Below are 55,856 nucleotides of genomic sequence, written 5' to 3'. Positions count from 1 at the left end.
CGACAGCGCCTTGATCGGTTCGCCGGCGGCAAGGCCGAAGGCGAAGCAGGCCGACATGATGCCGGCGAAGATCGCGACGACGATCCCCTTGCGAAAATCGAACTCGGCAACCGCGGCGGCCTTTTGTTCGGGCGACAGGGCCTGATCCTTCTTCGCGCCCGCCACCGCGACGACGACGATACCGGCGATGGTGAGGCCGAGTCCGAGCAGGATGATGTTGCCCGACGGCGTATCGAGCAGCTTGGCGGCGAACTCGCCGGTGAACAGCGGCGGGATCAGCGTGCCGAACACGGTGCACAATCCCAGCACCACCGCCATGCCGAGCGACAGCCCGAGGTAGCGCATGACGAGGCCGTAGCCCAAGCCGCCGAAGCCCCACAGGATGCCGAAGAACACCGGCCAGAGCAGCGTCGGCGTCGGCGTCGCGGCGAAGACGCCCAGCAGGTCGTTGGTCTGTATCGAGGCGAAGAACCACGGCGCCAGAACCCACGAGAAGATGCCGCCGGTCAGCCAGTAGATCTCCCACGACCAGCGCTTCACCCCGCGATAGGGCACGTAGAAGCTGGCCGACGCGAAGCCACCGAGCCAGTGATAGAGGACGCCGGTCAGCGGATTGGGGGTCATGGCAAGGGGCCTGGCTGTTCAGGAAAAGCGGGCGAAATCAGTGCGTCAGGATGCCGAAGCGACGATCGTTACGTCGAGCCCGGCGGGCGGCGACCACGATCCGCCGGACGTGTCAACATGGGCGAAGCCGTCGGTCATCTTGTCGGCGCTGTCCCAGAAGGTGCCGCCATTGCCGCCCGAACTGGCCGCCAGCCAGCGCGCCGTTCCGCCGACGATGCGCGTCGCATAGGCCGTGCCCGCCGGCAGGTTGACCGCATCCCCGCCGGTGACGATGTGCGCCTCGCCATCGATCGTCACCTCCAGCGTACCGTCGAGAAGGTAGAGGAACAGGTGCGTTGCCGCATGCCGGATCGTCGGTAGCGTGGCGCCGCGCCCGCCCTCGATCACGCGCATGTCGAACAGGTCGTCGCTTTCCGCGCTGCCCAGCAGCCGGGTCGAGAGATGCCCGTGCAGCCGGTGGCGCGCGCCATAGCCCGCGTCGAGGAAATAGGATTGGTGATCGCCTGGCAGTGCACGGTCGGAATCGCCCATCGGCGTGGGCTCGGCATAGACCGGCGCATCGACGCGCATGATGCGATGCTTGCCCATCGCCGGCCCCATGCGGGAGAAGTCGAACGGCCGCCCGTCCTCTGGCAGGCCGGTCATGCCCCAGACTTCGCCAGCGTCGACGAAGAATTCCTCCCATCCGCCCGGCGCGACGATGCCGAAGAAGCGGGTTCGCGGCGCGACGCTGCGATAGCTGTGGGTGTCGCCGGGGCGGACATAGGCGAAGTCGCCGGGCGTCAGCACCCGCGACGTGTCGCCGCACCACACCTGCAACCGGCCGCGCGTGCAGTACCAGGTATCGTGTTCGCGTTCGTGCCAGTGCATCGGGATCGGCCCGCGATCGAGCGGCGCGTCGCAGACCACCGCACCGAACCCGCCCGCCGTTTCCTCCACCCCGGCCAGCGTGCGGATGACCTGTCCCGCGACCAGATGGGCGGGGCCGGTCCCGTCGCGCAGGACATAGGGGGTGTTGCCGGGCAGGCGGGGGGCATCGGTCATCGAACTCTCCTGTACGATTATCGGACGAACGGGATGGCGAGCTGTGCCGCCTTGCATTCCGCGCTCTTGGGCGGGGCGATGCCCCAGTGATCGGTGCGGCCGGGGGGCCAGGTCCAGTCGTCGGGCGTGCCGGCGCGGTAGCCGTTGTCGACCTGCAGCACCTCTGCGGTATATTCGACGACGAAGCCCGCCGGATCGACGAAATAGGTGAAGACATTGTCGCCGGGGCCATGCCGGCCCGGACCCCAGCCAATCGGGAAATGATGGTCGACCATGCGGCCGGCGGCACGCATCACCCCCTCCCATGTTGGTAGCTGAAAGGCGATGTGGTTGAGCGTGTTGACCGGTGCGTCGGCGATCACCACCGAATGATGGTCATCATTGGTCCGCACGAACGCCATCATCTTCGACCGGTCGGTCAGCGCGAAGCCGAGCGCATCGAGGAAGAAGGCGGTGTCGCGCGCCACATCGTCGCTGTTGATGTTGATGTGCGCCAGACGTTCGGGCCGATCGGCGGCGGGGGCGAGCGGTGCGACCGTGTCGTCATGCTGCACCAGACGCATCGTCCGGTCGCAACCGTCGGCGATGATCGCCATCGTCCCGCCGCCATGACCGTCGGCAGGCGCGAAGGGGCGGATCAGCCGCGCACCGGCCGTCAGCGCCCGTGCGAGCAGCGCGTCGCGGTCGGCGGCCGGATCGATCCGCAAGGTCATCGACCGGATCGCGGAGGCGGTGCCGGCATGGAGCGCCAAGACATGCGGATCGCCGCCGGTCGCCCGCAGCCATGCCGAAGTGGCGTTGCGATCGGCCAGCGTCAGGCCCCAGATGCGGCTATGGAAGTCGACCGCCGCATCGAGATCGGCAACGACGAGGTCGACGCTGCGCAACGCAGTCACCGGGAAACGGGCCATCATTCCTCTCCGACGCCGCGTCGTCGCGGTCGACCATTCTCTATTGTACCCGACTTTGCGATGTAAAATAATAGATACCTAGACATGTATAGGACTGGCCTATGATCGATCCACGTCTGCTCCGAACATTCCTCGCGGTCTGTCACGAAGGATCGATCAGCAGCGCGGCGCGCCGGCTGAACATTTCGCAGCCATCGGTGTCGGTGGCGATCGGGCAGCTGGAACATGCGCTGGGTGGCAGCCTGTTCGATCGCGGACGGCGCGGCATCGTGCTGACCGCCGCCGGCATCGCCCTGTTCGAGCGATCGGAACGCATGGACGCGCTGCTGCGCGAGGCCGAGGAGGCGGTGAAGCTGGCGCGGCAGGGGGTGGCCGGACCGCTGCGGATCGGCGGCACGCCCGGTGCGCTGGTCAGCCTAGTCCCGGCGGCACTGGGGCGGATGGAGCAGGGCGGCCATGTAGCGGTCCATGTGCTGGAGGGATCGGACGCGCACCTTGCCGACCTGTTGCGACGCGGCGAGATCGAAGTGGCGGTAGTGACCACGGGTATCGAGCCGCCACCCGAGGACATCGTCGAACGCAGCATCGCGCGCGATCCCTTCGCCCTGATCGTCGGGCGGGCGCACGACACGCTGGGACCGAGCGTCGCATTGCACGAAATCGCCGGGATGCCATGGGTATTGCCCCATGCCGGCGGCGCGTTCCGCCGCCAGATCGAGGCGCTGTTCCTGTCGGCCGAAGTGCCGTTGCCGCTGAACGTCATTCGTTGCGATTCGCTGCTGACGTCCAAGGAGATCGTCCGTCGCAGCCAGCGGGTGACGGTCCTGCCGCGCGGGGTGGTCGCGGCCGAACTGTCGATGGGATTGTTGCGCGCGCTGCCCATCGAAGGGGCTGCGATCACGCGCAATATCGGCATCCGCATGCTGGCCGAACGTTCGCTGTCCGACATCGGCAAGATGTTCGTCGAAGCGATATTGAGGCCGGGCGAAGCATAGATAATCCCTATGCCAATCGAAAAATCCAGTATTTTACAATATTGCTGATCGCCCGGAATAAGGACCTGACCGCCGGAACAGGCGGCGTGAGAGGACCTGACCGATGGCGTGCCACCCCCGCCCATGCCCCGATTGCGCGACGTCGCCGCGATGAGCAGCGTGTCGTACGATATCGGCATCATCGGATGCGGTCCGGTCGGCGCGATTGCCGCCAACCTCGCCGCCGCGGGGGGCCTGAGCGTGTTGGTGATCGACCGGGCCGAAGGGCCGCATCCGCTGCCGCGCGCTGTCCATCTGGACCATGAGATGATGCGGCTGTTCCAGTCGGTCGGGCTGGACACGGTGCTGGCACCGGCGATGCGCGAGACCGAGGGGCATCTGCATATCGGTGCCGATCACGGCGTGATCCGGTACATGGGTACGGCGGGGCGGCCCAAGCCGTTCGGCTGGGCAAACGACTATTTTTTCTACCAGCCCGAACTGGAGGCGCTGCTGCGCGACGGGCTGGCCCGGTTCGACACAGTGACGCTGCGCGTCGCGACCAAACTGACCGGGTTCGAACAGGATGGCGCGGGCGTCACGCTGCACCTCGACCGGGATGGCGTGACCGACACCGCGCGCGTCCGCTGGGTCATCGCCTGCGACGGGGCGCGCAGCATGGTACGCAAGTCGCTGGGCATCGCGCTCGACGATCTGCACTTCGAGGAACCCTGGCTGGTGGTCGATGCCGAGGTCACGGCGCCGGTCCGCTTTCCGGCGCTGACCGGGGTGCCGGCGGGGGCGGACCTGCAGCAATTGTCGGTGATGATGTGCGATCCGGCACGTCCGGCGACGATCGTGCCAGGGCGCGGCGAAATCCGTCGCTGGGAATTCATGCTGTTGCCGGGTGAGGACGAGGCGATGATGACCCGGCCGGAGGTCGTCGCCGATCTGCTCTCCCCCTATCTCGACGGGGTGCCGCACCGGTTGTTGCGGGCCGCGACCTATCGGTTCCACGGCCTGATCGCCGAACGGTGGCGCGACGGCCGCGTGTTCCTGGCCGGGGATGCCGCGCACCAGACCCCGCCCTTCTTCGGGCAGGGCATGTGCCACGGGATGCGCGACGTCGCCAATCTGGTGTGGAAGCTGGCGCTGGTGATCGGCGGACGGGCCGACCCGGACCTGCTCGACAGCTATCAGGTCGAACGCGATCCGCATGTCCGCGCCGTCGTGACGGCGGCGGTGGAGGCGGGGCGCTATATCTGCGAACTCGATCGCGTTCGCGCCGCCGAGCGCGACGCGGCGATGCGCGAACGGGCGCGCAGCGGCCAGACCGGGACCGCCGCCGACCTGATCCCGGCCTATCGCGCCGGGGTGGTGGCGAACGACACGGCGGGGGCGGGGGAGCGGTTTGTCCAGCCACGGCTCTGCAACGGGGAACTGCTTGACAGTGCGACCGGATCGGGGTGGCGGCTGATCGCGATCGATCGCGCGGCGGCAGAGGCTGCGCGGTCGGCGGTCGCGGCCGCCGCGGTGCCGGTGACGCTGGTCGATGCCGCGACGATCGGCGATGACGGTACGCTTCGCCACTGGTTGCAGGCGCGTGGGAGCCGGTTCGGGCTGATCCGCCCCGACGCCTATGTCTTTGGCACGGCGAGCGCCGATCCTGCCGCGTTGCTGGAACGGCTCCACGGCGCGCTGCACCTGTGCCCGGCGGTGGCGGCTTGATGCCGCTCGCCGCCGCGCGGGCCGCGCTGGACGCGACGCTTGCCGCCGCGCCGGCCGCGCCGATCGCCGCCATCGTCCTCGACGAGGGTGGCCATCCGGTCGCCTTTGCCCGGCAGGACGGGGCCAGCCTGTTCCGGCACGACATCGCCCGCGCCAAGGCGCTGGGCGCAATCGGCATGGGGCAGGACAGCGCCGAGATCGCCGATCGCGCCGCGCGCAATCCGGCCTTTTTCACCAGCGTCGCGGTGGCGACCGGCGGCGCGCTGGCGCTGTCGGCGGGCGGCGTGCTGATCCGGGGTGCGGACGGTCTGATCGTGGGTGCGATCGGCGTCAGCGGCGACACCCCCGACATCGATGCGGCCTGCGCCCGGGCGGGCGTCGCCGCTTTTCACGGAGATCGATAATGGCATTCGTCAGCTTCCGCCGCGCCGACGGCACCACCGGCTATGGCCGGCTCCATGGCGACCGGATCGCGGATTGCAGCGCGGTGCCGGGGGCGCCCGCGACGCTGAAGGGCGCGATCACCGCCGGTGCGCTCGATATACTCGAGGACGGTCCGGTCCTTGCAGCGTGCGACGTTCTGTTGCTGCCGGTGATCCCTGATCCGGGCAAGATCCTGTGCGTTGGGCATAATTATGAAAGCCACCGGCAGGAAACCGGCCGAGCGAAGGTCGATCATCCGTCGATCTTCCTGCGCTTCGCCGACACGCTGATCGCCGATCGGCAGCCGATCCTACGGCCGCGCGTGTCGACCAACCTTGATTTCGAGGGCGAGCTCGCGGTCGTGATCGGACGCGGCGGGCGGGCGATCCCCGAGGATGAGGCGATGGCGCATATTGCGGGCTATGCCTGTTTCAATGACGCATCGGTGCGCGACTGGCAATGGCATACGACTCAATTCGCGCCGGGTAAAAATTTCCCCGGCACCGGCGCGTTTGGTCCGAAGCTGGTGACGCCGGCGGAGGCAGGCGACCTAAGTGGCGTGCACGTCGTCACCCGGCTGAACGACGTGGTCGTGCAGGATCAGCCGATCCGCGACATGATTTTCCCGATCGCGCGGATCATCGCCTATGTCTCGACCTTCACAGCCCTGTCGCCTGGCGACGTGATCGCCACGGGCACCCCGGGCGGGGTCGGCGCGAAACGAACCCCGCCGCTGTGGATCAAATCCGGTGATCGGATCGAGGTGTCGATCGGACCGGTGGGTACGCTGACCAACCATGTCGTGGACGAGGCCGACGCCGCCTGACGCGTCCGCCCCCCCTACAAGAACAACAAGAAGCAGGAGAGGTAGTGATGATGAAGATGCTGGTTGCAGCGCTCGGGACCGTCAGCGCGCTGGCATTGACCACCCCCGCCTTCGCCCAGGCGGGCGCCACTGCCGATCCCGCTGCGCAAAACGACGTGGCCGCCGCGGCACCGGGCGTGGTCGATGATGGCGATATCGTCGTCACCGCCACCCGCCGTGCCGAACGGCTGCAGGACGTGCCGCTGGCCGTGAACGCGCTGACCGGCGAACAACTGGCGCAGAGCGGCTTCCAGAACCTGCAGGACATCCAGTATCAGATTCCAGGCGTCCAGTTCGGCAGCTCGCCCAACGACTCCGGCTTCCGCCTGCGTGGCGTCGGCTCGGCGGGCGGCTTCAGCAGCTCATCGGAACAGAATGTCGGCACGGTCGTCGACAATGTCGTCATCCCGTTCGGCAACCCGATGCAGAGCCTGGGCGATCTGGAACGGGTCGAGGCATTGAAGGGGCCGCAGGGTACGCAGTTCGGCAAGAACGCATCGTCGGGCGTGGTCAACATCACCACCCGCAAGCCCGAACTGGGCCGGTTCGGCGGCAGCGCCTTTGCCAGCTATGGCGAGCTGAACGACTATAATATCAACGCATCGCTCAACGTGCCGGTCGGGCAGACCGCGGCGCTCGCCGTCTATGGCTTCGCGCGCGGCAATGACGGGTTCGTCGAAAACGTCGTCAACAAGCAGGATTGGGGCGCGACCGATGTGTGGGGAACGCGCGCCAAGCTGCTGTGGCAGCCGAGCGATACGTTCAGCGCCTATCTGATCGGCGATTACGCCCGGGGCACGCAGCTCGGGCCGGGCGCGCTGTGGACGTTCAACCGCTTCCCGACCGGCAATCCGCTGGCCGCCGCGCGCAACGCGACGGTCACGGCGCTGGGCATCACGCCCGGTTTCCGCAACGACAAGTCGGCGGAGAATACCGCGACGACGATGCGCGACGAGAATTACGGCGGGTCGCTCGAACTCAATCTGGCGGTCGGCGACTATAACCTGACCTCGGTCAGCGCGTATCGTGTCTATGATACCGGGCAGATCACCTTCGGCATCGATTCCTATCCGCTGCCGATCTTCACCGGCAACAACAACACCGCCGCCGCCGGCGACGGCGACCGCACCTTCGCGTCGCAGGAGTTCCGCGTGACGTCGCCGACCGGCGCGCCGGTCGAATATGTCGCCGGCATTTACCTGTCGCGGCTTAAGACCGGCCTCGATGGCTATAACAGCGCGCAGCTGCGTCCGGCACTGCCGTTTTCGGCGCAGCCGCAACTGTCGATCACCTCGGGCCGGTCGACCACCCGTACCCAGACCGACAGCGCGGCGCTGTTCGTCGACGGGTCGATCCGGGTGACCGACCAGTTCAAGATCCTGGCCGGTGGCCGCTACAATTACGACTGGGTCGATGCGCAGAGCTTCTCGGTCGCCGATCCCGATTATCCGTCGGGGACAGTCGGCGCGAACGGGTTCACCGTCCCCTATACCCCGCGCCCGCTGTCGACCGGATCGACCAAGCGCGGCGACTGGTCGGGCCGGATCGGGTTCGAGGTGAAGCCGGCGCGCGACATCATGTTCTATGGCACGGTCGCGCGCGGCTATCTGGGGCCGACGGTCACCTTCTCCGGACTGACCGGGGCGCAGGTAACCGTCGATCCGCAAACCGTGGTCGACATCACCATGGGCGCCAAGACGCAGTTGTTCGACCGCAAGCTGACGCTGAACGGCAACATCTTCTACGACCGGTACAAGGATCTGCAGACTTCGGTCTTCAACGGGCTGGAGTTCCTGACCGAAAATGCCGGCGGGTTCGAGGCGGCGGGGTTCGAGGTGGAGGCGACGTGGCGCTTCAACCGCAACCTGTCGGTCAACGCGGCCTATACCTATTCGGATACTTATTTCACCGATTACGTGACCGCCTGCCCGGATTCGACCGTCGCCGCAGGGGCGGCAGCGGTGGCGGCGCAGTGCAACGCACCGGGATCGACCGCGACGACGCCGCTGTTCCAGGCGCGTGGCGAACCGCTGTCGGGTGCGCCCAAGCACAGCGTCACCGCCGGCGTCGATTACGAACAGCCGATCAACGACCGCCTGACCCTCGATGCGTCGGCCAGCTATTATTACCGCAGCGAGACGCAATATGATCCGGGCGAACTCTATGCCCGGCAGCCGGGCTACGACCTGGTCGGGCTGAATATCGGCATCGGCGCTCCGGACGGCGCATGGCGCGTCGGCGCATTCGCCCGCAACCTGTTCGACACCCGCTTCCACGCCGCGGTCATCGGCCTGCCGTTCACGGCCGGGGCGGGTGCGGTGAACTGGAATACGCGCGATGGGCGGCGTACCATCGGCGGTCAGGTGGCGATCCGGTTCTGATCGGGGAGGGGGCGGTGACGGCAACGGCAACGGGCATGTCGGGGGACCGGGCGACGATCGCCGCGATGGGCAACGCGATCGGGCCGGACGTGCTTGCCGCCGTGCAGGCGCTGTATGGCGACGAACAGGGACGCATCGCCCGCGACCTACCCGTTGCCGCCGCCGACCTGTCCTATGGCGACGATCCCCGCCACCGGATCGACCTGTACCGGCCGGTGCACGAAAGCGGACCCGCACCGGTCCTGCTGTTCGTCCATGGCGGCGGGTTCGTGCACGGCGAGAAGCGGAGCGCCGACCACCCGTTCAACGCCCATGTCGGGCGCTGGGCGGCGCGGCACGGCATGGTCGGGGCGGTGATGAACTATCGCCGTGCACCCGAACATGGCTGGCCGGCAGGCGGCGAGGACGTCGCCGCTGCCATAGACTGGCTACGCGATCATGTGGCCTGCCATGGCGGCGATCCAGCGCGGATCGTCGTCATGGGTACATCGGCGGGCGCGGTGCATGTCGCCACCGCGCTGATGCTGCGCGCAGCGACGCTCGACGTGGCGGCGGCAGTGCTGTTGTCGGGACTGTACGGCCATACCCCGATCGACGTTCGTGACGCACTTTATTACGGCGATCCGACTGACTATCCGGCACGAATGCCGCGCGAGGCGGTGACGGCCACTACCCTGCCGCTGTTCCTTGCCTGTGCGCAATATGACCCGCCCCGGTTCCAGCGAGAGACGATCGGCCTGCTCGCCGAGCGTCTGGAACGCCACGGCACCGTGACCACGGCCGCAATCCTGTCGGCCCACAACCACTACAGCCTCGCCGCGCATCTCGGCACCGCCGACACGCGGCTGAGCGACGACATCCTCGGCTTTCTGGCCGACAATGATATCATCGGGAGAGAGACATGCTGATCGACCGCCGCACCATCCTGGCCACCGGTGCTGCGCTGGCCGCATCGCCCGCGCTCGGCCAGTCGCGCCGGGCAACGCAGTTTCCCAAGGGATTCCTATGGGGTGCATCGACCGCCGGCCATCAGGTTGAGGGCAACAACGTCGCCAGCGATACCTGGCTGATGGAAAACGTCACGCCCAGCGTCTTCGCCGACAAGTCGGGCGATGCCTGCAACAGCTTCGAACTATGGGCGCAGGACCTCGATCTGGTGAAGGCGTTGGGCCTGAACAGCTATCGCTTCTCGATCGAATGGGCGCGGATCGAACCGGAACCGGGCATGTTCTCGGTCGCGATCCTCGATCATTACAAGCGGATGATCGAGGGTGCGCGGGCACGTGGACTGACGCCGGTCGTGACCTATAGCCACTTCACCGCGCCACGCTGGTTCTCGGCGGCCGGTGGCTGGACCAACCGGCAGGCACCGCGACTGTTCGCGCGCTTCTGCGATCGGGCGACGCGGCATCTGGGTGCAGGGATCGGCCATGCGGTAACGCTGAACGAACCGAACCTGCTGCGGTTGTTGAAGACGATCGGCCTGCCCCCGCAATTGCTGGATGCGCAGCGCGCGATGCTGGCGGCGGCAGCGAAGGCGGCGGGGACGCCCAAATTCGTCGCCGGCAACGTCGCCAATGCCGAAGACCTCGACACGATGCAGACGATCATGGTCGCCGCGCACAAGGCGGGCCGCGACGCGATCAAGGCGGTGCGCGGCGACCTGCCGGTCGGCGTCAGCCTGGCCATGTTCGACGATCAGGCGTTGCCTGGTGGCGAGGCCAAACGCGATGCCGCCCGCGCCGATCTGTATGGCGCATGGACCGATGCGGTGCGCGGCGACGATTTCTTCGGAGTGCAGAACTACGAACGTGCCCGCTGGGACAAGAACGGCAAGGTCGCCGCACCGGCCGATGCCGTCCGCAACTGGAGCGGAAACGAGGTGTGGACCCCGTCGCTGGCCGGGGCGGTGTGCTATGCGCATCAGGCGACCGGCTTGCCGATCCTCGTCACCGAACATGGCGTCGGCACCGACGATGATGCAATTCGCGCACGCTTCATTCCCGCCGCGCTCGCCGATCTGAAGACGGCGATTGACGACGGCGTGCCGGTGCAGGGATATATGCATTGGTCGCTGCTCGACAATTTCGAGTGGATCTTCGGCTACAAGCCCAAATACGGACTGGTTGCGGTCGATCGTACGACCTTCCGCCGCACCCCCAAGCCGAGCGCGGGGGTACTGGGCCGCATCGCCGCGGGGAACGCGCTGTGAAGCGGATCGCGCTGTTCACTGCCGCGCTGTTGGCGACCACCACTGCGTTCGCGCAAGCCGCGCCCGACCCACTGGCGGCAGGGTTCGATAACCCGCCGGTTGAGGCGCGGCCGCGGACATGGTGGCACTGGCTGAACGGGAACATCAGCGAGGACGGGATCGTCAAGGATCTCGAATGGATGCAGCGCATCGGGCTGGGCGGGGTCCAGAATTTCGATGCGCAACTGATGACGCCGCAGGTGGTCAAGGACCGTGTCGTCTATATGGACCCAGCGTGGAAACGCGCCTTCCGCCTCGCCGCGACCACCGCCGATCGATTGAACCTCGAACTGGCCATCGCCGCGTCGCCGGGCTGGAGCGAAACGGGTGGCCCTTGGGTGCCCGCCGCCGATGGCATGAAGAAGCTGGTGTGGAGCCAGATCGACGTGACCGGGGGGCGCCGCTTCACGGCGGCGTTACCGGCACCGCCGGGCAATACCGGCCCGTTCCAGTCTCTGCCGTTCGACGATCCGCTCGCGGCGTTCGGCGGGCCGTCCTACAAGCCGCCGGTCGCGTATCGCGATGTCGCCGTGCTGGCGTTCCCGGTCGAGCCGGACGCGACCCCGCTGCCGACCGCGACTGTCGGCGGCAAGCCGGTCGATGCCGCAGCGCTTGCCGATGACGATGCGAAGTCGGTCGTCCTGTTGCCGAAGGGCACGGCCAGCCGCCCCGCGACGATCGACTTCGCCTATGCCAAGCCGACCACGATCGCCAGCGCGACGCTGTTCATTCCCGGCGCGCTGCCGCCGTTCGGCGATCCCGATTATCTGCCGGTGCTGGAGGTGCAGGAAGGCGGTTTCTGGCGTCCCCTGGCGCAACTGCCGCTCGGCATCGTCCCGACAACGGTGTCGTTCGCCCCAGTCACCGCGCGCGCGTTCCGCATCGTCATGGGGCCGAATACCGGTCCCAAGCGCGTCGGGCTGAACGCACCGGTACCAGGCGTGGTGACGGAGGGGCTGTTCCCCAACCAGCCCGCTACCGGCATCTCGGTCGCGCAACTGCGCCTGTCGGGCGAGGCGAGGATCGACCGGTTCGAGGCGAAGGCCGGGTTCGCGACCGTGCTCGACTATCACGCGCTGTCGGCCGGGGTGCCCGACATGGCGGGCGTCGATCCGGCGCGCGTCGTCGACCTGACCGCCCGGATGCGCAGCGACGGGACCCTCGACTGGACCCCGCCTGCCGGCCGCTGGCGGATCCTGCGTATCGGCAGTTCGCTGCTCGGCACGACCAATCATCCGGCGACCCCGGAGTCCACCGGACTGGAGGTCGACAAATATGACGGTGCGGCGGTGTCGCGCTATCTCGACCAATATCTGCGCATGTACCGGGACGCCGCGGGCAGCGACCTGATCGGTGCGAAGGGCGTGCGCGCGCTGCTGACCGACAGTTTCGAGGCAGGCGACGCCAACTGGACGCCGCGGATGGTCGAACAATTCAAGCGGCTGCGTGGCTATGATCCGACGCCATGGCTGCCGACGCTGACCGGCATCGTCATCGGCAGCCGGGCGCGCAGCGATGCCTTCCTCTACGACTATCGCCGCACGCTGGCCGACCTGATGGCCAGCGAACATTATGAGACGATCGCAAAGGTCGCTCATGCCAATGGCCTGAAAGTCTATGGTGAGGCGCTGGAGGATAGCCGCCCGGCGTTGGGGGACGACATCGCGCTTCGCGCCCATGCCGATATTCCGATGGCGGCGATGTGGACCTTCGGCCCGGACGAGGCACCACGTCCGACATTGGTCGGCGATATTCGCGGCGCGGCATCGGTCGCGCACCTGTACGGGCAGAATTTGGTTGCGGCGGAGTCGATGACGTCGGGCTTCTCCCCTTGGGCGTTCGCGCCCGCCGATCTGCGACGGGTGATCGATTTTGAATTCGTCCACGGCGTCAATCGGCCGGTCATCCATACCTCGGTCCATCAACCGGTCGACGACAAGGTGCCGGGGCTCAGCCTCGCCATCTTCGGCCAATATTTCAACCGGCACGAAAGCTGGTCGGGCCTGGCGCGGCCGTGGATCGATTACATCGCACGGTCGAGCTATATGCTGGAGCAAGGACGCAACGTCGCCGATGTCGCGTATTTCCACGGCGAGGAAGCGCCGCTGACCGCGCTCTACGCGCAGGCGCCGCTCAAGGACGTACCGGTTCGCTACGGCTATGACTTCGTCAACGCCGATGCGCTGGCGAACATCCTGTCGGTGGAGCAGGGGCAGATCGTCGCAAATGGCGGGGCGCGTTACCGCGCACTGTATCTGGGCGGATCGAGCGCGCGGATGACGCTGGCGACGCTGCAACGTATCGCCGCGCTGGTGCAGGCGGGCGCGACAGTGATCGGCGATGCGCCGGTGGGTACGCCGTCGCTCGGCGACGATCCGGCCGCCTTTGCCACGCTGGTCCGGCAATTGTGGAGTGGGCAGGCGACGACCACAGTCGGTGCAGGCCGGGTAATCGCCGGACACGACGTCGAGCGGGCGTTGGGCAGCATCCCGATCCTGCCCGACTTCGACTATGCAAAAGCTGCATCCGACAGCGAGTTGCTGTTCGCGCACCGGACGCTGGGGGATGGCGAAATCTATTATGTCGTCAACCGCCGTAACCGTGCCGAACGCACCGAAGCCCGCTTTCGCGTGACCGGGCGGGTGCCCGCATTATGGCATGCCGATACCGGCCGCGCGACGCCGGTGTCCTACCGGATCGAAGGGGGACAAACGATCGTGCCCCTTGATTTGGCGGCAGAGGAGTCGGTGTTCGTGGTGTTCCGCGATCCCACCAGCGCAACCAGCGCGATGGTCGCGCCGCCAGCGGTCACGCCGGTCGCCAAACTTGACGGGCCATGGACCGTCACGTTCCAGCCGGGGCGCGGCGCGCCGGCCGGTACGGTGCTGCCGACGCTGACCCCGCTCGATGCGAGTGCCGTACCCGGCATCCGCTATTTCTCCGGCCTTGCGACCTATACGACCGACTTCACCCTGCCGCGGACGACGGCCAAGTCGCTGACGCTTGATCTGGGTGGGGTGGGCGATCTGGCGCAAGTGCTGGTCAACGGGCGGAGCGTCGGCACGGTGTGGCACGCGCCGTATCGCATCGATATTGGCGCGGCGGCGAAGCCGGGGCGTAACCGCATTGAGGTGCGCGTCGCCAATCGCTGGATCAACCGCTTGATCGGCGATGCGCAGCCCGGTGCGACCAAGGTTACTTGGACGTCGATGCCGACCTATCGCCCGGATGCGCCGCTGCGTACCGCCGGGCTGATCGGGCCGGTCGTCGTCAGCGAACCGCGATGACCGCGGCGCAGCGCCGCTACCGCCGGACCGAGATGGCGGTCGCCGCCGCGATCAGCGCGGTGTTGAGCGGGGTGTTCGTCGCGCTGCTGTTCGGCGGACAGGCCGAGGTGGCGGTTGCCGGCTGGAACGGGCTGATCGTCGATGCGCTGCCACAAACGGCGATGATCGCGCTGATGAGCAGCCTCGTGCCCACGCTGCTGACCCGTCGGCGCACCCGCCACGGAGTTATCGCCCCGATGCTGACGGCAAGCCGTTGGCCGGCGGCGGTCGTGCTCAGGATCGGGGCGTTCGTCCTCCTCGCCACGGTGCTGGCGGGCGGTCTGCACGCCGCGCTGTTGCCGCTGGGGCCGTCGGCATGGCCGCTGTCCGCCGTGTTCGCCGGCAAGATCCTGTACGGCGGAGTATTGGGCATGGGCGTCGCGGGGCTCGCGGTAACGGCGGCGCTTCGCGATCCGGTATGATTACCATGAGAGAGGGGAGAGGACCGATGCAGATGAACGACAGGTCGAGCCGTCGCGCCGCCATCCTGGCCGACGTGCGGTGCACCGCGATGGCACTGACCGCGCGTACGGCGTTCGTCGGTTCGTTCTGGATAGCGGGGCTGTTGTTCTGAGGCCGCTTGTCGGAGACGGGCGGATGGCAATCGATCGCCGCCGCTTCCTGGGTGCCGCGACTGCGTCGCTGGGTGTCACGCTGGCCGCGCCGTTGTTGGCGGACCGGCGGCATCCGCAGATCGCACGGGTGATCCTCGACAATGATTTCGCCGGCGATCCCGACGGGCTGTTCCAGCTCGCTCATCATCTGCTGTGCCGGTCGGTCGAGATTCCGCTCATCATCGGATCGCATCTGCCGCCGCAGTTCGGCGGCGCGACCTCGGCAACGGCGGCGGTGGCGAAGATCCGGGCGCTGCTGGAGGTGATGGGCCGGACCGGCCAGCACCGCGTGGTCGAAGGTTCGCAGACGGCGATCGTGTCGCCGGACCGCTGCCAGCGCAGTCCGGCGACCGCCGCGATCATTGCAGAGGCAATGCGGACCGATGTGTCGACGCCGCTATTCTATGCCGCCGGCGGCGGGCTGACCGACCTGGCGCTGGCATGGATCGCCGAGCCCCGTATCGCACGGCGGCTTCGATTGGTGTGGATTGGCGGCCCCGAACACACCGGCATCGCCGTCCCCCCGCCCGGCGCGGAGGAGGTCGAGTTCAACCTGTCGCTCGATCCGGTGGCAGCCCAACTGGTCTTCAACCGGTCCGATATCGAAATCTGGCAGGTACCCCGCGATGCCTATCGTGCGATGCTGTTCCCGCGCGATGCTTTGGGCGAACTGACCGGCAACTTCATCGGCCGGTTCCTTGTCGGCGAGATCGACGCGATGGAGGCGAAGCTGGCGACCATCCCCGGCTTCCCGCCATTGCCCGCGTCCGATGTCGTGATCCTCGGCGACAGTCCGCTCGTCACGCTGACAGGGCTGCTGCCACCGCTGCAACCCGACCCCAGTTCGAGCCGGTATGTGACGATACCGACGCCGATGCTGACCGAAGCGGGCGGGTATCGCGCGCGGCCGGATGGGCGCGCGTTGCGGGTCTATACCGCGATCGATAGCGAACTCACCTTCCGCGACATGGCTGCCAAGTTCCGCCGCTTCGGCACCAGTGCCTGAGCCGTGGATCAGGCGCCGTTGCTGCCGGTCGAACGGAAGCTACGCGGCGGTATGCCGGCGTGGCGGGTGAAGAAGCGGGTGAAATAGGCGGGGTCGGCGAAACCGGAATTATAGCCGACCTCCGCCACCGACAGATTGGTGTAGAGCAACGCCCGCTTCGCATCGAGCATCGCGCGTTCGTCGAGCATCGCGGCGGGCGACATGCCGGCGATGCGGGTACAGGCGACGCGCAGCCGGCTCTCGCTGGTGCCAAGTGCCGCGGCGTGGACCGCGATCGATTCGCGAAGGCGGAAGCGTTCGTCGATTCGCGCCCGGTACCGCGCGACCAGCGCGCCATGCTGGCCGGGCGGCGGCTGCGCATCGCCAGGACCGGGACCGGTGGCGCGTCCTGCCTCGACCAGGAAGGCCAGCAGCGCGGCATCGACCGCGGCGCGGTGGCCCGGTGCCGACCAGCCCAGCTCGCGCATCAGCGCCGCGGCGGCACCGTGCAGCACCGCCAGCGCCTCGGCGCCCAGCGCGGCGACCTGCGCCCGCGCGAACACCCCGGCCAGCCCCGGATAGCGCGTGTCGAGCAGCGTGAGGTGCCGGACCGATAGCGTTACCACCGACCCGACCGATGCTGGGTCCCATGAAAAGCCATGGACGATCCCCGCCGGGATCAGCAGCAGCGCAGGCGCGACGACGTCGAACCGCGCCTCCTCCGCCCGCATCGTTCCGCCGCCCCGGTCGAGCACGAACGCCTGCACCAGATCGGCATGGGCATGGGGCAAGATCGTCCATTCACTCGGCCGCGATCGGTCGTCGAGCCGCTCGGCATGGACGAAGCTCTCCTCGACCGACCGGTGCGGTTCGCCGTAGAGATAGAAGCGCGGGATCGAAGCGGCGACCATCGTCTGAACCTATCTCCTATCGAACGGATCGTCCAATTTTTCGGTCAAGCCGTCCATCGCCATCGCGGCGGCGAGACGGCACCATCGACGGCGAAGGGGCGGATCACGCCCACGGGAGAGGACGGGATGCGGCGCCGCACGCAAGTGGCGATTATCGGCGCAGGGCCGGCGGGCATGTTCCTAGCCCATCTGCTGCGCGCCGAAGGGATCGATGCGACCGTCATCGAACGCCGCGACCGAGACTATGTCGAGGGGCGGGTACGCGCCGGCGTGCTTGAACAGGGTACCGTCGACCTGATGCACCGGCTCGGCATCGCTGGCCGGCTGGAGCGCGAAGGGCTGGTCCATGGCGGGACCAACGTTTCGCTCGACGGGCGGATGTTCCGCATCGACATGGCGGCGTTGACCGGTGGCGCGACGGTCACCGTCTATGGCCAGCAGGAAGTGATGCGCGACCTGTTCGACGCCGCCAAGGTCCGTGGGCTCGATATCCGCTGGAACGCCGCCGACGTGACGCTGTCCGACCTCGATCGCGATTGCCCGGTGGTGACGTGGCGCGATGCCGCCAGTGCGCAGCGGCTCGAATGCGACTTCGTAATCGGTTGCGATGGCTATCACGGCGTCGGCCGCACGGCGATCCCGGCCAGCGTGCTACGCACCTTCGAGCGCATCTATCCGTTCGGCTGGCTGGGGGTGCTGGCCGACGTGCCGCCCGCCGAGCATGAACTGGTCTATGCCAATCACGAACGTGGCTTCGCGCTCGCCTCGATGCGCTCGTCCACCCGCAGCCGCTATTATATCCAGTGCGGACTCGACGAGGATGTCGCCGACTGGTCGGACGATCGTTTCTGGGACGAACTGTGCCTGCGCCTCGGCCCGGAGACAGCGGCGAAGGTCACGCGGGGGCCAGCGTTCGAGAAATCGATCGCACCGCTGCGTTCGTTCGTCGCCGAACCGATGCGCTGGGGGCGGCTGTTCCTCGCCGGCGACGCCGCGCATATCGTCCCGCCGACCGGGGCCAAGGGCATGAACCTTGCCGTGTCCGACGTGACGATGCTGGGCGAGGCGCTGGCCGAACATTATCGCGACCGCAGCGACGCCGGGATCGACGGCTATTCGGCACGCGCGCTGGCGCGGGTGTGGAAGGCGGAGCGCTTTTCGTGGTGGTTCACCTCCGTCACCCACCGTTTCCCGACAATGGATGGCTTCGACCGGCGCATCCAGATGGCCGAACTCGATTATCTGCGCGGCTCGCCCGCCGCGCAACGTACCCTTGCCGAAAATTACGTCGGCCTACCGCTGGAGGCGGCATGAAGCGCAAGATTTACGACACGCCGGCAGCGGCACTGGACGGGCTGCTGTTCGACGGCATGACGATCATGTCGGGTGGCTTCGGCCTGTCGGGCAATCCCGAAAGCCTGATTCCCGAAATCCGGGCGAGCGGGGTGAAGCGGCTGACGATCATTTCGAACAATGCCGGGGCTGATGGTTTCGGTCTGTGGATACTGCTTGAAAGCCGGCAGGTTGCGAAGATGATCTCCAGCTATGTTGGCGAGAACAAGCTGTTCGAACAGCAATATCTCTCGGGCCAGCTGGAGTTGGAACTGAACCCGCAGGGGACGCTCGCCGAGCGCATCCGTGCCGGTGGCGCGGGCATCCCCGCCTTCTATACCAAAACGGGTGTCGGCACCGTCGTCGCAGAGGGCAAGCCGCTCGAAACGTTTGAGGGCGAGGAATATGTTCGCGAAACCTGGTTGCGCGCCGACCTGTCGATCGTAAAGGCGTGGAAGGCCGATCCCGCCGGCAATCTGATGTTTCGCAAGACCGCGCGCAACTTCAACCCTAACATGGCGACCGCAGGCCGCGTGACGGTGGTGGAGGTCGAGGAGATCGTACCCGAAGGCAGCTTTGACCCGGACTGCATCCATACGCCCGGCATCTATGTCGACCGGATCGTTCAGAGCACGATCAACGAGAAGCGTATCGAGAAGCTGACCACGCGCAGCCGGGAGCATGCGGCATGAGCTGGACCCGCGACGAAATGGCCGCCCGCGCCGCGCAGGAATTGCAGGACGGGTTCTACGTCAATCTCGGCATCGGCATCCCGACATTGGTCGCCAACCATGTGCCGCCGGGCATCGAGGTGACGCTTCAATCGGAGAACGGAATGTTGGGCATCGGTCCGTTTCCCTATAACGGCGAGGCGGACCCGGACCTCATCAACGCGGGCAAGCAGACGATCACCGCGCTGCCGACCTCGTCTTTTTTCTCCAGCGCGGACAGCTTCGCGATGATCCGCGGCGGCCATATCGACATGGCGATCCTCGGCGCGATGGAGGTGAGCGAGGCGGGCGATCTCGCCAACTGGACGATTCCGGGTAAGATGGTGAAGGGCATGGGCGGGGCGATGGACTTGGTCGCCGGGGTCCGCCGCGTCGTCGTCGTCATGGACCATGTGTCGAAACATGGCGGTCCGAAGATCTTGTCCGACTGCACGCTGCCACTGACCGGCAAGGCATGCGTCGACCTCATCATCACAGATCTGGCCGTCATCGCCTGCGACAAGCCCGGCCTGCGGCTGATCGAATGTGCGTCTGGCGTCACCGCGCAAGAGGTTCGCGCCAAGACTGGGGCGGAGCTCAAGCTATGAACTATGCCCGTGACGATGCCGGCTCGCCGCCGCCGTTGTTCCCCGATTATGGATCGACCCGCGCCCGCGCGCCGCTGCACGCGCCGTTGCGGATTCCGCAGACGCGGACCGAGACAACCGGCCCAGCGGGGTGGGAGCGACTGATGGGCCCCGCGCTCGCCGATCTGACGACGCAGCATGCCGGCACGCCACAGGGCCAGCGGATCATCGTTGCCGGCCGCGTGCTCGACGAGGATGGTCGGGCGGTGCCGGACACTGTGATGGAAATCTGGCAGGCGAATGCCGCCGGCCGCTACATCCATGCCAAGGATCAGTGGGATGCACCGCACGATCCCAACTTCACCGGCGCGGGCCGGATCGTGACCGACGCGGAGGGGCGCTATCGTTTTGTCACGGTCCGGCCTGGCGCGTACCCCTGGGGCAATCACCGCAATGCATGGCGGCCCGCGCACATCCATTTGTCGTTGCTCGGCCCGGCGTTCGCAACGCGACTGGTGACACAGCTGTATTTCCCGGACGATCCGCTGATCGAGATCGATCCGATCGCGAACGCGGTACCGATGCCCTATCGCCAGCGTCTGGTCGCACGGTTCGACATGGACGTGACCGAGCCGAACTGGGCGCTCGGCTATCGCTTCGACGTGGTATTGAAGGGTCGCGAGCAGACGCCGTTCGAGGAGGACGACCATGACCATTGACGTCGCCGATCGCCGCCCGGAGCCGCGCCTCAACAATCAGGACCCGGCGCTGTTCGGGCAGACGCCCAGCCAGACCGTTGGTCCCTTTTTCCACTATGGTCTTCCGTGGAAGGGCGGTGCCGATCTGGTCGGGCAATCGGACATGGGCGCGCGGCCCGAACTGTTTCCTGAAGCGCATTATGTTCTGAACCTGTCATCGCCGACCGGCATTCCGGCGGGCGAGGTGATCGAACTCACCGGTCGCGTGTTCGACGGCGCGGGCGCGTCGGTCCCCGACGCGATGCTCGAGATCTGGCAGGCGGATTCTGCCGGCCGCTATTTCGGCGAGCCGGATAGCGATCCGCATTTTGTCGGCTTCGGCCGCGCCGCGACCGCCGAGGATGGCCGCTATCGCTTCCGCACGGTTCTGCCTGGCGCGATTGGGCCGGGCCATGCGCCGCATATCGCGCTGTCCGTCTTTGGGCGCGGTCTCATCAAGCGACTGGCGACACGGGTCTTTTTCGAGGGCATGGCGGCGGATGACGCGATCCTGTCGCTGGTACCAAGCGAACGCCGCTCGACCCTGATCGCCACGGCGGCGGGCGAGGGCGTCTGGTCGTTCGATGTCGTCCTGCAGGGCGAGCGCGAAACCGTGTTCTTCGACATATGAGCGACCTGCTGCGCCTGCGCCCCGCCGCGACGGCGCAGATGATCGCGGTGTTCGACGACGCCGCGACCATCGCGCACGGTTGCGCGTTCGAGGTCGCGCTGGCGCGAGCGCAGGCGGCGCACGGCGTGATCGCTCCCGACCTTGCCGAAGCGATCGTCGTCGGGGTGGACGCCGCACGGATCAACCCGGCGGCACTGGCCGAGGAAGCGGCTCTTGCCGGTACGCTCGCCATTCCGCTGGTCGCCCGCCTGCGCGCGATGGTGGGCGGTGCGGCAGGGCAGGCACTGCATCGCAGCGCTACCAGTCAGGACGTCGCCGACACAGTGCTGATGATGCAGGTGCGCGCCGCCCACGTCTTGCTGGAGACGGACACGCGGCGGGTTCACGATGCCCTCGCGATGCATGCGCGCGTCCATGCCGATCGGCCAGCGATCGGGCGCACATTGTTGCAGGATGCGATGCCGGTCGCCTTCGGCCTGCGGCTTGCGCAGGCAGCGCGCGGGATCGGCGATGCGCTGGCGATGCTTGACACGGCGGTTGCTACCCATGCGGTCGTGCAGCTGGGCGGTGCTGCGGGCACACGCGCCGGACTGGAAGGCAAGGGCTTGGCGGTTATCGCGCAGGTCGCCGATACGCTCGGCCTCGCACGGGCCCCGCCATGGCAAGCGCGGCGCACCGGCATCGCTGCGCTCGGCGTGGCGCTCGGCATCCTGATCGGCGCGCTTGGCAAGGTGGCGCGCGACGTCGCCTTGCTGTCGCAGAACGGCGTGGGCGAAGCGCGCGAGCCGCTGCTTGCCGGGCGGGGCGGTTCGTCGGCAATGGCGCACAAGCGGAACCCGACCGGTTGTCAGGTCGCGCTGTCGGCGGCCACGCGCGCGCCCGGACTGGTGGCGTCGCTTCTTGCCGGACTGCCGCAGGAACAGGAGCGGGGTCTTGGTGGCTGGCAGGCCGAGGGGCCGGTGCTGGTCGACCTGTTCCTGCTCGCCAGTGGCAGTGCCGCTGCCTTGGCGTTCGTCGCCGAGGGGCTGGAGGTCGATGAAGCTGCCATCGTCCGCAACCTCGCCGCGGCCGGGGTCGGCGACGATATCGGCGAAAGCGCGGCGATCATCGCCGAACTACTGGGCGGACGAAAGGACTGACCATGGCTATCACCCTTCGCGATGGCGTGCGCCTGCATTGGCGGATCGAGGGCGCGGCGGATCGTCCGGTGCTGGTGCTGCTCAATTCGATCGGCACCGACCTGTCGCTGTGGGATCGCACCGTTCCGCTGCTACTTCCGGCGTTCCGGCTGTTGCGCATCGATACGCGCGGAGCCGGCGGTTCGGATGCTCCGCCCGGCGACTATAGCCTGTCGATGCTCGCCGATGACGTAGCGGCGATCATGGATGATGCCGGCGTAGCGCGAGCCGCGGTGGCGGGCGTGTCGCTCGGCGGCATGGTCGCAATGCAAATGGCACTCGACCATCGCGACCGGGTCACCGCACTGGCGCTGATCTGCACCTCGGCGACGATGGACCCGGCGACGTGGGTGGCGCGGATCGACACGGTACGCCGCGACGGCACCGCCGCGATCGCCGACATGGGCGTAAGCCGGTTCCTGTCGCCGCGCTTCGCTGAACGACACCCCGAGATCGCCGAGACCCTGCGCGACGGCATCCGTCGCCAAGCCGATGACGGCTATGCCGGGGCCGGCGCGGCGATCCGCGACGTGGCACTGGCCGACCGGATCGCCGCGATCGCGGTGCCGACCCTGGTGGTGACCGCGACGCTCGACGTCTCGACCCCCTATGCCGGCCATGGCGAGCATCTGCTGGCCATTTCCGGTGCGCGCCATGTCGGCGTCGACGGCGCGCATCTGCCGCCGATCGAGGCGCCGGGCGCGCTAACGACGGCGCTGCGCCATTTCCTGTGCGCCGAGGATGCCACGACGCAGGCGGTCGACACGCTGTTCGACGCAGGGCTCGTCAACCGCCGCCGCGTGCTGGGCGACGCCTGGGTCGAGGCCAGCCTTGCGAAGCGCACCGCGTTCAGCGCCGATTTCCAAGCGATGATTACCCGCATCGCGTGGGGCGAGATTTGGGCGCGACCGGGCCTCGACGACCGCACCAGGCGCCTGCTCGTCCTCGCCATCACCTGTGCGCTAGGACGATGGGAGGAGTTCGCGCTCCACGTCCGCGCCGGGCTGTCGCATAGCGGCTTCACCACTGACGAGCTGAAAGAGGTCCTAATGCAGACCGCGATCTATGCCGGTGTGCCCGCCGCCAACACCGGCTTTGCCGAAGCGCAGAAGATCATCGCCATCATCGAACAGGAAGCCTGATGCCCGACGCCTACCTTTGCGACGCGATCCGCACCCCGATCGGCCGACTGAACGGCGGGCTAGCGAGCGTGCGTGCCGACGATCTGGCCGCGATCCCGCTGCGCGCGTTGGTCGAGCGCAACCCTTCGGTCGATTGGGCCGCGGTCGACGACGTGCTGCTCGGCTGCGCCAATCAGGCGGGGGAGGACAATCGCAACGTCGCGCGTATGTCTGTCCTGCTCGCGGGGTTGCCTGAAGCGGTGCCTGGCGGCACGATCAACCGACTGTGCGGATCGGGACTGAACGCTGTCGGCAGCGCGGCGCAGGCGATCCGCAGCGGCGACGCCGACCTCGTGATTGCAGGCGGCGTCGAGAGCATGACCCGCGCGCCGTTCGTTATGGGCAAGGCCAACAGCGCCTTCGACCGCGCGCAGAAGATCGAGGACACGACGCTTGGCTGGCGCTTCGTCAACCCCGCAATGCAGGCGGCCTACGGCGTCGATACCATGCCGCAGACCGCCGAGAACGTTGCCGACCAATGGCGGGTCGGGCGAGAGGATCAGGACGCCTTCGCGCTCGCTAGTCAGCAAAAAGCTGCCGCCGCCATCGCCAGCGGACGCATGGCTACCGAGATCGTCCCCGTCGCCATCCCGCAGCGCAAGGGAAATCCGATCGTCTTCGCTCAGGATGAACATCCGCGAGTGACCAGCCTCGAAGCACTTGCCAAGCTGAAGCCCGTCGTTCGCGCCGACGGCACGGTCACTGCGGGCAATGCCTCGGGCCTCAACGACGGTGCCGCCGCAATGCTGATCGCGTCGGAAGCGGCGGCGGCCCGACACGGCCTAATCCCCCGCGCCCGTATCCTCGGCATGGCGTCATCGGGCATCGCGCCGGGCGTGATGGGTGCAGGCCCAATCAAAGCCGCGCGCAAGCTAACCCGCAGTACCGGCATCGCACTCGACCAACTCGACGTGATCGAACTCAACGAAGCCTTTGCCGCGCAGGCGATCGCGACGCTCCGCGACCTCAACATCGCCCCCGACGACCTCCGCGTGAACCGCAACGGCGGTGCAATCGCGCTCGGCCATCCGCTCGGCATGTCGGGAGCGCGCATCGCGATGACTGCCGCCGAAGAACTCCACTGCACTCGCGGCCGCTACGCCATGGCCTTCATGTGCATCGGCGTTGGACAAGGTATCGCGGTGATGCTTGAGCGCATCTAGAAATTGTGGGGATTCACAAACTGGTGCGGTTGCGATTCACGCTTTGAATGGACAGCAATATTCCGACTGAAGACCAATGGGCGAGGCCCCGTCAAACCAAACGCACCGGCTGGTATCGTCAAACCAAATGCACTGTCTGCCGATCGGGACGATCGTGAGGTAGTAACACGCGCATGCCCCGTCCCCGCAAGCCAGCCAGTCCGTTCCGCTACTTCAACTCAGCGCCAGAGGTGATCCGGCTGGTGGTGCTGATGTACGTGCGCTTCCCGCTGTCGCTGCGGAACGTCGATGATCGCTATGTCCTGCGGGAACAGGGGCTCAGTGAAGACGACGCGCAGCGCCTCCCGGTCGGCTTCGGCGTCTCGCAACCCAAACCAGTCGGCCGTGGTTGCCAGCATGGTCAAAAACGCCTTGGGATCGGGCTTCGACCGGCGGAAGCTGCGAATTTTCTCGGCTTGGCCGGCAGGGTCGTCCACACGGGCTGTGAAGCCGGCGAGCTCGACCTCCTGCTCATCGAAGAAGTGTGCCGTCAGCCTTCCGGACGTAATTAACTCCACGAGGCTATCGGAGAGTGGGTCGTCGAACAGGAGCGTTCGAATGCAAAGCGGCTCGTCCGCGTCGTCGAAGAAGGCAGTGAGCAGCCCCATGCCCACTGTGTCGCCGACCTGCATGGGAACGGGATAGAAGGCAAACCCGCCGCGATCGATGGCGGTGAGGATGATTTCCTTCGTCGCTTTGACGATTAGCAGGGGTGGCTCGTCCGGGTCGGGCCGGGCAACCCAGAGGCCGGGCGGTAGGTCGCGTATGGCTTCTCGGATTCCGGGGTGCTCTATCGTCAGCATCATCGGCATGGGGGTGCGAGCAATTCCGATTCTGTTGTCCTAGTCTCATCAGCGCTATACCATGGCAGTCGATAAGTCGCGGATAACCGCCGCGAGTTTCCGCCCTTACGTGATCGTTATCCGATGCCTATGGTTGCCCTGAGTGATTGGGGGTAGCATGGCATCGGGAAGGCGTAAGAAACAGGCGGTTCCCCCTCGTGAAGCAACGGCTGTAAACGTCACCCCGTTCTGGAAACGTCCATGGCCATGGCTTCTTGGCATGATCGCAGGGCTCGCCCTATTGCTGACCAATGTCACCTCAATCCTGTCGAACGCTCGTGCATTGCCCGGCGAAGTTCGCAAGACGTCGGATCAGTTTTCTGGCTGGTACGGCGACTACCAAGGCTGGAAAGGCCGCTGGACGAATGATCCGGAAGGTATGGTAGACGCAGCCGGACTTAGCCTATCATCGCAGCCTTTCAGGATCGACATCGATGATACTGCTTCCGGTGATATCGTTGGTACGCTTGAAACCAAGGGAATTTGCGACAAGCTCCCTCTTTTCGAAAATCTTCTAGTGGATGGGAGTATCTCAAGTTCGAAGTACGCCACGATTCACGTGTTTGACTTCATTGGCGGCTATCGCCGTGAGTTCGCGGTGTTGCGTCTCGAGCGAGAAGGTCAGGTGATGCGGGTTACGCCGCTGGCCGACCACGCTAGAGTATTCGCGCGCGAGAGTCGTATCGCGCGCGATCCAGAAGGGATTGGGGGGCCGGACAATCGCGAGGCAATCTGCCCCGGAAAGCGCGCAAAGTTCATCGAACGCGCATTAGAGAAGGCGAGCAAGAGCTCGGCGCAGCCCTAACATGAACAGATGTCTAGTCTCGGGAGCTCAGAAGCGCGGCTGAATGTCTGAAAATGGGTCAGAGTGCAAATCAACGAAAACTGCGTTGAATCGCGGCAACCACCGCACGTCCTTCACTCAGTGTCGCTTCGATCATTGACTGAAGATGGTGCGTGGTTGCGCCGCGCGTGCCGACATAACCTGATCGAACCAGTTCGACGAATGCTTCGCTGCGCAGATAATGACCATCGAGTTCGGCATGGTCGATGCGAAGGCCGCCCCGGCTTCCGCGCAGGCCGCCGTGGCCAAGCATATGGTCGAAATGTCCGAGGCTGATCACGATGCCCGCCGCACTCGCTGCCGAGTGGCGTTTCATCATTTTCACAAAGAAGGCGCCGGGATGGAGGCGGTATGGCCCCTCCGGATCAAGATCGAGATCGAATCGCCGCATCCGGTCAAGCTCATCCTCGAATTGCGGAGGCGCTGCGGCATCGCACTGGATTGGGTCAGCTGATCGAGCGGGTCGCTGCCGGAAGGGCAGGGGACGACGAGATCATCCGCCTGCGTGACCTGTTCGGCCCGATCTCCTTGCTGCCGACTGGCGAACCTGGCGCATGTCGGCTGGTCGAGGTCGGTAAGCCTGGCAGCACCTGATCGACGGGCCATCTACCGCACGGGCATCGCTTTCCCGACTTGCCAGTGATTACCTGTGACCGCGCCCTTCAAGTCAAACAACGAGTTGATTTTTCCGTTGAACGCACGTCCATCGTAGAGCCAGAACGTGACGGTCCCCCGGTTTCTCATCCGGATTTGATGCGAGCTTCCGGACTGCATCCGCCGGGGTTAACCCCGGCGGATGCAGCATATTCGGCTGGCGTCAGCCAGCCAAGCGCCGTGTGAGGACGGCTCTCGTTATAGTCCCGCCGCCAGGCCTCGATCTTGGTTCTTGCGTCCGCCAGTGACAGGAACCAGTGGCTGTTCAGGCACTCGTCACGCAGGCGGCCGTTGAACGACTCCACAAAAGCGTTGTCGGTCGGTTTGCCCGGCCGCGAGAAGTCGAGCGTGACGCCGTTCTCGTACGCCCATCGGTCCAGTGCTTTCGAGATGAACTCCGGACCATTGTCGACCCGGATGGTCTTGGGCGCACCACGTGTCGCCGAAATCCGCGTCATTGTCGCCACGACCTGTTCACCCTTGATGCCCTGGTCGACATCGATCGCCAGCGCTTCACGGGTGAAGGCATCGACCACCGTCAGCGCCCGCAGCCGTCGGCCATCGAACAAGGCATCCGAGACGAAGTCCATCGACCACATCTCGTTAGGCGCCGACGCTGCGGGCTGGCGTTCGCGGTTCGCAGCGCTGACGTTGCGCCGAGGACGTTTGAGCCGGAGGCTCAGCCCATCTTCCCGGTAGAGCCGATAGACGCGCTTATGGTTCACCAGCCAGCCTTCCCTGCGTAGCAGGATGTAGATCCGGAAATAGCCGTAGCGCACCCGTGCCGCCGCCAGATCGTGGATGCGCAACCGCAGCGGCGCCTGGTCAGGCTTGTGCGACACGTACCGCACCGACGAGCGGTCGACGCCGAGCGCGAGGCAGCTACGCCGCTCGCTGACGCCATGGGACGCCTGGACGTGCGCGACGATCTCGCGCCGTCGCCCAGGCGTCAGAGCTTTTTTGCGAGCACGTCCTGCAGGATATGCTTGTCCAAGCTCAGATCCGCGACGAGTTGCTTGAGCTTACGATTCTCGTCCTCGAGCTGCTTGACCCGCCGCAGCTCGCCGACGCCCAGCCCGCCATACACCTTCTTCCAGCGGTAGAACGTCTGCTCCGACACGCCCATCCGGCGAATGACCTCGGCCACCGGCGTGCCCATCTCCGCCTGCTTCAGCGCAAACGCAATCTGCTCTTCCGTGTACCTCGACTTCTTCATGTTCCAGCTCCTTGCCCGCAGGCTTCAAAGGGCCGGAAAACTCTCACTCAACATGGATGAAAAAACAGGGGGGACGTCAATCGCACATACGCGTGACGCGACACTGCTATCCCTACATCTGCGTGATCCGCTCGGACACGTTACCCAATATCCGTTTCTGAACCCCGAAAGCTTGTTAAGAACCGTCGATCTAGCCAATCGTAACATCGTCTATGTGCTCGATATGAAGACGCCGACATCCTTGAAAAAAGCGGCCCAAATCATTAAACAATTACGGATCGAAGATCGCACAATTCTTAATTTTAACATCGCTTTCTATCCCGCCGCGGTCATTCAGCAAGAAACGCTCGGTGTCCACTTCGTACCGACAATCGGTACGGGCAACTTCGACAGCGGGATGTCGGTAATGTCCGTTGCCCACACTTGGTTCGGCCGCGTCACCGTCAGCTTGCGCAGCAGGTACGGATAGATCTTGTGCCCCGGCGCGGGTTGACGTGTTCGGCCAGCGGTAGATCGCCTCGATCCGCATCCGCATCCGCATCCGCTTCATCAGCGTCGCGACGTGGAGCCGGCCAACCTCGACGCCCTCCCGCCGGAGCAGATCGCGCAGCATCCCGCTGCCGGCGAACGGGTAGAGCAGGTGCAGTTCGTCGATCTGCCGCATGATCGTCAGATCGGCCGGGAATACGGCCCGCGGCAGATAGTAGATGCTGCCGCGGCTGATGCCGAGCTGTCGCGCCTGGGCGACCAGCGGCAGCGCATGACCCCGGTCGATCATCGCCTTGCGCTCGGCAACAGACCGGCCTTCCCAAGCGCACCGGCCAGTAAAAAGCGTTCGCCAGCGTCAGCTCGCCAATCTTCGCGTGCAGCATCGTTATATTGACCGCTGGCTCCGCCGAGGCCGGTTCCGCCCCGAACACGTCTGCAGCACCCTCCAGCAGCCGCGCCCGCCGCTGGTTGATGAGGTTAGGATGCACGTCATACTGCTGCGCCAGCTCGACCAGCGTCTTCTCGCCCTTCACAGCGGCCAGTGCCACCTCCGCCTTGAACGCCGGCCTGTGGTTCCGGCACGGTCGCTTGCTCATCTTGCTTCCTACTCGCAGCCACGATGGCCGCTGTCAGATCGGCAATCCACTTATCCACCCGTGCAGATCCTCCGAGCCACCTCTCGGGCTGTTATTAGGTGCCGTTCGACAGCGCGAACGCCGAGCGGACATGCGCCAGCATCACCATGTCGTCGCGCGGGCGTCGGCTGCCGGGCGATCTTTCAGGCGAAATAACCGCTCTGGCTGACGCCAAGAACCCGGCAGAGGCGGTGGACCAAAAAATTCCTCCTCGCCCGATTGATGAGTTGAAACCTCATCCATTTCCCTCCCAGGCAAAAAGGCGGTCGCCCGCTTCAGTATGTCGCGTTCCTGCCAGAGGATCTCATTCTTCCGCCGAAGGCGCTTCAACGCGGCCCGCCATATCCGCTTGCGGCGCTTGATCCGGCGTCTCCACCAGGCGATCCCGGCTGCGCCCGATCCACCGCACCAGCGTCGACAACCCAACGCCCAGGTCCTCTGCTATCTCGCGCTGCGTGCGGCCGGTAGCCGCCACCAGCTGGACCGCTTCGTTCTCAAACTCCTTCGTGAACCGCCGCTGCTTCGTCATCGAGTTCGCCTTTCACCTCAAGGGAACTCTCCACTTTTCCGGGGCAAGTCCAATCTGGTGTATAGCAAATCAGTGACTTAGATTCAGATGCAGGCAGTTATCGATTGTCGGTCTCGGTTTAATCCTGTTCCGCAACCATCCTGCAGAAGCGCCCCGGTAGCTCACGCTCCCGGGGCGCTCTCGCGTCCACATCCCTTCAAACCTGCGCCAGCCCCCGTCGACAAACACCTCAGCCCCCGTCATGAAACTGCTGTCATAGGACGCCAGAAAGGCCGCAGCCGATGCCGTCTCCGCCGGATTTGACGGGCAGATTAGAAGATCGAGAGGATGATATGGCGAACAAAATCCTGCTGGTTGAGGATGACGACACTACCGCCGGCTACATCATGAAGGGGCTGAGCGAGGAGGGCTTCGTGGTCAACCGCGCGACGGACGGTCGTGACGGCCTGTTTCATGCCACGGACGGCAGTTATGACTGTATCGTCCTGGATCGCATGTTGCCGGGGATGGATGGTATGGCGGTGGTGGCTGCGTTGCGGGGCGCGGGGGTGAGGACGTCGGTGATCATCCTGTCGGCGTTGGGAGCGGCTGAGGACAGGGTGAGGGGACTGATCGGGGGAGCGGACGATTATCTGGTCAAACCCTTTGCTTTTGCAGAACTTTTGGCGCGTATCCGATTGCAGGTCAGGCGCGGTGCCGCAGCACCCCCCGTGGAGACCGTTTTGCGGTGCGGCGATCTGGAAATGGACCTGTTGTCGCGCCGGGTGACCCGCGGCGGCGCCACCGTGACCCTGCAGCCGCGCGAGTTTCGCCTGCTGGAATATCTGCTCCGCCATGCCGGACAGGTCGTGACGCGCACCATGCTGCTGGAAGGGGTGTGGGACTATCATTTCGACCCGGGCACCAATGTCATCGACGTGCATCTGAGCCGGTTGCGCAAGAAAGTGGACGAGGGGTTCGCCTACCCGTTGCTGCACACGGTGCGCGGCGTGGGGTACCGGTTGGGCACGGACGCCTGACATGCATTGGCGATCGACGACGATGCGGTTCGCCGCCCTGGTCTTCCTGCTCCAGATCGGCGCGGCAGCGGCCCTGCTGCTGTGTGTCCATGTCCTCGTGCGGGGGCAGGTTCACGGCGGCACGCCCCCTGCGCGGATGGGCGGCGCCGTGGGGGACGGAGCCGACATGATCCGCCTGCTCGAATTCGCCATGCCGGTCGCCTTTTCGCTGGCGATCGCCTTCGCCGCGCTCGCGGCATGGCTGGCGGCGCGGATGATCGTGATCCGGCTCGACCGGGCGGTAGCGACGCTGGGCGCGGTGCGTGACGGCGACCTGACCCGCCGCACCCCGGTGGAGTATGACGGCGACGCCTTTGCGATGCTGGCGGTGGCGATCAACGGCGCGCTGGACCGCATCCAGCAGCTGGTGGAGGAACTGACGCTGGCCACCGATACGCTGGCGCACGACCTGAAATCGCCGCTCACGCGGCTGCGCTCCGCGTTGGAGCGGGCGGCGATGGCGGCGGACACACCGGCAGCGCAGGATGCGGTCGAGCGCGCCCAGGCGGAGGGCGACCGCCTGTTACAGACCGTGGAAACGGCGCTGCGCATCACCCGCGCGGAGGCGGGGATAGGCCGCGACGCCTTTACTGCGGTCGATCCCGCCGGTGCGCTGGTGGAAATCGCCGAAATCTACGGCCCCTTGATCGAGGATGCGGGCCGGACCATCGGGGTAGCCGCAAGCGCCGCGCCGGTGCTGTCGCTACACCGCGAGTTGATCGCGCAGGCGTTGGGCAATCTCGTCGACAATGCGCTGAAATATGGCGCGGGCACGATCACCCTGGCCCTGACCGCCGATCCGCGATGGGTGACGATTTCGGTAAGCGACGAGGGTCCGGGTATTCCGCACGCCAGCCGGGCCACCGCGCTGCGGCGGTTCGGCCGGATCGATGAAGCGCGCAGCGGATCGGGGGCCGGGCTGGGCCTTTCGCTGGTCGCCGCGGTCGCCCGATTGCATGGTGGCGAGGTCATGTTGAGCGATGCCGCCGGCGGGGGGCTTTGCGTGGCCATCCGCCTGCCGATCCGTGCGGAATAGGGGTGCCGAAGCGCAGTTCCGGGGCCGTTCCGTCGGGCGGCGATGAAGTGCAACCGGAACGAGCGGTTTGGACGGGAGCATGCGGGAGGAATGTCGGCGCGCTTGTCGCCCACGGCAACGCCGTCTAGCGGCGGCACCGGCCCAGATGCCAGGCGAGAAGCCGGATGAACGGTTCCGGATCATCGAGACGGAATGCCACGCGCATGAACGGCCCCCGACCTTTCAGACCCGCGCGCCGATGCAACGGACGATCCAGTCGAAGCATGATGTTGGGCCAGGCAAGCAGCGCCGCGTTGAAGGTGGCGGGGTCGCGTACCTCTTCGCCGGTCACTCCACATTCGACGGCAATGATCGCATCGAGCGGGATGTGTTGATCGATCAGGAAGCCAGCTCTGACGCGGACGCCGTCCGGCGTCAGCAACACGGGCCTGAAACGGAACGATTTGATGAGGCCGACAAGGTAGACGAACCCCAGGTCGCTCAGAATGAACAGGACGATCGTCGCGGTGCGGCTCCAATGCCCGATCAGCAGATGATAGACCGCGATCTCGATCGAAGACAGGATCAGCAGCGTCGCACAGATCGGCGTCAGGTGCTTGTGATAGCTGAAGGGACGGGCGTTCCCGACCAGATCCGGCGGTCCGCCCCAGCGGAAGATCGCCATGTGGATCACGGTTATCTCCACAACGGCCAGCCGAACCAATGCCGGCGGAAGGATTTCCGACGCGGCCGATACCCACCGCTCCTTGCGCCCGATGCCCTGCCGGTTCACCATTTTGCCCGCCCGGACCGTGGCCCAGGACAGGTGGCCCAGGACGACACTTGCCATCGCCACTGCCAGTATCGGCGTTTCCATCAGCACATCACGGATCAGGGGCGGCAGACCCAGCCAGACCGTGAGGGCGGCGCCTGCCAGAACGCCCAGAACCGCGCTCCACTTCGGCCTGTCGGGCGTCCGGGCGATCATGGACAGCATCAGCGTGTCCGCGACGATCCAGAGGAACAGGAGCAGCGAAGCGAGCGGGTAGGCGGCCGCCAGCGGCGTGCGCACTGCCATTCCGGCCAGGGCGATAACGATAAAGGGCGCGATGTTCGCAGCAAGCCGCCGATGGTCGACACGCTTGTCGGCTTGGTATGTCAAAGCCCCCCCCTTTCGTCTGCACGAACGACCGGGCGCCGGTCTTGCGCAGCGTCAGCCCTGTTTATACGCCGACATGACGGAAAGTCTCTCCTGCAAAACGACGACGCATCCGGGCCCATCGGACATACGCCGCTGAGCCCGGCGGCACCGCTTATGCCGCATAGGCGCGCATGAAGACGCCAACGGCGTCGGCGGCGTGGGCCTGCAGCATCTCGGGGGTCGGCGTGTCCATCACGCCCCACAGGCGCAGGCTCTGGGCGACCTGGGTCAATTGGATCAGGTTGCGCGCGGCGTGTTGCGGATCGTCCGCACGAAGGTCGCCCGCTTCCATCCGTTCGCGAAGGTAGTTGGATAGCCGTTCGACCACCTGCTTCGGGCCGCGTTCGTAGAAGATGCGGCCGATTTCGGGGAAACGCCCGCCTTCACCGACGATCAGCCGGTGCATGCCCAGGATATGGGGATCGACGATCTTGTGGAGGAAGCGCTCCGCAAAGTCGGACAAGGTGGTCCGGCAGTCTCGACCGGGGCGCAACGCATCCTCCAGATTGTCCCGGAAGTTGACGGTGAGGTCGTCGAGTACCGCGGCGAACAGATCCTCCTTCGAGGGGAAATACGCCCAGAGCGTCCCCTTCGAGCCACCCAATCTGCCGGCGATGGTCGACATCGACGTTGCGGCATAGCCCTGTTGGAGAAACGCATCGCGCGCGAGCCGGACAATCGTTGCCCGCCGCGCTTCGCGGTTTTCCTCTCGTCTGCCCTTCTGCCGTGTCATTGCCGTACTATACGGTACGAAATTGCGTTGACAAGGTTATGGGGCAGGACCATCAGCGCGCCGTACCGAGGAGTACGGTAACCCAATGCAACTGATTCGACTCTCCTGCGGCCTGGCTATCGTCGCAGGGCTGGCGGGATGCGCGGTGCCCGATCTGGGCGACAGGCCCGCGCTGGCGAAACCGGCCGATTATGCCTCCGCTGCCAGCCTGACGTCCTCTGGTGGGACGGCCTGGCCCACGGCGCAGTGGTGGCGCGGCTATGGCGATCCGCAGCTCGACCGGCTGATCGGCGAAGCGCTGGCCGGATCGCCCGACATCGCGATCGCCGCTGCGCGCGTGCGCGTCGCGCAAGGCGCGGTGCAGCAGGCGGGCGCGGCAAACCTGCCGGTGCTGGACGCCGAAGGTGCGGCGGGTCTTACCAAGCAAAGCTACAATAACGGCATTCCCGCACAGTTCGTGCCCAAGGGGTGGAACGACACCGGGCGTGTCGCGCTGAACGCAGGGTTGGACCTGGATCTTTTCGGGCGCAACCGGGCGAGCCTTGCGGCGGCGACGTCCGAGGCCGAGGCGGCACGGCTGGACGGCGAGCAGGCGCGGCTGGTGCTGGCGACCGGTATCGCGGCCAGCTACGCCGATCTGGCGCGGCTCTATGCCGAGCAGGACGTGCTGCAACGGGCGTCCGAGGTGCGCGCCGCGACCGAGCGGCTGGTGGCCGACCGGGTCGCCATCGGGCTGGATACGCAGGCCGAGTTGAAGCAGGCGCGCTCCGCCGTGCCCGCGTCGCGCGTCGATCTGGCGGCCAATGCCGAACAGATCCAGTTGACCAAGAATGCGATCGCCGCGCTGGTCGGGGCGGGGCCGGATCGGGCGTTGTCGATCGCGCGGCCGGCGGTGCCGGTGCTGGCCGTGGACCTGCCGGCGGATGCGGGGATCGCGCTGGTCGGACGGCGTCCGGACATTGCGGCGGCAAGGGCGCGGGCCGAAGCGGCGGGCAGCCGGATCAAGGTGGCGCGCGCCGATTTTTATCCGAACATCAATCTGGCCGGGTTGATCGGGCTGCAATCGCTGGGGCTGGACAATCTGTTTCGCGGCACGTCGAGCATCGGCAATGTCGGTCCGGCGATCAGCCTGCCGATCTTCGACGGAGGCGCCCGCGCCGGTCAGTATCGCCGGGCGCGGGGTGGTTATGACGAGGCGGTGGCGACGTATAACCGGACGCTGATCGGGGCGCTGCGCGAAGTGGCGGATGCGGTGACGAGCCGCCGTCAGGTCGCGGTGCAGATCGCGGATGCGCGCGCTTCGCTGACCGATGCGGAGGGCGCGTATCAGGTCGCGCAGCTTCGCTACAAGGGCGGGCTGTCGACGTTCCTGAACGTACTGAGCGCCGAACAGACGGTGCTGACCGCGCGGCGGTCGCTGGCCGCCATCGAGGCGCGGCGGTTCGCGCTGGACGTGCAACTGGTCCGGGCGCTGGGCGGCGGCTTCGGACCCCATGATCTTCAGACGAGCGAGACACGATGATGGATACGCCATCCAACGACGGCGAGCAGGCCTCCGACGCCAAGGCCGCATCCCATGCCAATCCGGCAAAGCGCAAGCGCCTGCTGTTGATCTTTGCGGGGGTCCTGATCGTGCTGGCGATCGGTTATTTCCTGTATGACACGCTGATCGCGTCGAAGCGGGTGACGACGGACAATGCGTATGTCGCCGCGGAGGTGGCGCAGGTGACACCGCTGGTGAGCGGGCAGGTGACCGACGTGGCGGTCAGCAACACGCAAGGCGTGAAGCGCGGGCAGGTGCTGATGCGGCTGGACGATGCCGATGCGGCGATCGCGGTGGCGCAGGCGGAGGCCGAGCTGGCGACGGCGGAGCGCCGGTACGGGCAGACCGCGGCGACTGGCGATGCGCTGGAGGCGCAGGCGAATGCGCGGACCGCCGATATCGGCGCGGCGCGCGCGCAACTGGCGCTGGCCGAGGGCAATCTGGAACGCGCACAGATTGATTTCCAGCGGCGTCAGGCGCTGATCGCGGCAGGGGCGGTATCGGGCGAGGAAGTGACCGCGGCGACCAACGCGCTGCGCACCGCACGCGCCAATGTCGCGGTCGCGCGCGCCGGCATCGCGCAGGCCGCCGCGACGCGTGCATCGGCCCTGCAGGACCGCGCCGCCAACACCGCGCTGACCCGTGGCACGACGCAGGCGACGGCCCCCGAAGTGCTCGCCGCCCGCGCCCGGCTGCGTCAGGCGCGGTTGAACTTGGCGCGTACCGTGATCCGCGCACCGATCGATGGCGTCGTGGCGCAGCGGACCGTGCAGGTCGGCCAGCGACTGGCGCCCGGTGCCGTGGCGATGACGATCGTGCCGGTCGACAGGCTGTATGTCGATGCGAACTACAAGGAAGGGCAGTTGAGCCATGTCCGCATCGGGCAACGCGCCACGCTGACCTCCGACCTGTATGGCGGCGATGTTGAATATCACGGCAGGGTCGTGGGGCTTGCCGGCGGCACCGGATCGGCCTTTGCGCTGATCCCCGCGCAGAACGCGACGGGCAACTGGATCAAGGTCGTCCAGCGCCTGCCGGTGCGCATCGCACTGGACAAGGCGGAGCTTCGTGCGCACCCATTGCGCGTCGGCCTGTCCATGGATGCCGAGATCGATATCTCGGGCGATCGCTGAGGTCGCGGAAACGATGGCCTCCGCCGCTGCCCCAATGCAGGAAGACAAGCCGCTGACCGGTGGCCGGCTGTTGCTGGCCGGGTTCGTCCTGGCGCTCACCAACTTCATGGTGGTGCTGGACACGACCATCGCCAACGTCTCGGTCCCGCACATCTCGGGCGGGCTGGGCGTGTCGGCGACGCAAGGGACGTGGGTCGTCACCTCCTATTCGGTGGCGGAGGCGATCTGCGTGCCGCTGACCGGCTGGCTGGTTCGCCGGTTCGGCACGGTGCGGGTATTCATGGCCGCGATGATCGGCTTTGCGGCTTTCTCCGCGCTGTGCGGGCTGGCGCCGACGCTCGGACTGATGGTGGCGTTTCGCATCGGGCAGGGGTTTTGCGGCGGCCCGCTGATGCCATTGACCCAGACGCTGTTGCTGCGGATCTTTCCGCCGGAGCGGCGGGCCGCGGCGATGGGTGCGTGGGCGATGACCACGGTGACCGCGCCGATCCTGGGGCCGATCCTGGGCGGCACGATCAGCGATAACTGGTCATGGCCGTGGATCTTCTACATCAACCTGCCCATCGCGGTCTTCTGCATCGTCGGCGTTTTCACGCTGCTTCGCTCCAAGGAGACCGAGACGATGGTGGTGCCGATCGACCGGGTCGGCCTGATCCTGATGGTAATCTGGATCGCGGCGTTGCAGGTGATGCTGGACCTGGGGCGTGAGCATGACTGGTTCGGATCGAGCTTCATCGTCGGCTGCGCGGTGGTGGCTGCGATCGGCTTCGTGACGTTCATCATCTGGGAGATGACCGAGGGCAATCCGATCGTCGACCTGCGCGTGTTCCGGCACCGGGGGTTCACCGTATCGGTGGCGGCGCTGTCATTCAGTTTCGGTACCTTCTTCGCCTCGGTCGTGATCATTCCGCAATGGCTGCAAACATCGCTGGGCTATACCGCGACCGATGCCGGATATGTCACCGCGTTCAACGGCGTGCTGGCGGTGATCTTCTCGCCGATCGTGGCGAAGCTGACCAACAAGTACGATCCCCGTGCGCTGGTGTGCTTCGGCATCTTCTGGCTGGGGGTGACCTCGACCCTGCGCACCTTCTGGTTCAGCGGGGCGGATTTCTGGATCCTGGCGGCACCGCAGTTCGTGCAAGGGCTGGGGATGCCGTTCTTCTTCGTGCCGCTGACGATCATCGCGCTTGGCGCGGTCGATCCGGAGGAGACTGCATCGGCGGCAGGGCTGATGAGCTTCCTGCGCACGCTGGCCGCCGCGATCGGCACCTCGATCGGTGCGACGTTGTGGCAGAACGACGCGCAGGCCAGCCGGGCGGAACTGGCCGGCATATTGAACGGGCCCGATCAGGTGATCGCCAGGGCGGCGCAGTCGGGCCTTTCCGCCGAGCAGGGGCGCGGGATGATCGAGCGGCTGGTGGATCAGGAGAGCTTTGCGCTCGCGACCAACCACCTGTTCGCGGTGGCGGCGGTGATCTTCTTCCTGTCGGCGACGATCATCTGGCTGGCGCCGCGGCCGCCCAAGGCAGTGGACACGTCCGCGGCGCATTGAGCCCTCATCTGCAGGCGTCGTCCTTCCCATCGGTCACGCCGAAGTGGAGGGTCGTCGTCTGCCGATAGGGGCGGGCGGGGGTGAGCAGGGTGGACGGAAAGGCCGGATGGTTCGGCGAGTCCGAGATATGCTGCATCTCCAGCGCGATGCCGTCGCCGGGTTGATAGACGTGACCGCTGGGGCCGGCGTCCTGCCCGTCGATATAGCCGCCGGTATAGGCCTGCACCGAGGGCTCGGTGGTGGCGACCGTCATCGTCCGGCCGGAGACGGGATCGGAGAGACGGGCGACAGGCGCGAGCTTGCCCGCCGGCTTGTCGAACAGCCAGGCATGATTGTAGCCGCGACCGTTCATCGGCGGGGTCGTGCTGTCCAGATCGTCGCCGATGGCGCGGGCGCAGCGGAAATCGAGCGGAGTACCCGCCACAGGCGGCAGCGCGCCGGTCGGGATGCCGGCCGCGTCGGCCGCGACATAGCGCGCGGCGTTCAGCCGTAGCCGCTGGCCGCGCACCGATCCGCTACCTTCACCGGCCAGATTGTAATAGCTGTGGTTGGTAAGGTTGATGACCGTGGGCCTGGTGGTGCGCGCGGTATAATCCATGCGCAGCGTGTTATCCGCCAGGACGTGATAGGTGAGGGTGACCGTGACCTGCCCCGGAAACCCCTGAAAGCCATCGGGGCTGACCAGCGTGAAGGTGGCGCGGTCCTGTTTGCCGGCCGCGCGCGTCACCGTCCAGTCGACGGTGTCGAAGCCCTGGTCGCCGCCGCCGTGGAGGGCGTTCACGCCGTCGTTCGCCGTCAGCTGTATCGTGCGGCCATCCAGCGGAAAGCGTGCGTTGGCGATGCGCCCGGCATAGCGGCCGATGGTCGCGCCGAAGCCGTTCTTGCGCACCTTGGTCCGGTAGTCGGCCGGGGTCGGATAGTCGAGCACGACGTTTGCCATGCGACCATTGCGGTCGGGTACCTCGATCGCGGTGATGATCGCACCTTGCGGGATTACGCGGACGACCATGCCGCGCGCATTGCGCAGCGTGACGGTGGGATCGGCGGCGGACGTTTGCGCGGCAGCGGCAAGCAGGATGGCGATGGTCATGACCGCAAGCGTATCGCGGGGTGCGCCGGCGGGCGAGGTGTTTTTACCTGCGCCGGGCGGGTCATTCCAGCTTTTCGATCGGGCGCGTCCGTGCGGTGACGACATCCGATAACCACAGCCCGGCCGCGCGCGGCGCACCATGGAGGCGCGCCTGATGGCGGCGATAGAGCAGCGCGTGACCGGCTTGAGCGAGGCGACCGCGGAAGAAGCCGTTCTTGATACCGCCCTTGAAGAAGCCGAAATCGCCAAGCGCGCCGTAAGCGTCATAGTCAGCCAGCGACACCAGCGCTCCGGCATCGCGGTAGCGGAAGTCGGGCACGGAGCGGCCGGCGATCATCGCGGGCAGATGCCGGCCGAGATAGACAGCCTGACGAAAGGCGACCTGTGCGGTGGGCGGCAGCGGCGTGTCGGCCCCGTCAGGGGTGAGTGCGGCGCAGTCGCCCAGCGCGAATACCTCCGGTCGACTGGTGCGGCAGTGGGCGTCGATGACGATGCGGCTGGCGGGGCCGCGCTCCAATCCGTCGAGCGACGCGGCGAGCGGCGAGGCGCGGACGCCGGCCGCCCACACGATGAAGTCGGCCGCGATCGCCTCGCCATTTTTCAGGATCAGCGCATCTGCCTCCGCACGGGCGACATCGACATTCAGGCGAACGGTGACGCCGAGTTGTTCCAGACGTTCGCGCGCCGCGGCGGAAACGGGGGCGGGAAGGCGGCCAGCAACCTGTCTCCCTTGTCCAGCAAGGTCACCTGCATGGCGGCGCGGGCACCGTCGATGCCGAAATCATCCACCGTGTCCGCGATCTGGAGCAGTTCGGCGGCGAACTGAACACCCGTCGCGCCGCCGCCCACGATCGCGACACGATGCGGTCGGCCTGCCTGCGCCGCTTGCACCAGCCGGGGGGCCGTGGCGTCGCGATAGGCCACCGCTTCGTGCAGCGTATCGATGTGGCGGGCATGATCGGCGACACCGGGGACACCGAAGTCGTTCGCCTCGCTGCCGACCGCCAGCACCAGCGTGTCATAGGGAAGATGACGCTCGGGCAACAGGGTAAGGCCGTCGCGGTCAAAGGCGTCGACGGTGACGCAGCGCGCATCCAGATCGACGGCGGTGGCGTGGCCGGGATGATAAAGGAAGCCATGTTGGCGCGCCTGCGCCAGATAGGGCACGCCGACACGGGCGACGTCATGCGTGCCGGCCGCGATGCTGTGCAGCATCGGTTTCCAGACATGGGCCGTGGCGAGGTCGATCAGCGCGACGTCCAGTTCCTTGTGCCCGGCCAGCGTGCCGGCGAGGTCCAGTCCGGCGACGCCACCGCCTACGATCAGGACGCGGTGTGCATCACCCTGCCCGGAGGGGCCAAGACCGGCCTTGGCGTTCGTGTCGTTCATCGTCCTGGACCTCCAACATTTTTGTCGATGCCCGGTGCGTCACGCACCCTGGTCCGGTATCGGCGGCGCGGAATATTCGGGCATCGTTTCAGTGCAAACGGTGACCGGGTAGCGATGGGTTCCCATCTTCGGGCCCGTTCGTCAGCATTTCATCGATCAAATTGCCGATTTGTTGTGAACTATCAGTATCGTACCGCTTTGGTTCGATAGATCTGATCGATGATGACGGACGCGACGATCGTTGCCGTTTCATTGCCTGCATGTTTCCCGACCGTTTCCAGTCAACGACATCATCCGAACGTGGATCATCGTGAAAGATCCTGCACCGCCGGCTTCAGCCATCCATTTGAAAACAGGTTGGAACGGGATGCGTCGTTTATCGCCATCACGGCACGCAACCAAAACGACTTTCGTGCGTAGCCAAGGGAACGAACAGGGGGTGTCGTGCTGAATGGAAGCTATTGCGGGCCGTCACCCTTGCCCGGGACGTTGCTGGCGCATTGGAATTTTGATCCTGTTCTGATCGCGGCGTTGATCGGATTGATGCTGCTCGGTCGCAACATGCCGCTGGTGGAGCGACGTTATCTGCTCGGCGCCGTGGCGGCACTGGCCGTTGCGTTCGTTTCGCCCTTATGCGCCCTGTCGGTGGCGTTGTTCTCGGCGAGGGCCGTGCATCACCTCCTGCTGGTCGGTGTGGCGGCGCCGCTGCTGGCGGCATCGGCCGGACGGCGTGTGCGTGTCGGCATGGCGGCCGGACTGGCGGCGGGGACGGCGTCGCTCTGGTTGTGGCACGTACCTGCGCTGTATGATGCCGCGCTGGCCGACAAGGCCCTATACTGGGCGATGCAGGTGACCTTGCTGGGCGGGGCTTGGGCCTTCTGGCGCGCGGTTTTCGTCGCCGCCCCTGCCGTCGCGGCGGCCGGTATCGCAGGTGGCGCGGCGCAGATGGGCATGCTGGGCGCGATCCTGAGTTTCGCGCCGCGGCCGCTTTACGCGAGCCACCTGGCCACGACCATGCCCTATGGCATGGGCCCACTGGGCGATCAGCAACTGGCCGGGCTGTTGATGTGGGTGGTCGGGCTGCTGCCCTATGCGGTCGCAGCCGGCTGGCTGGGGCGGCGTGGCTGGCGGCGGCTTTCACCGGGGGTGCCGGCGTGACGGGGTTCGCCGGCCTGGCGGTTAGCTTCGTCAAGTTCGTGCATATCGCGGCGCTGGTGATCTGGTGCGCCGGCCTGTTCGCGTTGCCGCTGATGCTGGGCAAGCATGAGGCGGGGGAGGCGCAGTCCGATTACGCACGGCTGCGCCTGCTGACGCATGACAGCTATGCCTTTATCGTGACGCCCGCGGCGGTGATCGCGATCGCGGCGGGAACGGCGCTGATCTATCTGCGCGGCGTGTTCGTGCCGTGGATGTTCGCCAAGCTGGTCGCGGTCGGCTTGCTGGTCGCCTTGCACTGCTGGACCGGGCATGTCGTGATGCTGATGAGCGAGCGGCGGGGGAGCTATACGCCGCCATCGCCGGTGCCGCTGCTCACCGGCAGCTTTGCCACGATGATCGCCGTGCTGCTCCTGGTGCTTGGCAAGCCCGTCGTGCCGGATCTCGTGCCCGACTGGCTGACCAAGCCGCAAAACCGTCAACTTCCGGTCGACGAGACACCGATTTGATATTCGAACACCAGCTTGCCACCGTGCCATCCGGTGAAGCCCGTAAAGCCGACCGCGAACAGCGAAAGGAGCAGGCCATAGGGCAGCACGGCCTGTTCATAGCCGGTCAGGCGATAGCCCCAGTTGGCGCCGATGATCGACAGCAGCATGACCGCGATCACGAAATGCGTCCAACTGGCCGAGCGGCTGCGTATGCCGCGGACGAGGAGCAGCTCGGCGGTGCCCGAAAGGCCGGCCAGCAGGCCGAACAGGAAGCCGGCGCCCGCCGCCCACAATCCCGCACGCGCCCAAAATGCATCGCCCGTCCACCAATAAAGGACGTCGGCACCCAGCGTGCAGCTCGTCAGCGCGATCGGAAAGGCGACCAGCATCGCATGGATGGGGTGCCCGGCGACCGCGATCTTGGAATCCGTGCGGTCGAAATGCGGCTTCTCGGTAATCGGGTCGACCAAGCCCCCGTGCAGCGTGTCATCGTTCATGCCGTGTCCCAAAAGCGCCGCGGCGAAATCACGGCCATGGCCGTGACAACGCCGTTGATGCTGATGGGTTGCACGGTGGCGCCGTTGTCGACGCTGGACCCGGCGGGGCCGCATGCCGGCAGCATCGCGCGGCTATGGTGGGTGATGCTGGCGGGGGCGGGCATTCTTTCCGCGCTGGTCTTCGTGTTGCTGGCACTGTCCTTCCGGCGGCGGGCGACGCCCGGCAGAGCGAAAGCGGGGGTGTGGATCGGCGCACTGGGACTGGCGATGCCGGTGGCCGTGTTGGGCGCGCTGCTGGTCTACGCCCTGTTGGCGGGGGTGGCGACGTTGCCGACCCCGGCCGCCGATACGGTGCGGATCGCCGCGGAGTCCCGCCGCTACGGCTGGCGCTTCACGACGACCTCCGGACGCGCGAGCGAAGGGGTGTTGCATATGCCTGCCGGCCGGCCGGTCGATCTGGCGATCACCTCCGTCGATGTTATCCACAGCCTGTGGATACCGCGTCTGGCAGGCAAGATGGATGCGATACCGGGGCACACCAACGTGCTGCGGGTGCGCGCCGACCGGCCCGGCACCTACCGGGGCGAATGTGCCGAATATTGCGGGATCGGGCACAAGGATCACGGCTTCACCGTCATCGCCCATGATGCGGCCGGCTGGGCGGCGTGGGTCGGCGGCGGCACGGCGGGGAACATGGGAGGCGAACGGTGAGGGCGCTGCGGCTGCACAGGACGCTTGACGCCATCTGGCGGACCGAGCCGGGGTGGCGGGGCTGGCTCCGTTCGGTGAACCACTCCGACATCGGCAAGCGTTTCATCATCGCCGCCTTCACCTTCTTTGCGATCGGCGGCGTTCTGGCGATGCTGATCCGCGCGCAACTGGCGACGCCGAACAGCGCGTTCGTGGGGCCGGCCGTCTACAACCAGATCTTCACGATGCACGGCAGCATCATGATGTTCCTGTTCGCCATCCCGATGTTCGAGGGGCTGGCGATGTACATCCTGCCCAAGATGCTGGGCGCGCGCGATCTGGCGTTCCCCCGTCTCTCGTCGCTGGGCTGGTGGTGCTATCTGTTCGGCGGCACCATCATCGTCGGATCGATGCTGGCCGGTGTGGCACCCGATGCGGGCTGGTTCCTGTACCCGCCCCTGTCGGGCAAGCAGTGGACACCGGGGATCAATTCCGACGTCTGGTTGCTCGGCATCACCTTTGTCGAGGTCTCGGCGATGTGCGCGGCCATCGAGATCGCGGTGTCGATCCTGAAGCTGCGCGCCGGCGACATGCGGCTGGACCGGATGCCGATCCTTGCCTGGTATCTGCTGGCGACGGCGGGAATGATGATCTTCGGCTTTCCGCCGCTGATCCTGGGATCGATCCTGCTGGAGGTGGAGCGCGCGTTCGGCTGGCCCTACTACACCGCTGCGCTGGGCGGCGATCCGCTGTTGTGGCAGCACCTGTTCTGGCTGTTCGGCCATCCGGAAGTCTATATCATCTTCCTGCCGGCGGCGGGTGCGGTGTCGACGATATTGCCGGTGATGGCGCGGACCCGGCTGCTCGGATACGGGGCGATCGTCGCTGCGGTACTGGCGCTGGCCTTTCTCAGCTTCGGTCTGTGGGTGCACCACATGTTCACCACCGGCATCCCGCACATGGCGCTGGGCTTCTTTTCGGCCGCCTCGACGCTGGTCGCGATCCCGACGGCGGTTCAGATCTTTGCGTGGCTGGGCACGTTGTGGAACGGGCGGCCCGAGATGAAGCTGCCGATGCTGTACCTGATCGGCTTCTTCATCGTCTTCGTGCTGGGCGGCCTCACCGGCGTGATGCTGGCGGTGGTGCCGTTCGACACACAGGCCCATGATACCGCCTTCGTCACCGCGCATCTGCATTATGTGCTGGTCGGCGGGTTCGTGTTTCCGATGCTGGCGGCGGCCTATTACTGGCTGCCGCACTTTACCGGACGAGGCCGCGTGATGCGGATTGGCGAGGCGGCGTTCTGGCTGATCTTCGTCGGGTTCAACCTGACCTTTTTCGGGATGCACCTGACCGGATTGCTGGGCATGCCCCGGCGGATCGACACCTATTCGGAGGAGATGGGCTGGACGGTGCTGAACCTGATCTCCTCGGTCGGCGGCTTCGTGCAGGCGTTCGGCTTCGCGCTGTTCCTGATCGATGTCGTGCTGAAAACACGGCTGGGGCAGCGCGTCCGGCGGGATCCGTGGAATGCGGACACGCTGGAATGGGCGATGCCGATCCCGGCGCCATCCTACAACTTTGCCAGTCTGGCGCGGGTCTCCAGCCGCGAGCCGCTCGACGACGTGCCCGACCTAGCGGTACGGCTGGCGCGCGGCGACGGGCTGCTGGCAAGCGCCGAGAGCGGCCGGCGCGAGACGCTGGCGGTAGACATGACCACGGGCGCGCCGGAGCATGTCGCGATCCTGCCGGGCAACAGCTGGCTGCCGATTGCGACGGCGGCGACACTGGGCGGATTTTTCCTGCTGATGCTGGCGGGATTATATCTGTTTGCCCCGCTCTTCCTGATCGGGACGGCATGGCTGGTCTGGCGCTGGGCGTGGAGCAATGGCTCGCGCGCGGACATCGGGGCGATCGATGCCGGTGACGGCCTGCGCCTGCCGACCAGTTTCGAAGCACAGGGCACGACGGGGTGGTGGGGCAGCATCTTTGCACTGTCGGCCAGTGCGACGCTCTTCGCCTCGTTGCTGTTCGGCTACGCGTTTTTGTGGACCGTCGCGCCCAACTGGCCGCCGCCGCAACTGACGCAGGCGGCGGTGATCGAGCCCGTTATGGCGATATTGGGTGCGGCTCTGGCGACCTGGGCGGTACGCGTGCGGCGCGCGACGCTGGCCGCAGTGGGGCAGGGGGCGATCCTGCTTGCCCTGGCGGCCTTGATCGCGCTGCGCATGCCGTCGCCGTCGTCGCATGCCTATGCCGCAACGAGCGCTGCGGTAGCGGCATACGGGATCTTCCACGCCGGCGTCGCCATGCTCATGTGGCTGTTCATCCGGGCCAGGAGCCGGGCAGGCTTCCACTCGCCAGCGCGTGATGCCGAGCCAAGGATCGCGACGCTGTGGAGCGATCACGCCGCGGGCGCGGGTGCGTTTGCCGCCGTGTTGCTGGTGATCCCGGGATGGCTGGCATGATCGCGCTGCTGCGCATGAGTGCCGGGTTGATCGGATGGGCGATCGCGTTCTGCCTGTTGTATGCGCTGCACGGCATCGGCTGTGCATCAGGCTGGGCAACCACGCCGGTAATGGGCGCCAGCCTGCACCGCGTGGTTCTGCTGGCGGCGTGGATCGGCAGCGTGGCGGCGACGCTGGCGTTGGCGCTCCGGTGGCGCGAACCCGGCCCGACACTGACAGACCGGGCGGCGGCGGTGCTGGCGTGGGTGGGATGCGCCGCGACGGTGGCCGGGGGCCTGCCGATCCTGCTGGTACCCGATTGTTTGTGATGAGGACGAGACCCCATATGATGCATCGCATTGCCTTGGGTGCCGCAGCGCTGCTGTTTACGGCACCGGCAGAGGCACAGATGTTCGTCGATCTGTTCGCCGGGCGGTCCCTGCCCGAGGCGCAGCCGGCGACGATCACCGCGAACGAGGCGCGGGTGAACGACACCGTCGTGCCGGCGCAGTTGCGGGTCGACGTACGACGCCTGAACCCCAGCAACTCCACGATCTTCGGTGCGCGTGTCGGCTTCTGGTCCGGCGCGGTTGGGGTGGCGGCGGATGCCTCCACGCTCGACCCCGACATCCGGCGGCAGACGGTGCGTGCGACGGCCAATCTACGCTTTGACGAGACGGTGTTCGGCGAACGGGTGGTGATCGACCCCGGTCGCGATGTCACGGTGGACGTGCCGCATCTCGGGGTGCCGACGACGGCAACCTTTGCGCTGCTCGCCATGGCGCGCCTGCCGCGGGACAGAGGGGTGCAGCCCTATGCGTTTGCCGGGCCCGCCTATCTGATCACCGACAGCGACCTTTCCGGCGATTGGGGGCTGCGGGCCGGTGGCGGTCTGCGGTTACCCTTGTCGGGTCGTTTCTCGCTGTTCGGCGAGTATCGCTATACACAGGTCGAGGCGTCTGCGGTGGCGGGTCGGATCAGCGGCAGCGTGCAGGGCGTGACCGCCGACAGCGGCGCCATCACCGTATCCACCCGGTTGCGCAACCATGCCGCCGTCGGCGGGCTGAGCATCCGGCTGTAACCCAATCCCATCTACAGGAAGGCGCAGCATGACCGACAAGGCCGCTTCGAAGCCGCGCGTCGCCCTCGCTTTGCAGGGTGGCGGCGCACACGGTGCCTATACCCGTGGCGTGATCGAGCGGCTGCTGGAAGCCGATATCGAGATCGTTTCGGTCAGCGGTGCCAGCGCCGGTGCGCTGAACGGGGCGGCCTTGGTCGCTGGCCTTGCCGAAGATGGTCCGGCTGGCGCCAGGGCAGCGCTGGAGCGCTTATGGCATCAGGTCAGCCGTGAGTCGCCGCTGCGTGTGTTCGACATGGCGTCTTTCCTGCTGCCCTTTGCCGAGCCGTGGCTGACACGTGGGCTGGAGTGGAGCAAGCTGACCAGCCGCTACATGGCGCCGTTCGTGCCGGGGCTGCGCGACATGTCCGCGCTGCGCCGGGTGGTGGGGGCAAGTATCGACCTGACGCAGTTAACCCGTCCCGGTGCGATCCCGCTGCACGTATCGGCGACGCGGGTGCACGATGGGCAGGCACGGCTGTTCGCGGGCGCGGAGGTCACGCTCGATGCGCTGATGGCATCGGCCTGCCTGCCCGATCTGTTTGCGGCGGTTCGTATCGACGGAGACGATTATTGGGATGGCGGATTTTCCGCCAATCCGGCGCTGGAGCCGCTGATCTTTGCCGATGACGGTGCCACCGACCTGCTGGTCGTGCAGGTGACGCCCTTTGCGGTGGAGGATGCGGGCGACACGCTCCCCGCCACGATCCGGCGGGTCAGCGACATCAGCTTCAATGCCTGCCTGATGCGCGATCTGAAGGCGCTGGTGCAGGTGCAGCAACTGGCACGCGCACACGACCTGACGGACGGCAAGGTCGGGCAATTGGCGGCGATGCACCTGCACCTGATGACGCCGGCGCCCGGCCTTGCCACACGCGGCACGGCGAGCAAGCTCGACACACGCGCCTCTGCCCTCCAGGAATTGCGCGCCATGGGCCATGCGCAAGCCGATGCATGGCTAGAAAGGACAGGCTTCGGCCCGGACGAAGCGCTGCGCCATGTGACGGAGGTGGTGGCTTGACTGGGCGCGTCGATCTTTGACGCAGGATGGATGGTCGGGGAGACAGGATTCGAACCTGCGACATCCTGCTCCCAAAGCAGGCGCGCTACCAGACTGCGCCACTCCCCGACGCGGTGGACAGGCGCCTAGGACGGCCGGGCGTTCAGCGCAAGCCTTATGAACCAGGAAGCGCACCCGACACGTTAAATCGCTCGCGTCTGCTACAGATATCGGCAATTCCTGTTTGCCGCTGCGCCGCAGCATCACCATGTGCAGTGCACCAATTCAGAAAGGGAAAAGCCATGTCTCTCATCGGCACCAGCATCAAGCCGTTCACCGCTCAGGCGTATCGCGAGGGCAAGTTCCTGACCGTCACCGACGCGGACGTGAAGGGCAAGTGGGCCGTGTTCTTCTTCTACCCGGCGGACTTCACTTTCGTGTGCCCGACCGAGCTGGAAGACCTGGCCGACAATTATGACACGTTCCAGAAGATGGGCGTGGAGATCTATTCGGTGTCGACCGACACGCATTTCAGCCACAAGGCCTGGCATGACACCTCGCCCGCGATCGGCAAGATCAACTTCACCATGATCGGTGATCCCTCGGGTGTCGTGACCAACAACTTCGAAGTCATGCGTGCAGGCCAAGGTCTGGCGGATCGCGGCACCTTTGTCGTGGATCCTGAGGGCGTCATCCAGCTCGTCGAGATCACGTCGGAAGGCGTCGGTCGCAACGCGATGGAACTGCTCCGCAAGGTCAAGGCCGCGCAGTACATTGCCGCGCATCCGGGCGAAGTTTGCCCCGCAAAGTGGGAAGAGGGCGAAGAAACGCTCGCTCCCTCGCTCGACCTCGTCGGCAAGATCTGAGCCGACATGCGCGGGGCCGGCATCGTCGCCAGCCCCGCGCCACCATTCCGTTTATCCCCAGGACCCTGCACATGCTCGACGCGAACCTGAAGACCCAGCTGAAGACCTATCTTGCGAATATTGTCCAGCCGATCGAGTTGGTGGCGTCGTTGGATGGGTCGGCGAAGTCGGGGGAGTTGGAGGCGTTGCTGGGAGAGATCGCGGCGCTGTCCGATGTGGTGTCCTATGTACGGGGCGACGAGGAGGCGCGGCGGCCGTCCTTCCTGATCCGGCGGGTCGGCACCGATGTGTCTGTGCGCTTTGCCGGAATTCCGATGGGGCATGAGTTCACCTCGCTGGTCCTGGCGCTGCTTCAGGTCGGTGGGCATCCCTCGAAGCTGGCGCAGGAGGTGATCGAGCAGGTCCAGGCGCTGGACGGCGACTTTGCATTCGAATCCTATTTTTCGCTGTCGTGCCAGAACTGCCCCGACGTGGTGCAGGCGCTGAACCTGATGAGCGTGCTGAACCCGCGCATCCGCCACGTCGCGATCGAGGGCGGGCTGTTCCAGGACGAGGTGACGGCGCGCCAGATCATGTCGGTGCCGGCGATCTTCCTGAACGGCGAGCCGTTCGGTCAGGGCCGGATGAACGTCGAGCAGATCCTGGCCAAGCTGGACACGGGCAGCAGCGCGCGGGCCGCGGAGAAGATCAGCGCCAAGGCGCCGTTCGACGTGCTGGTCGTAGGCGGCGGCCCCGCCGGCGCCTCGGCCGCGATCTATGCGGCGCGCAAGGGCATCCGCACCGCGATCGCCGCGGAGCGGGTCGGCGGGCAGGTGCTGGACACCATGTCGATCGAGAACTTCATTTCCGTGCCGCATACTGAGGGACCGCGTCTGGCGGGTGATCTGGAGCGGCACGTGGCCGAGTACGGCGTCGACGTGATGAACCTGCAACGCGCCGAGACGCTGATCCCCGCAGCCGAGGAAGGTGGCCTGCACGAGGTGCGGTTGCACAGCGGCGCGTCGCTGAAGGCGCGGACGGTGATCCTGGCGACGGGTGCGCGCTGGCGGCAGATGAACGTGCCCGGCGAGGACGCGTATCGCAACAAGGGCGTGACCTATTGCCCGCACTGCGACGGGCCGCTGTTCAAGGGCAAGCGCGTGGCCGTGATAGGCGGCGGCAATTCGGGCGTCGAGGCGGCGATCGATCTGGCCGGTGTCGTGGCGCATGTGACGCTGATCGAATATGCCAGCGATCTGCGCGCCGATGCCGTGTTGCAGCGCAAGCTGGCGAGCCTGCCCAACGTGAAGGTCATCACCTCCGCGCTGACCACCGAGGTGACCGGCGACGGCACGCGGGTGACCGGGCTGACCTACAAGGATCGCAATCACGACAGCGTCCACCAGATCGAACTGGAGGGCATCTTCGTCCAGATCGGCCTGGTGCCCAACACCGAGTGGCTGCGCGATACGGTTGCGCTGACCCCGCACGGCGAGATCGAGGTCGACCACCGCGGCGAGACGTCGCGGCCCGGCATCTTCGGCGCGGGCGACGTGACGACGGTACCCTACAAGCAGATCGTGATCGCGGTGGGCGAGGGGTCGAAGGCCTCCCTGTCGGCGTTCGATTATCTGATCCGCCTGCCGGCCGATGCGCCGGTGGAGGCGATCGCGGCCTGAGCCCGAGCCCCAGCGGGTAAGAGCCCGTTTGAGACCTCGCCAATGGGCGATTTTCGAGGCGGCTCCGGCCCGCTTCTCCTCCCGGCCACCCACAGAGCATCCTTGATGGGTGGCCGGGAGGGGGAGCGGGCCGGAGCCGCAAAACGTGGCCGCTGCACGTTTTCAAACAGCCTCTAAGCGCTTGGCGTCGGGGCTTCGTTTCGGTACCCGCTGCGTCCATGATCCTGATCCAGCGGACGGGCTGGCGGGCCGCGGGCCCCCGCATCGCACTCAACGGCTTCCAGGCGCTACGCCGCGCCTGGTGGCGGATGACGACGCCCGAGACGCGGGGCAGCCGGGGCATCTGCCTGACGCCCGAGGGGCGCCTGATCCTGGTGAAGCACAGTTACAAGCGTGGCTGGTATCTGCCCGGCGGCGCCATCGATGCGGGCGAGGACGCGCTCACCGCGCTTCTGCGCGAATTGCGCGAGGAAATCGGGATGGTCCGTCACGGCGCCGCGCGGCACCTTTACGACGTCCGGCACAATCCCGACCACAAGCGCGACCATCAGGCCGTGTTTCTGGTGGAAGATGTCGTGATCGAACCGCGGCTGTCGCTGGAGATCGAGGCGATCGGCGCCTTTTTGCCGGATGCGCTGCCCGGCGACCTGCACCCGGCCACCCGTTACCGGGTGGAGCGGTGGAGGACGGGCGGGACCGAGGGTTCGGCACCGGTGCCGAGCGAGTGAAGATGGTCGCCCGCCGGGTGGGCCACGGTCCCGCACCGGGCCGCATAGCGCGTCGCCACCACCTGCACGCACCGATGAACCAGCCCCATGGCGGCGAAGCACATGAGGCCGTAAACCAGGTAGGAATAGCGCGGGATCGGCTGGACCAGGGCATAGGGCAGGGCGGTCGCCAGCACGAACACGCCGATCGGCGTCAGCCGGAACCGACGCGAGAGCGCATCGAACAGCAACGCCGCAAAGCCGAGCAGGTTGACCAGCGACAGGATGATCGGGCGCGCGTCGGCGCGGTGATTGTCGCCCGATTGCCAGACCTGCGGAAAGAAGAACGCTGCGTAATGGCGCAGGGCCAGCCGCGCGAAGGCCATCGGGTGGTCGGTCACCCACCTCCATGCCGCGTGTCCGAGCATGCGCGAATAGGCGACCTCGCCCCCCGCCGCCCGGAGCCGCGCGCGTGCGGCGACGCTGCGATAGGGGTGGATCCGGGCGTAGTTGCGTTCATAGGCCACGCTGGAGGGGCGCCCGCTGCCCACCGCCGGGTCGATGCCGAGGGCGAACTCCAGCCCGAAATTGTCCCGTAACAGGATGGGCGCGCCCATGGCATGGGCATTGCGCATCGCCCAGGGCGTGACCATCAGCGCGAGTGCAACTGCCGCCGAGCCACCGAGAAGCACCACCCGGCGCCCAGGCAGGCACGGTCTCGCGGTCATGATCCAGGTCGCGACGATACCGAGCCCCGCCGGTGGGCTGACAAAGAAGGTGAATGCTGCGAGTGTCCCCGCGCCGATCGTTCGTGCGGGCGAGAGGACTTCGCCATTTCGCACGCGTCCGATTGCCAGCAGCCCGCAACAGCTCAGCACCACCGCAAGCGCTCCTTCCCAGAAGCGGAAGTCGATGAGCTCCTCCTTGGCGAAGATCGGAACGAGGCAGAAGAAGACAAGGCCGACGTGCCGTGCAGCCGGCGGTGACCCCAGCCGGGCATAGACACGGTCGATCAGCAGCAGACCGACCGCGAACTGGACCAGTGCGCCGATCAGAAGCACGGTCAACGCGGCCGACGAATGCGCGCCGAACAGGAAAAGGACGCCGCCCACGAGCAGCGGCATCACCGGCATCAGATGTGCGGTCGGGCCCATGCCCGGAAACGCATCGGCAAAGCCGCCCCCGGTGGCGAGGCTGATCGCCACCCGCGTCGCTTCGCCCGCCTCGACCATGATCATCGGACCGCGACCATGATAGATCATGATCAGGCGAATCAGGACGCCCAGGCACAACAACCATGGCGTGAGCCCGAAATTATCGTTTGCCGCCCGATGCTTGCTATGCGGCCGCTCCCCGGTGGGACCGGCGCCTCCCCAAAGTCTCATAACGTGGGTTAGCGAATCGCGGGGTGGGAGGGAATGGGGGTGGTGGGCCCGGCACCTATCAGACTGCACTTATTTTTCCGCAGTTTTGCGTCAGTTTAGATCGCCGTATCCGAGAAGATACCCCCATGGATACCCCCAAGAGAACACACATACCTGTGGTGCCGCATCTCAATGTCCGCCCGCATCGATCCCCGCAGGGGCGCTTCGCAAGCCAGCATGGATGTTGATTCGGTCCTACGCCTAGATCATGGATGTTCTGCAGATGGTTAAATCGTCCGCTATCCGTGTCAGATGGTGCTACGGCTTGGAAACAAGGATTTAGCGTGTCAGGAATTTCCTACGCCCCCCGCCCCAGGGTGACCTATCTGTTCATTGATGCAGGCTGTCTGCGCGCCGCCGTCGAAAGCATAAGCGAGCGCATGTTGGGTGACCGCTTTGCGGCCAAGCTCAACATGGCAGCGCTTCTCGGTGAACACACGAAGGCCTTCTACTACGACGCGGTACCCGCGCAGGGGCACGCTGAAGACCAGCATGTCTGGCTCGATAGGATCGCACCGCAAATGGACGCAATAAATGCGATCCGGTCTGCGAACGGCTTCCATGCTCAAGTCGGTGATTTGAGAGGTAAGAAGGTCCGACAGAAAAAGGTGGACGTGCAAATCGCAGTCGACATGCTACTCCATACCGTCCGCCAGAATATGGAAAGGTGTACATTGCTGGCGGGAGATGTTGATTTTCAACCACTAATTGAGGCGCTGATTCGAGAGGGCATGTACGTCACCTTATGGCATCCGCCTCATGCGGCCGCGGATCTAACCCATTCGGCAGATAGCCGCCAAGTACTCGATGCCGCTGGCCTCAAGCACGTCTTGCTAACACCTGACGGGTATCCACTCATTCCAGACGCAAGCTTTGCGTCCCGACCTTGGAACAAGGGGCCTGCCTTGTTCGAATGGAAGCACGAGGGAATGCCGCTGGAGGTGGCAAGGATCGGAACGTCGTGGATTGTGGAACGACTTTCATCACGAGATCCGGACGTTGCCGACCGTGTCATTCATCCTACGCTGCGGGTGGCGTTAGGTGCGGCTGATTTGTATTGGAACGCTCCAGCGCCACCAGAGGCAATGGCAGTAGAAGCACAGCAGCTCGATTAACAGTCGAGCGGAAACGGCAGATTTGCGCGGTGGCTTCTGACCTTTTCCGCTTCTGTTCACGGTAGGATATCCGGCACACACAGAGGTTTGTCATAATGGGCTGGCGTGTCGAAAAGCGGGTGGTAGGCTGCCTTTCATGAGCACCGATTCTGCTTCGGATCTTGAACGCCTTCGCGGCCTTCGTGAGCGGGTGGCTGAGATTGAACGGGACGAGAGCAGCTACGTCATCGGCGATGTGGACACGACCCAAAGCGTCCTCAAGACGTATCGGGCGCGGATCGCCGGGATTGAGGCGGCCTGGCCAGATAGCCGATTGCTCGACGAGTATCAGCGCACCTCCGGCGGATCAGACAGCGTCTGGGTTGAGGATCTGATCGCAGAGATCCGCCATCGAAACCTCGATTTTTAATCGTATGCAGTGCATCACAGACGAAGCCGCCCGCGAGAACATGGTCCGGTTCGCCTCCGATGGCGGTCGAAGCTTGGCGAACCTGTCGCGCAGCATCGGCCGAAACGATGCTTACCTCCAGCAATATGTCGCGCGCGGCACGCCCCGCCGGTTGCCCGAAGACGAGCGGCGGAAGCTGGCGATGATCCTGCAGGTGGACGAGCGCCTGCTGGGTGCTCGCGACCCATGGAGCCCTGAGGCTGTCATATCAGGGCCCGGCGAACCCGATTGATCCTGCCCGGCGGGCCCGTCGCGTCGGGTGGCGCACAACGTTATCCACAGTTTATACCGGCTTATCCACAGCCTTTTCCCGATCGTGCGTCGTATAACACGTCAGGGCCATCGCAGGATTGATCCGTGTCGGGCTCGATCCAAACTCGCAGCCCGTAATGCTCCAGCGCCTCGTCCGCGATCGCGTGCCCGGAAAGCAGCCGCTCGATCAGGTAGGCAAAGGTCGGTGCCGTGGCGATCCCGCCGCGGGTCACGCCGTAAACGGTGCCTTCGATGATCAGGACGAAGCGGGGAGGGAGGTGCATGGCCGGCCGACTAGAGAACGAATCAGGAACATGGTAGTGGTCGACAACCGGAGTCGGCAAGGAAATCATGATGGCGCAGCATGCCCGGTGCAGGATCTGCACCTCCAATGACGAGGACGCGCTGGTTGATCACATCGCTGGCGCGATCTGGGAAAGCCGCCGACACGGCAGCCTGGACGATCAGCCGTGGTCAGCGGTCCATCCCTACTGGCGGACGATCATGCGCGAGATGGCGGAGACGGCAATCGCTGCTGCGCGCCGGCTCCAAGCTTGATTGATCGTCTGGAGAGTGACGCCTGGATAAGACGTTTGTAAGATCTTCACCGCGTATTGCTGTGTCATCGAACTAGGCGACAGGGAGCGCACATGAACATTAGTGACCGAAAGATCCCGAATGGTACTCTCGTCACTCAGGCGCGGGAGCCGGTAGGTGGTCATATGGGTGTAGCCGCGCTCACACCCCTTGTCTGTAGCGCAATGGCCCGATGGAGCGTCATCGAGAAGAAGCTGGATCAATGGCACACGATCCTGACCGACGCCGACCCGGCAAAGCGTGCGGCCTTCGACGGGCTGAAAGGCTGGGATAGACGTTTCAAAGCGGTGGTCGACGCCGCCTACGAAGCGTTGTTGCCTGAGGAGGCCGATCTTGTGAAGGCTGCCCTGAAGATGGCGGAACGCCCCGCTGGCAAACGCCATGAGCTGGCACACAGCGTTTGGGCGTATGCCGAAGGCTTCGACGAAGATCTGTATCTTATGGGTGGAGAAGTCCAACATGCCAGCGCCAAGGTTATCGTAGATTGCAAGCGCGCAGGACGATCTGACATAGAGATCGACACCTCCCCTATGTACGAGTGCAGCCGTCTCGTGGGCGAAGGTGAGTTGCGGGAGCTAATCGAGGAACTTGATGAAGCTGAAGGCCGGATGGACGATCTTATGTATGGCTACGCATATCCCGCGCATTGCTTCGTCCAGGGATCACAAAACGATCACCGCCGAGCGGTAGCAAACGATCAGGAGTTGCAGGAGCGCGCGAAAAACATCGCGCGCGGACGGCGCTAAGAAGTCCTGCCTGGATGGCGGCCAGCGTGACGAGACCGACTTCTTCCCATGCCTTGGACAGCCGCTCCCTAGAGTTACGCAGCGCGGTGTGTGCGCGCGGCATTAGAGGCAAAGCACGTATCAGC

General features: G+C 66.0%; 54 protein-coding genes, 1 tRNA gene and 3 pseudogenes (1 of these 58 only partly in view). 40 read left to right on the top strand and 18 right to left on the bottom strand.

Translation table 11 applies throughout. The annotated features are described in order from the left end of the window. The 3 genes in view from rhaT to NPJ82_RS09605 are tightly spaced (at most 45 nt apart) and all read right to left on the bottom strand, a layout consistent with a single transcriptional unit that may run on beyond the window. Window positions 1-624: the 5' portion of an L-rhamnose/proton symporter RhaT gene (gene rhaT / locus NPJ82_RS09615; RefSeq protein WP_342657195.1), read on the bottom strand. It extends 432 nt beyond the left edge of the window; 624 of the gene's 1,056 nt are visible here — the first part of the coding sequence; it begins with the start codon at window positions 622-624; its stop codon lies beyond the left edge, outside the window. 45 nt (window positions 625-669) lie between these two features. Further along, entirely contained in the window at window positions 670-1,668 is a 999-nt protein-coding gene (locus tag NPJ82_RS09610; protein ID WP_342657194.1) for a quercetin 2,3-dioxygenase family protein, read from the bottom strand. 17 nt (window positions 1,669-1,685) lie between these two features. Next, window positions 1,686-2,582, bottom strand: a complete 897-nt coding sequence (locus NPJ82_RS09605; RefSeq protein ID WP_342657193.1) for a VOC family protein — start codon at window positions 2,580-2,582, stop codon at window positions 1,686-1,688. Between the two features lie 98 nt (window positions 2,583-2,680). On the opposite strand from NPJ82_RS09605, the gene NPJ82_RS09600 reads away from it, so the two are divergent. From NPJ82_RS09600 to NPJ82_RS09555, 10 genes are all read left to right on the top strand, one after another. Continuing rightward, window positions 2,681-3,574: a LysR family transcriptional regulator gene (locus NPJ82_RS09600; RefSeq protein ID WP_342657192.1), complete on the top strand. Its 894-nt coding sequence runs from the start codon at window positions 2,681-2,683 to the stop codon at window positions 3,572-3,574. Window positions 3,575-3,697: 123 nt separating this feature from the next. Beyond that, a complete protein-coding gene (locus tag NPJ82_RS09595; RefSeq protein WP_342657191.1) occupies window positions 3,698-5,281 on the top strand; it encodes a bifunctional 3-(3-hydroxy-phenyl)propionate/3-hydroxycinnamic acid hydroxylase in 1,584 nt (527 codons plus the stop codon). Beyond that, window positions 5,281-5,685 (top strand): heme-binding protein, encoded by a 405-nt coding sequence (locus NPJ82_RS09590; RefSeq protein WP_342657190.1) that lies wholly within the window; start codon window positions 5,281-5,283, stop codon window positions 5,683-5,685. Before NPJ82_RS09595 ends, NPJ82_RS09590 begins: the two co-directional genes overlap by 1 nt. Beyond that, a complete protein-coding gene (locus tag NPJ82_RS09585) occupies window positions 5,685-6,530 on the top strand; it encodes a fumarylacetoacetate hydrolase family protein (RefSeq protein ID WP_342657189.1) in 846 nt (281 codons plus the stop codon). Before NPJ82_RS09590 ends, NPJ82_RS09585 begins: the two co-directional genes overlap by 1 nt. A gap of 47 nt (window positions 6,531-6,577) precedes the next feature. Next, entirely contained in the window at window positions 6,578-8,950 is a 2,373-nt protein-coding gene (locus tag NPJ82_RS09580) for a TonB-dependent receptor (RefSeq protein WP_342657188.1), read from the top strand. A 14-nt stretch (window positions 8,951-8,964) separates the two neighbouring features. After that, entirely contained in the window at window positions 8,965-9,858 is an 894-nt protein-coding gene (locus NPJ82_RS09575) for an alpha/beta hydrolase (RefSeq protein ID WP_342657187.1), read from the top strand. Then, window positions 9,855-11,162 carry a family 1 glycosylhydrolase gene (locus NPJ82_RS09570; RefSeq protein WP_342658995.1) on the top strand — a complete coding sequence of 436 codons (1,308 nt, stop codon included), beginning with the start codon at window positions 9,855-9,857 and terminating at the stop codon, window positions 11,160-11,162. The genes NPJ82_RS09575 and NPJ82_RS09570 overlap by 4 nt, the downstream gene beginning before the upstream one ends. After that, window positions 11,159-14,488 (top strand): glycosyl hydrolase, encoded by a 3,330-nt coding sequence (locus NPJ82_RS09565; protein ID WP_342657186.1) that lies wholly within the window; start codon window positions 11,159-11,161, stop codon window positions 14,486-14,488. The genes NPJ82_RS09570 and NPJ82_RS09565 overlap by 4 nt, the downstream gene beginning before the upstream one ends. After that, on the top strand, window positions 14,485-14,949 hold the full coding sequence (locus NPJ82_RS09560; protein WP_342657185.1) for a hypothetical protein: 465 nt from the start codon (window positions 14,485-14,487) through the stop codon (window positions 14,947-14,949). Before NPJ82_RS09565 ends, NPJ82_RS09560 begins: the two co-directional genes overlap by 4 nt. Before the next feature lie 175 nt (window positions 14,950-15,124). Then, window positions 15,125-16,147, top strand: a complete 1,023-nt coding sequence (locus tag NPJ82_RS09555; protein ID WP_342657184.1) for a nucleoside hydrolase — start codon at window positions 15,125-15,127, stop codon at window positions 16,145-16,147. 8 nt (window positions 16,148-16,155) lie between these two features. Here the strand turns inward: NPJ82_RS09555 and NPJ82_RS09550 are convergent, their stop codons facing one another. Continuing rightward, the gene (locus tag NPJ82_RS09550; protein ID WP_342657183.1) at window positions 16,156-17,037 is read right to left on the bottom strand and encodes a helix-turn-helix domain-containing protein; all 882 of its coding nucleotides are present in this window, start codon (window positions 17,035-17,037) and stop codon (window positions 16,156-16,158) included. Window positions 17,038-17,163: 126 nt separating this feature from the next. On the opposite strand from NPJ82_RS09550, the gene pobA reads away from it, so the two are divergent. The 8 genes from pobA to pcaF are packed head-to-tail and all read left to right on the top strand — an operon-like array spanning window position 17,164 to window position 24,556. Continuing rightward, on the top strand, window positions 17,164-18,351 hold the full coding sequence (pobA, locus tag NPJ82_RS09545; protein WP_342657182.1) for a 4-hydroxybenzoate 3-monooxygenase: 1,188 nt from the start codon (window positions 17,164-17,166) through the stop codon (window positions 18,349-18,351). Next, entirely contained in the window at window positions 18,348-19,061 is a 714-nt protein-coding gene (locus NPJ82_RS09540; protein ID WP_342657181.1) for a CoA transferase subunit A, read from the top strand. Before pobA ends, NPJ82_RS09540 begins: the two co-directional genes overlap by 4 nt. Next, window positions 19,058-19,687: a 3-oxoacid CoA-transferase subunit B gene (locus NPJ82_RS09535; protein ID WP_342657180.1), complete on the top strand. Its 630-nt coding sequence runs from the start codon at window positions 19,058-19,060 to the stop codon at window positions 19,685-19,687. The genes NPJ82_RS09540 and NPJ82_RS09535 overlap by 4 nt, the downstream gene beginning before the upstream one ends. Continuing rightward, window positions 19,684-20,385 (top strand): protocatechuate 3,4-dioxygenase subunit beta, encoded by a 702-nt coding sequence (gene pcaH / locus NPJ82_RS09530; protein ID WP_342657179.1) that lies wholly within the window; start codon window positions 19,684-19,686, stop codon window positions 20,383-20,385. Before NPJ82_RS09535 ends, pcaH begins: the two co-directional genes overlap by 4 nt. Continuing rightward, window positions 20,375-21,034 carry a protocatechuate 3,4-dioxygenase subunit alpha gene (gene pcaG, locus NPJ82_RS09525; protein ID WP_342657178.1) on the top strand — a complete coding sequence of 220 codons (660 nt, stop codon included), beginning with the start codon at window positions 20,375-20,377 and terminating at the stop codon, window positions 21,032-21,034. Before pcaH ends, pcaG begins: the two co-directional genes overlap by 11 nt. After that, the gene (locus tag NPJ82_RS09520; RefSeq protein ID WP_342657177.1) at window positions 21,031-22,173 is read left to right on the top strand and encodes a lyase family protein; all 1,143 of its coding nucleotides are present in this window, start codon (window positions 21,031-21,033) and stop codon (window positions 22,171-22,173) included. The genes pcaG and NPJ82_RS09520 overlap by 4 nt, the downstream gene beginning before the upstream one ends. Before the next feature lie 2 nt (window positions 22,174-22,175). After that, complete coding sequence (pcaD, locus tag NPJ82_RS09515) at window positions 22,176-23,354, top strand: 3-oxoadipate enol-lactonase (protein WP_342657176.1); 1,179 nt, start codon at window positions 22,176-22,178, stop codon at window positions 23,352-23,354. Continuing rightward, complete coding sequence (gene pcaF / locus NPJ82_RS09510; RefSeq protein ID WP_342657175.1) at window positions 23,354-24,556, top strand: 3-oxoadipyl-CoA thiolase; 1,203 nt, start codon at window positions 23,354-23,356, stop codon at window positions 24,554-24,556. Before pcaD ends, pcaF begins: the two co-directional genes overlap by 1 nt. Before the next feature lie 218 nt (window positions 24,557-24,774). On the opposite strand, the gene NPJ82_RS09505 is transcribed toward pcaF, so the two are convergent. Then, window positions 24,775-25,407, bottom strand: coding sequence for a hypothetical protein (locus NPJ82_RS09505; RefSeq protein ID WP_342657174.1), 633 nt, complete (start codon window positions 25,405-25,407; stop codon window positions 24,775-24,777). A gap of 250 nt (window positions 25,408-25,657) precedes the next feature. Between NPJ82_RS09505 and NPJ82_RS09500 the strand changes: the two genes are divergently transcribed. Continuing rightward, on the top strand, window positions 25,658-26,242 hold the full coding sequence (locus NPJ82_RS09500) for a hypothetical protein (RefSeq protein WP_342657173.1): 585 nt from the start codon (window positions 25,658-25,660) through the stop codon (window positions 26,240-26,242). A gap of 70 nt (window positions 26,243-26,312) precedes the next feature. Here the strand turns inward: NPJ82_RS09500 and NPJ82_RS09495 are convergent, their stop codons facing one another. The 5 genes and pseudogenes from NPJ82_RS09495 to NPJ82_RS09475 form a co-directional block, all read right to left on the bottom strand. Then, window positions 26,313-26,672: a hypothetical protein gene (locus tag NPJ82_RS09495; protein ID WP_342657172.1), complete on the bottom strand. Its 360-nt coding sequence runs from the start codon at window positions 26,670-26,672 to the stop codon at window positions 26,313-26,315. A 349-nt stretch (window positions 26,673-27,021) separates the two neighbouring features. After that, window positions 27,022-28,151 (bottom strand): IS3 family transposase gene (locus NPJ82_RS09490; RefSeq protein WP_164727745.1). Its coding sequence is split into 2 segments (ribosomal slippage): window positions 27,022-27,899 and window positions 27,899-28,151, totalling 1,131 coding nucleotides; the frame shifts between segments, so codons are not numbered across the junction. Window positions 28,152-28,535: 384 nt separating this feature from the next. Further along, window positions 28,536-29,236 (bottom strand): annotated as a pseudogene (locus tag NPJ82_RS09485) (IS3 family transposase); the annotation flags it as partial. A gap of 97 nt (window positions 29,237-29,333) precedes the next feature. Next, window positions 29,334-29,804 (bottom strand): annotated as a pseudogene (locus NPJ82_RS09480) (transposase); the annotation flags it as partial. Window positions 29,805-29,873: 69 nt separating this feature from the next. After that, the gene (locus tag NPJ82_RS09475) at window positions 29,874-30,071 is read right to left on the bottom strand and encodes a hypothetical protein (protein ID WP_342658994.1); all 198 of its coding nucleotides are present in this window, start codon (window positions 30,069-30,071) and stop codon (window positions 29,874-29,876) included. Window positions 30,072-30,136: 65 nt separating this feature from the next. Between NPJ82_RS09475 and NPJ82_RS09470 the strand changes: the two genes are divergently transcribed. Together NPJ82_RS09470 and NPJ82_RS09465 are read left to right on the top strand one after the other, a co-directional pair. Beyond that, the gene (locus tag NPJ82_RS09470; protein WP_342657171.1) at window positions 30,137-30,823 is read left to right on the top strand and encodes a response regulator transcription factor; all 687 of its coding nucleotides are present in this window, start codon (window positions 30,137-30,139) and stop codon (window positions 30,821-30,823) included. A gap of 1 nt (window position 30,824) precedes the next feature. Continuing rightward, on the top strand, window positions 30,825-31,898 hold the full coding sequence (locus NPJ82_RS09465; RefSeq protein ID WP_342657170.1) for a HAMP domain-containing sensor histidine kinase: 1,074 nt from the start codon (window positions 30,825-30,827) through the stop codon (window positions 31,896-31,898). 124 nt (window positions 31,899-32,022) lie between these two features. On the opposite strand, the gene NPJ82_RS09460 is transcribed toward NPJ82_RS09465, so the two are convergent. Together NPJ82_RS09460 and NPJ82_RS09455 are read right to left on the bottom strand one after the other, a co-directional pair. After that, complete coding sequence (locus NPJ82_RS09460) at window positions 32,023-33,039, bottom strand: hypothetical protein (protein WP_342657169.1); 1,017 nt, start codon at window positions 33,037-33,039, stop codon at window positions 32,023-32,025. Window positions 33,040-33,190: 151 nt separating this feature from the next. Then, window positions 33,191-33,811: a TetR/AcrR family transcriptional regulator gene (locus NPJ82_RS09455; protein WP_112384128.1), complete on the bottom strand. Its 621-nt coding sequence runs from the start codon at window positions 33,809-33,811 to the stop codon at window positions 33,191-33,193. A gap of 85 nt (window positions 33,812-33,896) precedes the next feature. Between NPJ82_RS09455 and NPJ82_RS09450 the strand changes: the two genes are divergently transcribed. The 3 genes from NPJ82_RS09450 to NPJ82_RS09440 are packed head-to-tail and all read left to right on the top strand — an operon-like array spanning window position 33,897 to window position 38,042. After that, entirely contained in the window at window positions 33,897-35,333 is a 1,437-nt protein-coding gene (locus NPJ82_RS09450; RefSeq protein ID WP_342657168.1) for an efflux transporter outer membrane subunit, read from the top strand. Beyond that, window positions 35,330-36,487: an HlyD family efflux transporter periplasmic adaptor subunit gene (locus NPJ82_RS09445; protein ID WP_342657167.1), complete on the top strand. Its 1,158-nt coding sequence runs from the start codon at window positions 35,330-35,332 to the stop codon at window positions 36,485-36,487. Before NPJ82_RS09450 ends, NPJ82_RS09445 begins: the two co-directional genes overlap by 4 nt. Window positions 36,488-36,500: 13 nt before the next feature. Beyond that, window positions 36,501-38,042, top strand: coding sequence for a DHA2 family efflux MFS transporter permease subunit (locus NPJ82_RS09440; RefSeq protein WP_342657166.1), 1,542 nt, complete (start codon window positions 36,501-36,503; stop codon window positions 38,040-38,042). 4 nt (window positions 38,043-38,046) lie between these two features. Here the strand turns inward: NPJ82_RS09440 and NPJ82_RS09435 are convergent, their stop codons facing one another. Beyond that, window positions 38,047-39,132: an aldose epimerase family protein gene (locus tag NPJ82_RS09435; protein WP_342657165.1), complete on the bottom strand. Its 1,086-nt coding sequence runs from the start codon at window positions 39,130-39,132 to the stop codon at window positions 38,047-38,049. A 61-nt stretch (window positions 39,133-39,193) separates the two neighbouring features. Beyond that, window positions 39,194-40,521: pseudogene (locus NPJ82_RS09430) on the bottom strand (FAD-dependent oxidoreductase). Between the two features lie 219 nt (window positions 40,522-40,740). Between NPJ82_RS09430 and NPJ82_RS09425 the strand changes: the two are divergent. The 3 genes from NPJ82_RS09425 to NPJ82_RS09415 are packed head-to-tail and all read left to right on the top strand — an operon-like array spanning window position 40,741 to window position 42,185. Next, window positions 40,741-40,941 (top strand): hypothetical protein, encoded by a 201-nt coding sequence (locus NPJ82_RS09425; RefSeq protein ID WP_342657164.1) that lies wholly within the window; start codon window positions 40,741-40,743, stop codon window positions 40,939-40,941. A gap of 24 nt (window positions 40,942-40,965) precedes the next feature. Continuing rightward, a complete protein-coding gene (locus tag NPJ82_RS09420; RefSeq protein WP_342657163.1) occupies window positions 40,966-41,679 on the top strand; it encodes a cytochrome c oxidase assembly protein in 714 nt (237 codons plus the stop codon). After that, complete coding sequence (locus NPJ82_RS09415) at window positions 41,676-42,185, top strand: CopD family protein (protein ID WP_342657162.1); 510 nt, start codon at window positions 41,676-41,678, stop codon at window positions 42,183-42,185. Before NPJ82_RS09420 ends, NPJ82_RS09415 begins: the two co-directional genes overlap by 4 nt. Here NPJ82_RS09415 and NPJ82_RS09410 read toward each other — a convergent pair. Then, window positions 42,155-42,664 (bottom strand): DUF2231 domain-containing protein, encoded by a 510-nt coding sequence (locus tag NPJ82_RS09410; protein ID WP_342657161.1) that lies wholly within the window; start codon window positions 42,662-42,664, stop codon window positions 42,155-42,157. The two genes, NPJ82_RS09415 and NPJ82_RS09410, sit on opposite strands and share 31 nt — an antisense overlap. Window positions 42,665-42,700: 36 nt before the next feature. Here NPJ82_RS09410 and NPJ82_RS09405 point away from each other — a divergent pair, with 36 nt between their 5' ends. The 5 genes from NPJ82_RS09405 to NPJ82_RS09385 are packed head-to-tail and all read left to right on the top strand — an operon-like array spanning window position 42,701 to window position 47,939. Next, window positions 42,701-43,375: a cytochrome B gene (locus NPJ82_RS09405; protein WP_342657160.1), complete on the top strand. Its 675-nt coding sequence runs from the start codon at window positions 42,701-42,703 to the stop codon at window positions 43,373-43,375. Next, entirely contained in the window at window positions 43,372-45,822 is a 2,451-nt protein-coding gene (gene ctaD / locus NPJ82_RS09400) for a cytochrome c oxidase subunit I (protein WP_342657159.1), read from the top strand. The genes NPJ82_RS09405 and ctaD overlap by 4 nt, the downstream gene beginning before the upstream one ends. Beyond that, on the top strand, window positions 45,819-46,130 hold the full coding sequence (locus NPJ82_RS09395; protein ID WP_342657158.1) for a hypothetical protein: 312 nt from the start codon (window positions 45,819-45,821) through the stop codon (window positions 46,128-46,130). Before ctaD ends, NPJ82_RS09395 begins: the two co-directional genes overlap by 4 nt. Window positions 46,131-46,147: 17 nt before the next feature. Continuing rightward, window positions 46,148-46,882, top strand: a complete 735-nt coding sequence (locus NPJ82_RS09390) for a hypothetical protein (RefSeq protein WP_342657157.1) — start codon at window positions 46,148-46,150, stop codon at window positions 46,880-46,882. 28 nt (window positions 46,883-46,910) lie between these two features. Beyond that, a complete protein-coding gene (locus tag NPJ82_RS09385; protein ID WP_342657156.1) occupies window positions 46,911-47,939 on the top strand; it encodes a patatin-like phospholipase family protein in 1,029 nt (342 codons plus the stop codon). A 31-nt stretch (window positions 47,940-47,970) separates the two neighbouring features. Here NPJ82_RS09385 and NPJ82_RS09380 read toward each other — a convergent pair. Beyond that, window positions 47,971-48,047 (bottom strand) — tRNA-Pro (locus tag NPJ82_RS09380). A 173-nt stretch (window positions 48,048-48,220) separates the two neighbouring features. On the opposite strand from NPJ82_RS09380, the gene ahpC reads away from it, so the two are divergent. The 3 genes from ahpC to NPJ82_RS09365 all read left to right on the top strand — a co-directional run bounded on the left by ahpC (window position 48,221) and on the right by NPJ82_RS09365 (window position 51,170). Then, complete coding sequence (gene ahpC / locus NPJ82_RS09375) at window positions 48,221-48,784, top strand: alkyl hydroperoxide reductase subunit C (protein WP_112384116.1); 564 nt, start codon at window positions 48,221-48,223, stop codon at window positions 48,782-48,784. 71 nt (window positions 48,785-48,855) lie between these two features. After that, window positions 48,856-50,442: an alkyl hydroperoxide reductase subunit F gene (gene ahpF / locus NPJ82_RS09370; RefSeq protein ID WP_342657155.1), complete on the top strand. Its 1,587-nt coding sequence runs from the start codon at window positions 48,856-48,858 to the stop codon at window positions 50,440-50,442. A 218-nt stretch (window positions 50,443-50,660) separates the two neighbouring features. Then, entirely contained in the window at window positions 50,661-51,170 is a 510-nt protein-coding gene (locus NPJ82_RS09365) for an NUDIX domain-containing protein (protein ID WP_342657154.1), read from the top strand. On the opposite strand, the gene NPJ82_RS09360 is transcribed toward NPJ82_RS09365, so the two are convergent. Then, window positions 51,107-52,387 carry a hypothetical protein gene (locus tag NPJ82_RS09360; RefSeq protein ID WP_342657153.1) on the bottom strand — a complete coding sequence of 427 codons (1,281 nt, stop codon included), beginning with the start codon at window positions 52,385-52,387 and terminating at the stop codon, window positions 51,107-51,109. The two genes, NPJ82_RS09365 and NPJ82_RS09360, sit on opposite strands and share 64 nt — an antisense overlap. Before the next feature lie 470 nt (window positions 52,388-52,857). Here NPJ82_RS09360 and NPJ82_RS09355 point away from each other — a divergent pair, with 470 nt between their 5' ends. The 3 genes from NPJ82_RS09355 to NPJ82_RS09345 all read left to right on the top strand — a co-directional run bounded on the left by NPJ82_RS09355 (window position 52,858) and on the right by NPJ82_RS09345 (window position 54,368). Further along, window positions 52,858-53,688 (top strand): NYN domain-containing protein, encoded by an 831-nt coding sequence (locus tag NPJ82_RS09355; RefSeq protein WP_342657152.1) that lies wholly within the window; start codon window positions 52,858-52,860, stop codon window positions 53,686-53,688. Between the two features lie 136 nt (window positions 53,689-53,824). Further along, entirely contained in the window at window positions 53,825-54,097 is a 273-nt protein-coding gene (locus tag NPJ82_RS09350; RefSeq protein WP_342657151.1) for a hypothetical protein, read from the top strand. A 73-nt stretch (window positions 54,098-54,170) separates the two neighbouring features. Continuing rightward, window positions 54,171-54,368 carry a hypothetical protein gene (locus tag NPJ82_RS09345; RefSeq protein ID WP_342657150.1) on the top strand — a complete coding sequence of 66 codons (198 nt, stop codon included), beginning with the start codon at window positions 54,171-54,173 and terminating at the stop codon, window positions 54,366-54,368. A 61-nt stretch (window positions 54,369-54,429) separates the two neighbouring features. Here the strand turns inward: NPJ82_RS09345 and NPJ82_RS09340 are convergent, their stop codons facing one another. Then, window positions 54,430-54,741: a hypothetical protein gene (locus tag NPJ82_RS09340; protein ID WP_342657149.1), complete on the bottom strand. Its 312-nt coding sequence runs from the start codon at window positions 54,739-54,741 to the stop codon at window positions 54,430-54,432. On the opposite strand from NPJ82_RS09340, the gene NPJ82_RS09335 reads away from it, so the two are divergent. Further along, window positions 54,740-54,946 (top strand): hypothetical protein, encoded by a 207-nt coding sequence (locus tag NPJ82_RS09335; RefSeq protein WP_342657148.1) that lies wholly within the window; start codon window positions 54,740-54,742, stop codon window positions 54,944-54,946. The two genes, NPJ82_RS09340 and NPJ82_RS09335, sit on opposite strands and share 2 nt — an antisense overlap. Window positions 54,947-55,038: 92 nt before the next feature. Beyond that, on the top strand, window positions 55,039-55,731 hold the full coding sequence (locus tag NPJ82_RS09330; RefSeq protein WP_342657147.1) for a hypothetical protein: 693 nt from the start codon (window positions 55,039-55,041) through the stop codon (window positions 55,729-55,731). Window positions 55,732-55,856: the final 125 nt, after the last annotated feature.

Source organism: Sphingomonas sp. NY01 (assembly GCF_038809135.1).
Classification (GTDB): domain Bacteria; phylum Pseudomonadota; class Alphaproteobacteria; order Sphingomonadales; family Sphingomonadaceae; genus Sphingomonas; species Sphingomonas carotinifaciens.
The sequence above is the reverse complement of the archived record's forward strand: the minus strand, read 5'-3'. Positions and strand labels throughout refer to the sequence as shown.

What these genes read in the sequence shown, in the direction of transcription:
- NPJ82_RS09590 (WP_342657190.1), top strand. Translation starts at nt 5,281, where the DNA reads ATGCCGCTCGCCGCCGCGCGGGCCGCGCTGGACGCGACGCTTGCCGCC.
- NPJ82_RS09585 (WP_342657189.1), top strand. Translation starts at nt 5,685, where the DNA reads ATGGCATTCGTCAGCTTCCGCCGCGCCGACGGCACCACCGGCTATGGC.
- NPJ82_RS09595 (WP_342657191.1), top strand. Translation starts at nt 3,698, where the DNA reads ATGCCCCGATTGCGCGACGTCGCCGCGATGAGCAGCGTGTCGTACGAT.
- NPJ82_RS09340 (WP_342657149.1), bottom strand. Translation starts at nt 54,741, where the DNA reads ATGATTTCCTTGCCGACTCCGGTTGTCGACCACTACCATGTTCCTGAT.
- pcaH (WP_342657179.1), top strand. Translation starts at nt 19,684, where the DNA reads ATGAACTATGCCCGTGACGATGCCGGCTCGCCGCCGCCGTTGTTCCCC.
- NPJ82_RS09470 (WP_342657171.1), top strand. Translation starts at nt 30,137, where the DNA reads ATGGCGAACAAAATCCTGCTGGTTGAGGATGACGACACTACCGCCGGC.
- NPJ82_RS09500 (WP_342657173.1), top strand. Translation starts at nt 25,658, where the DNA reads ATGATCGCAGGGCTCGCCCTATTGCTGACCAATGTCACCTCAATCCTG.
- NPJ82_RS09465 (WP_342657170.1), top strand. Translation starts at nt 30,825, where the DNA reads ATGCATTGGCGATCGACGACGATGCGGTTCGCCGCCCTGGTCTTCCTG.
- NPJ82_RS09555 (WP_342657184.1), top strand. Translation starts at nt 15,125, where the DNA reads ATGGCAATCGATCGCCGCCGCTTCCTGGGTGCCGCGACTGCGTCGCTG.
- ahpF (WP_342657155.1), top strand. Translation starts at nt 48,856, where the DNA reads ATGCTCGACGCGAACCTGAAGACCCAGCTGAAGACCTATCTTGCGAAT.
- pcaD (WP_342657176.1), top strand. Translation starts at nt 22,176, where the DNA reads ATGGCTATCACCCTTCGCGATGGCGTGCGCCTGCATTGGCGGATCGAG.
- pcaG (WP_342657178.1), top strand. Translation starts at nt 20,375, where the DNA reads ATGACCATTGACGTCGCCGATCGCCGCCCGGAGCCGCGCCTCAACAAT.
- NPJ82_RS09535 (WP_342657180.1), top strand. Translation starts at nt 19,058, where the DNA reads ATGAGCTGGACCCGCGACGAAATGGCCGCCCGCGCCGCGCAGGAATTG.
- NPJ82_RS09520 (WP_342657177.1), top strand. Translation starts at nt 21,031, where the DNA reads ATGAGCGACCTGCTGCGCCTGCGCCCCGCCGCGACGGCGCAGATGATC.
- NPJ82_RS09455 (WP_112384128.1), bottom strand. Translation starts at nt 33,811, where the DNA reads ATGACACGGCAGAAGGGCAGACGAGAGGAAAACCGCGAAGCGCGGCGG.
- NPJ82_RS09450 (WP_342657168.1), top strand. Translation starts at nt 33,897, where the DNA reads ATGCAACTGATTCGACTCTCCTGCGGCCTGGCTATCGTCGCAGGGCTG.
- NPJ82_RS09390 (WP_342657157.1), top strand. Translation starts at nt 46,148, where the DNA reads ATGATGCATCGCATTGCCTTGGGTGCCGCAGCGCTGCTGTTTACGGCA.
- NPJ82_RS09580 (WP_342657188.1), top strand. Translation starts at nt 6,578, where the DNA reads ATGATGAAGATGCTGGTTGCAGCGCTCGGGACCGTCAGCGCGCTGGCA.
- NPJ82_RS09365 (WP_342657154.1), top strand. Translation starts at nt 50,661, where the DNA reads ATGATCCTGATCCAGCGGACGGGCTGGCGGGCCGCGGGCCCCCGCATC.
- NPJ82_RS09560 (WP_342657185.1), top strand. Translation starts at nt 14,485, where the DNA reads ATGACCGCGGCGCAGCGCCGCTACCGCCGGACCGAGATGGCGGTCGCC.
- NPJ82_RS09540 (WP_342657181.1), top strand. Translation starts at nt 18,348, where the DNA reads ATGAAGCGCAAGATTTACGACACGCCGGCAGCGGCACTGGACGGGCTG.
- pobA (WP_342657182.1), top strand. Translation starts at nt 17,164, where the DNA reads ATGCGGCGCCGCACGCAAGTGGCGATTATCGGCGCAGGGCCGGCGGGC.
- NPJ82_RS09495 (WP_342657172.1), bottom strand. Translation starts at nt 26,672, where the DNA reads ATGCGGCGATTCGATCTCGATCTTGATCCGGAGGGGCCATACCGCCTC.
- NPJ82_RS09505 (WP_342657174.1), bottom strand. Translation starts at nt 25,407, where the DNA reads ATGCCGATGATGCTGACGATAGAGCACCCCGGAATCCGAGAAGCCATA.
- NPJ82_RS09385 (WP_342657156.1), top strand. Translation starts at nt 46,911, where the DNA reads ATGACCGACAAGGCCGCTTCGAAGCCGCGCGTCGCCCTCGCTTTGCAG.
- NPJ82_RS09600 (WP_342657192.1), top strand. Translation starts at nt 2,681, where the DNA reads ATGATCGATCCACGTCTGCTCCGAACATTCCTCGCGGTCTGTCACGAA.
- NPJ82_RS09445 (WP_342657167.1), top strand. Translation starts at nt 35,330, where the DNA reads ATGATGGATACGCCATCCAACGACGGCGAGCAGGCCTCCGACGCCAAG.
- NPJ82_RS09440 (WP_342657166.1), top strand. Translation starts at nt 36,501, where the DNA reads ATGGCCTCCGCCGCTGCCCCAATGCAGGAAGACAAGCCGCTGACCGGT.
- NPJ82_RS09350 (WP_342657151.1), top strand. Translation starts at nt 53,825, where the DNA reads ATGAGCACCGATTCTGCTTCGGATCTTGAACGCCTTCGCGGCCTTCGT.
- NPJ82_RS09550 (WP_342657183.1), bottom strand. Translation starts at nt 17,037, where the DNA reads ATGGTCGCCGCTTCGATCCCGCGCTTCTATCTCTACGGCGAACCGCAC.
- NPJ82_RS09425 (WP_342657164.1), top strand. Translation starts at nt 40,741, where the DNA reads ATGATGACGGACGCGACGATCGTTGCCGTTTCATTGCCTGCATGTTTC.
- pcaF (WP_342657175.1), top strand. Translation starts at nt 23,354, where the DNA reads ATGCCCGACGCCTACCTTTGCGACGCGATCCGCACCCCGATCGGCCGA.
- NPJ82_RS09610 (WP_342657194.1), bottom strand. Translation starts at nt 1,668, where the DNA reads ATGACCGATGCCCCCCGCCTGCCCGGCAACACCCCCTATGTCCTGCGC.
- NPJ82_RS09435 (WP_342657165.1), bottom strand. Translation starts at nt 39,132, where the DNA reads ATGACCATCGCCATCCTGCTTGCCGCTGCCGCGCAAACGTCCGCCGCC.
- NPJ82_RS09335 (WP_342657148.1), top strand. Translation starts at nt 54,740, where the DNA reads ATGATGGCGCAGCATGCCCGGTGCAGGATCTGCACCTCCAATGACGAG.
- NPJ82_RS09330 (WP_342657147.1), top strand. Translation starts at nt 55,039, where the DNA reads ATGAACATTAGTGACCGAAAGATCCCGAATGGTACTCTCGTCACTCAG.
- NPJ82_RS09360 (WP_342657153.1), bottom strand. Translation starts at nt 52,387, where the DNA reads ATGATCATGGTCGAGGCGGGCGAAGCGACGCGGGTGGCGATCAGCCTC.
- NPJ82_RS09405 (WP_342657160.1), top strand. Translation starts at nt 42,701, where the DNA reads ATGGCCGTGACAACGCCGTTGATGCTGATGGGTTGCACGGTGGCGCCG.
- NPJ82_RS09395 (WP_342657158.1), top strand. Translation starts at nt 45,819, where the DNA reads ATGATCGCGCTGCTGCGCATGAGTGCCGGGTTGATCGGATGGGCGATC.
- ahpC (WP_112384116.1), top strand. Translation starts at nt 48,221, where the DNA reads ATGTCTCTCATCGGCACCAGCATCAAGCCGTTCACCGCTCAGGCGTAT.
- NPJ82_RS09605 (WP_342657193.1), bottom strand. Translation starts at nt 2,582, where the DNA reads ATGATGGCCCGTTTCCCGGTGACTGCGTTGCGCAGCGTCGACCTCGTC.
- NPJ82_RS09410 (WP_342657161.1), bottom strand. Translation starts at nt 42,664, where the DNA reads ATGAACGATGACACGCTGCACGGGGGCTTGGTCGACCCGATTACCGAG.